This is a genomic window from Wolbachia endosymbiont (group A) of Pipizella viduata (assembly GCF_964028555.1).
Taxonomy (GTDB): domain Bacteria; phylum Pseudomonadota; class Alphaproteobacteria; order Rickettsiales; family Anaplasmataceae; genus Wolbachia.
Genome location: NZ_OZ034787.1, coordinates 1326442 through 1384112 on the forward strand (window position 1 = coordinate 1326442; position 57671 = coordinate 1384112).

At 34.9% G+C, this 57671-nt stretch carries 57 protein-coding genes and 2 tRNA genes (2 of these 59 only partly in view); 31 read left to right on the plus strand and 28 right to left on the minus strand.

Annotation, left to right across the window (positions count from 1 at the left end; genetic code table 11):
* Nucleotides 1–552, minus strand: the 5' portion of a protein-coding gene (locus ABWU50_RS06510) for a hypothetical protein (protein WP_264687874.1). Its footprint begins 90 nt before the window's first position; the window shows 552 of its 642 coding nt (coding positions 1–552); the start codon lies at nucleotides 550–552; its stop codon lies beyond the left edge, outside the window.
* A 483-nt stretch (nucleotides 553–1035) separates the two neighbouring features.
* Between ABWU50_RS06510 and ABWU50_RS06515 the strand changes: the two genes are divergently transcribed.
* Nucleotides 1036–1203: a hypothetical protein gene (locus ABWU50_RS06515; RefSeq protein ID WP_341811913.1), complete on the plus strand. Its 168-nt coding sequence runs from the start codon at nucleotides 1036–1038 to the stop codon at nucleotides 1201–1203.
* A gap of 560 nt (nucleotides 1204–1763) precedes the next feature.
* On the opposite strand, the gene ABWU50_RS06520 is transcribed toward ABWU50_RS06515, so the two are convergent.
* Both ABWU50_RS06520 and ABWU50_RS06525 read right to left on the minus strand, forming a co-directional pair.
* Nucleotides 1764–2432, minus strand: a complete 669-nt coding sequence (locus ABWU50_RS06520) for a hypothetical protein (RefSeq protein ID WP_353275833.1) — start codon at nucleotides 2430–2432, stop codon at nucleotides 1764–1766.
* Nucleotides 2433–2458: 26 nt separating this feature from the next.
* Complete coding sequence (locus tag ABWU50_RS06525; RefSeq protein ID WP_353275834.1) at nucleotides 2459–3286, minus strand: hypothetical protein; 828 nt, start codon at nucleotides 3284–3286, stop codon at nucleotides 2459–2461.
* Nucleotides 3287–3481: 195 nt separating this feature from the next.
* Between ABWU50_RS06525 and priA the strand changes: the two genes are divergently transcribed.
* Nucleotides 3482–5485 (plus strand): primosomal protein N', encoded by a 2004-nt coding sequence (gene priA, locus ABWU50_RS06530; RefSeq protein WP_353275835.1) that lies wholly within the window; start codon nucleotides 3482–3484, stop codon nucleotides 5483–5485.
* A 9-nt stretch (nucleotides 5486–5494) separates the two neighbouring features.
* Here priA and petA read toward each other — a convergent pair whose 3' ends face one another.
* From petA to ABWU50_RS06560, 6 genes are all read right to left on the minus strand, one after another.
* Nucleotides 5495–6094 (minus strand): ubiquinol-cytochrome c reductase iron-sulfur subunit, encoded by a 600-nt coding sequence (gene petA, locus ABWU50_RS06535; RefSeq protein ID WP_341822943.1) that lies wholly within the window; start codon nucleotides 6092–6094, stop codon nucleotides 5495–5497.
* Nucleotides 6095–6180: 86 nt separating this feature from the next.
* Nucleotides 6181–8889 carry a DNA gyrase subunit A gene (gene gyrA / locus ABWU50_RS06540; RefSeq protein WP_353275836.1) on the minus strand — a complete coding sequence of 903 codons (2709 nt, stop codon included), beginning with the start codon at nucleotides 8887–8889 and terminating at the stop codon, nucleotides 6181–6183.
* Nucleotides 8890–8941: 52 nt separating this feature from the next.
* Nucleotides 8942–9014, minus strand: a tRNA-Val gene (locus tag ABWU50_RS06545).
* Nucleotides 9015–9095: 81 nt separating this feature from the next.
* Nucleotides 9096–9971, minus strand: a complete 876-nt coding sequence (locus ABWU50_RS06550; RefSeq protein ID WP_253309898.1) for a tetratricopeptide repeat protein — start codon at nucleotides 9969–9971, stop codon at nucleotides 9096–9098.
* A gap of 1054 nt (nucleotides 9972–11025) precedes the next feature.
* Nucleotides 11026–11436: a DUF1284 domain-containing protein gene (locus ABWU50_RS06555; protein WP_353275837.1), complete on the minus strand. Its 411-nt coding sequence runs from the start codon at nucleotides 11434–11436 to the stop codon at nucleotides 11026–11028.
* On the minus strand, nucleotides 11433–11960 hold the full coding sequence (locus tag ABWU50_RS06560; RefSeq protein ID WP_250296035.1) for a biotin transporter BioY: 528 nt from the start codon (nucleotides 11958–11960) through the stop codon (nucleotides 11433–11435). Before ABWU50_RS06560 ends, ABWU50_RS06555 begins: the two co-directional genes overlap by 4 nt.
* A gap of 81 nt (nucleotides 11961–12041) precedes the next feature.
* Between ABWU50_RS06560 and ABWU50_RS06565 the strand changes: the two genes are divergently transcribed.
* The 8 genes from ABWU50_RS06565 to dnaN all read left to right on the plus strand — a co-directional run bounded on the left by ABWU50_RS06565 (nucleotide 12042) and on the right by dnaN (nucleotide 18245).
* A complete protein-coding gene (locus tag ABWU50_RS06565) occupies nucleotides 12042–12629 on the plus strand; it encodes a nitroreductase family protein (RefSeq protein ID WP_353275838.1) in 588 nt (195 codons plus the stop codon).
* Nucleotides 12610–13398 (plus strand): diaminopimelate epimerase, encoded by a 789-nt coding sequence (gene dapF / locus ABWU50_RS06570; protein WP_353276391.1) that lies wholly within the window; start codon nucleotides 12610–12612, stop codon nucleotides 13396–13398. The genes ABWU50_RS06565 and dapF overlap by 20 nt, the downstream gene beginning before the upstream one ends.
* 972 nt (nucleotides 13399–14370) lie before the next feature.
* Nucleotides 14371–14496 (plus strand): hypothetical protein, encoded by a 126-nt coding sequence (locus ABWU50_RS06575; protein ID WP_264732015.1) that lies wholly within the window; start codon nucleotides 14371–14373, stop codon nucleotides 14494–14496.
* A 310-nt stretch (nucleotides 14497–14806) separates the two neighbouring features.
* Nucleotides 14807–14947, plus strand: a complete 141-nt coding sequence (locus ABWU50_RS06580) for a hypothetical protein (RefSeq protein ID WP_341820755.1) — start codon at nucleotides 14807–14809, stop codon at nucleotides 14945–14947.
* Nucleotides 14913–15275 (plus strand): transposase, encoded by a 363-nt coding sequence (locus tag ABWU50_RS06585; protein ID WP_353275839.1) that lies wholly within the window; start codon nucleotides 14913–14915, stop codon nucleotides 15273–15275. Before ABWU50_RS06580 ends, ABWU50_RS06585 begins: the two co-directional genes overlap by 35 nt.
* 305 nt (nucleotides 15276–15580) lie before the next feature.
* Nucleotides 15581–16474: an RNA polymerase factor sigma-32 gene (locus tag ABWU50_RS06590; protein WP_353275840.1), complete on the plus strand. Its 894-nt coding sequence runs from the start codon at nucleotides 15581–15583 to the stop codon at nucleotides 16472–16474.
* Nucleotides 16467–16964, plus strand: coding sequence for an invasion associated locus B family protein (locus ABWU50_RS06595; RefSeq protein ID WP_353275841.1), 498 nt, complete (start codon nucleotides 16467–16469; stop codon nucleotides 16962–16964). The genes ABWU50_RS06590 and ABWU50_RS06595 overlap by 8 nt, the downstream gene beginning before the upstream one ends.
* Nucleotides 16965–17087: 123 nt before the next feature.
* A complete protein-coding gene (dnaN, locus tag ABWU50_RS06600) occupies nucleotides 17088–18245 on the plus strand; it encodes a DNA polymerase III subunit beta (RefSeq protein WP_253309419.1) in 1158 nt (385 codons plus the stop codon).
* A gap of 88 nt (nucleotides 18246–18333) precedes the next feature.
* On the opposite strand, the gene truA is transcribed toward dnaN, so the two are convergent.
* Entirely contained in the window at nucleotides 18334–19071 is a 738-nt protein-coding gene (gene truA, locus ABWU50_RS06605) for a tRNA pseudouridine(38-40) synthase TruA (protein WP_353275842.1), read from the minus strand.
* A gap of 141 nt (nucleotides 19072–19212) precedes the next feature.
* Here truA and recA point away from each other — a divergent pair, with 141 nt between their 5' ends.
* From recA to plsY, 7 genes are all read left to right on the plus strand, one after another.
* A complete protein-coding gene (gene recA, locus ABWU50_RS06610; RefSeq protein WP_264687864.1) occupies nucleotides 19213–20280 on the plus strand; it encodes a recombinase RecA in 1068 nt (355 codons plus the stop codon).
* A 164-nt stretch (nucleotides 20281–20444) separates the two neighbouring features.
* The gene (locus ABWU50_RS06615) at nucleotides 20445–21137 is read left to right on the plus strand and encodes a phosphatidylserine decarboxylase (RefSeq protein ID WP_353276393.1); all 693 of its coding nucleotides are present in this window, start codon (nucleotides 20445–20447) and stop codon (nucleotides 21135–21137) included.
* A complete protein-coding gene (locus ABWU50_RS06620; protein WP_182183504.1) occupies nucleotides 21134–21904 on the plus strand; it encodes a CDP-alcohol phosphatidyltransferase family protein in 771 nt (256 codons plus the stop codon). The genes ABWU50_RS06615 and ABWU50_RS06620 overlap by 4 nt, the downstream gene beginning before the upstream one ends.
* A gap of 31 nt (nucleotides 21905–21935) precedes the next feature.
* Nucleotides 21936–23279, plus strand: coding sequence for an alanine/glycine:cation symporter family protein (locus tag ABWU50_RS06625; protein ID WP_353275843.1), 1344 nt, complete (start codon nucleotides 21936–21938; stop codon nucleotides 23277–23279).
* A 1-nt stretch (nucleotide 23280) separates the two neighbouring features.
* On the plus strand, nucleotides 23281–24747 hold the full coding sequence (locus ABWU50_RS06630) for an alanine/glycine:cation symporter family protein (RefSeq protein WP_353275844.1): 1467 nt from the start codon (nucleotides 23281–23283) through the stop codon (nucleotides 24745–24747).
* A 10-nt stretch (nucleotides 24748–24757) separates the two neighbouring features.
* Entirely contained in the window at nucleotides 24758–25027 is a 270-nt protein-coding gene (locus ABWU50_RS06635) for a hypothetical protein (protein WP_353275845.1), read from the plus strand.
* The gene (plsY, locus tag ABWU50_RS06640; protein WP_353276395.1) at nucleotides 25027–25602 is read left to right on the plus strand and encodes a glycerol-3-phosphate 1-O-acyltransferase PlsY; all 576 of its coding nucleotides are present in this window, start codon (nucleotides 25027–25029) and stop codon (nucleotides 25600–25602) included. Before ABWU50_RS06635 ends, plsY begins: the two co-directional genes overlap by 1 nt.
* A 1-nt stretch (nucleotide 25603) precedes the next feature.
* Here plsY and ABWU50_RS06645 read toward each other — a convergent pair whose 3' ends face one another.
* From ABWU50_RS06645 to ABWU50_RS06655, 3 genes are all read right to left on the minus strand, one after another.
* Complete coding sequence (locus ABWU50_RS06645) at nucleotides 25604–26506, minus strand: hypothetical protein (RefSeq protein WP_353275846.1); 903 nt, start codon at nucleotides 26504–26506, stop codon at nucleotides 25604–25606.
* A 388-nt stretch (nucleotides 26507–26894) separates the two neighbouring features.
* Nucleotides 26895–27791: a cation diffusion facilitator family transporter gene (locus ABWU50_RS06650; protein WP_353275847.1), complete on the minus strand. Its 897-nt coding sequence runs from the start codon at nucleotides 27789–27791 to the stop codon at nucleotides 26895–26897.
* 26 nt (nucleotides 27792–27817) lie between these two features.
* Nucleotides 27818–27890, minus strand: a tRNA-Val gene (locus ABWU50_RS06655).
* Between the two features lie 397 nt (nucleotides 27891–28287).
* On the opposite strand from ABWU50_RS06655, the gene ABWU50_RS06660 reads away from it, so the two are divergent.
* The 10 genes from ABWU50_RS06660 to ABWU50_RS06705 all read left to right on the plus strand — a co-directional run bounded on the left by ABWU50_RS06660 (nucleotide 28288) and on the right by ABWU50_RS06705 (nucleotide 44353).
* Nucleotides 28288–31710: a peptidase M2 gene (locus ABWU50_RS06660; RefSeq protein WP_353275848.1), complete on the plus strand. Its 3423-nt coding sequence runs from the start codon at nucleotides 28288–28290 to the stop codon at nucleotides 31708–31710.
* A 254-nt stretch (nucleotides 31711–31964) separates the two neighbouring features.
* Nucleotides 31965–32255: a GIY-YIG nuclease family protein gene (locus ABWU50_RS06665; protein WP_265036635.1), complete on the plus strand. Its 291-nt coding sequence runs from the start codon at nucleotides 31965–31967 to the stop codon at nucleotides 32253–32255.
* 190 nt (nucleotides 32256–32445) lie between these two features.
* A complete protein-coding gene (locus ABWU50_RS06670) occupies nucleotides 32446–33795 on the plus strand; it encodes a hypothetical protein (RefSeq protein ID WP_353275849.1) in 1350 nt (449 codons plus the stop codon).
* A gap of 1199 nt (nucleotides 33796–34994) precedes the next feature.
* Nucleotides 34995–35516: a cytochrome b gene (locus tag ABWU50_RS06675; protein ID WP_253307207.1), complete on the plus strand. Its 522-nt coding sequence runs from the start codon at nucleotides 34995–34997 to the stop codon at nucleotides 35514–35516.
* Between the two features lie 5 nt (nucleotides 35517–35521).
* Nucleotides 35522–36562 carry an NAD(P)H-dependent flavin oxidoreductase gene (locus ABWU50_RS06680; RefSeq protein WP_353275850.1) on the plus strand — a complete coding sequence of 347 codons (1041 nt, stop codon included), beginning with the start codon at nucleotides 35522–35524 and terminating at the stop codon, nucleotides 36560–36562.
* 49 nt (nucleotides 36563–36611) lie between these two features.
* The gene (locus ABWU50_RS06685; protein ID WP_353275851.1) at nucleotides 36612–37946 is read left to right on the plus strand and encodes a hypothetical protein; all 1335 of its coding nucleotides are present in this window, start codon (nucleotides 36612–36614) and stop codon (nucleotides 37944–37946) included.
* A gap of 101 nt (nucleotides 37947–38047) precedes the next feature.
* Nucleotides 38048–38419, plus strand: coding sequence for a hypothetical protein (locus tag ABWU50_RS06690; RefSeq protein ID WP_187297371.1), 372 nt, complete (start codon nucleotides 38048–38050; stop codon nucleotides 38417–38419).
* Between the two features lie 44 nt (nucleotides 38420–38463).
* Complete coding sequence (locus ABWU50_RS06695; protein WP_353275852.1) at nucleotides 38464–40818, plus strand: type VI secretion protein; 2355 nt, start codon at nucleotides 38464–38466, stop codon at nucleotides 40816–40818.
* Nucleotides 40799–43738 carry a hypothetical protein gene (locus ABWU50_RS06700; RefSeq protein ID WP_353275853.1) on the plus strand — a complete coding sequence of 980 codons (2940 nt, stop codon included), beginning with the start codon at nucleotides 40799–40801 and terminating at the stop codon, nucleotides 43736–43738. The genes ABWU50_RS06695 and ABWU50_RS06700 overlap by 20 nt, the downstream gene beginning before the upstream one ends.
* Nucleotides 43739–43849: 111 nt before the next feature.
* Entirely contained in the window at nucleotides 43850–44353 is a 504-nt protein-coding gene (locus tag ABWU50_RS06705) for a hypothetical protein (protein WP_353275854.1), read from the plus strand.
* On the opposite strand, the gene ABWU50_RS06710 is transcribed toward ABWU50_RS06705, so the two are convergent.
* Nucleotides 44350–44691 (minus strand): SH3 domain-containing protein, encoded by a 342-nt coding sequence (locus ABWU50_RS06710; protein WP_253307211.1) that lies wholly within the window; start codon nucleotides 44689–44691, stop codon nucleotides 44350–44352. The two genes, ABWU50_RS06705 and ABWU50_RS06710, sit on opposite strands and share 4 nt — an antisense overlap.
* Here ABWU50_RS06710 and ABWU50_RS06715 point away from each other — a divergent pair.
* The 3 genes from ABWU50_RS06715 (at nucleotide 44690) to ABWU50_RS06725 (ending at nucleotide 47027) form a co-directional block, all read left to right on the plus strand.
* Nucleotides 44690–44854: a hypothetical protein gene (locus tag ABWU50_RS06715; protein WP_264328715.1), complete on the plus strand. Its 165-nt coding sequence runs from the start codon at nucleotides 44690–44692 to the stop codon at nucleotides 44852–44854. The two genes, ABWU50_RS06710 and ABWU50_RS06715, sit on opposite strands and share 2 nt — an antisense overlap.
* Nucleotides 44855–44911: 57 nt before the next feature.
* Entirely contained in the window at nucleotides 44912–46231 is a 1320-nt protein-coding gene (locus tag ABWU50_RS06720) for a pyruvate dehydrogenase complex dihydrolipoamide acetyltransferase (protein WP_353276397.1), read from the plus strand.
* A gap of 79 nt (nucleotides 46232–46310) precedes the next feature.
* On the plus strand, nucleotides 46311–47027 hold the full coding sequence (locus ABWU50_RS06725) for a hypothetical protein (RefSeq protein WP_253307212.1): 717 nt from the start codon (nucleotides 46311–46313) through the stop codon (nucleotides 47025–47027).
* 45 nt (nucleotides 47028–47072) lie between these two features.
* Here ABWU50_RS06725 and ABWU50_RS06730 read toward each other — a convergent pair whose 3' ends face one another.
* The 13 genes from ABWU50_RS06730 to trmD all read right to left on the minus strand — a co-directional run bounded on the left by ABWU50_RS06730 (nucleotide 47073) and on the right by trmD (nucleotide 56295).
* Nucleotides 47073–48293, minus strand: a complete 1221-nt coding sequence (locus ABWU50_RS06730; RefSeq protein ID WP_353275856.1) for a P-loop NTPase fold protein — start codon at nucleotides 48291–48293, stop codon at nucleotides 47073–47075.
* A gap of 55 nt (nucleotides 48294–48348) precedes the next feature.
* Nucleotides 48349–49371 (minus strand): hypothetical protein, encoded by a 1023-nt coding sequence (locus ABWU50_RS06735; RefSeq protein ID WP_353275857.1) that lies wholly within the window; start codon nucleotides 49369–49371, stop codon nucleotides 48349–48351.
* 163 nt (nucleotides 49372–49534) lie between these two features.
* Entirely contained in the window at nucleotides 49535–50122 is a 588-nt protein-coding gene (gene recR / locus ABWU50_RS06740; RefSeq protein ID WP_353276402.1) for a recombination mediator RecR, read from the minus strand.
* Between the two features lie 248 nt (nucleotides 50123–50370).
* Entirely contained in the window at nucleotides 50371–50787 is a 417-nt protein-coding gene (locus ABWU50_RS06745) for a hypothetical protein (RefSeq protein WP_353275859.1), read from the minus strand.
* Nucleotides 50780–51067, minus strand: a complete 288-nt coding sequence (locus tag ABWU50_RS06750; RefSeq protein ID WP_353275860.1) for a zinc ribbon domain-containing protein — start codon at nucleotides 51065–51067, stop codon at nucleotides 50780–50782. The genes ABWU50_RS06745 and ABWU50_RS06750 overlap by 8 nt, the downstream gene beginning before the upstream one ends.
* Before the next feature lie 89 nt (nucleotides 51068–51156).
* The gene (locus ABWU50_RS06755; RefSeq protein WP_353275861.1) at nucleotides 51157–51645 is read right to left on the minus strand and encodes a recombinase family protein; all 489 of its coding nucleotides are present in this window, start codon (nucleotides 51643–51645) and stop codon (nucleotides 51157–51159) included.
* A 31-nt stretch (nucleotides 51646–51676) separates the two neighbouring features.
* Nucleotides 51677–51994 (minus strand): recombinase family protein, encoded by a 318-nt coding sequence (locus ABWU50_RS06760; RefSeq protein ID WP_264328686.1) that lies wholly within the window; start codon nucleotides 51992–51994, stop codon nucleotides 51677–51679.
* Nucleotides 51988–52176, minus strand: coding sequence for a hypothetical protein (locus ABWU50_RS06765; protein ID WP_253307219.1), 189 nt, complete (start codon nucleotides 52174–52176; stop codon nucleotides 51988–51990). The genes ABWU50_RS06760 and ABWU50_RS06765 overlap by 7 nt, the downstream gene beginning before the upstream one ends.
* A 235-nt stretch (nucleotides 52177–52411) precedes the next feature.
* The gene (locus tag ABWU50_RS06770) at nucleotides 52412–52900 is read right to left on the minus strand and encodes a GNAT family N-acetyltransferase (RefSeq protein ID WP_353275862.1); all 489 of its coding nucleotides are present in this window, start codon (nucleotides 52898–52900) and stop codon (nucleotides 52412–52414) included.
* 19 nt (nucleotides 52901–52919) lie between these two features.
* Nucleotides 52920–53717 carry a phosphoribosylformylglycinamidine synthase subunit PurQ gene (locus ABWU50_RS06775; protein ID WP_353275863.1) on the minus strand — a complete coding sequence of 266 codons (798 nt, stop codon included), beginning with the start codon at nucleotides 53715–53717 and terminating at the stop codon, nucleotides 52920–52922.
* Between the two features lie 6 nt (nucleotides 53718–53723).
* Nucleotides 53724–54974 (minus strand): PstA family ABC transporter permease, encoded by a 1251-nt coding sequence (locus ABWU50_RS06780; protein ID WP_353275864.1) that lies wholly within the window; start codon nucleotides 54972–54974, stop codon nucleotides 53724–53726.
* Between the two features lie 249 nt (nucleotides 54975–55223).
* The gene (gene rplS, locus ABWU50_RS06785; protein WP_253307222.1) at nucleotides 55224–55601 is read right to left on the minus strand and encodes a 50S ribosomal protein L19; all 378 of its coding nucleotides are present in this window, start codon (nucleotides 55599–55601) and stop codon (nucleotides 55224–55226) included.
* On the minus strand, nucleotides 55585–56295 hold the full coding sequence (trmD, locus tag ABWU50_RS06790) for a tRNA (guanosine(37)-N1)-methyltransferase TrmD (protein WP_264328690.1): 711 nt from the start codon (nucleotides 56293–56295) through the stop codon (nucleotides 55585–55587). Before trmD ends, rplS begins: the two co-directional genes overlap by 17 nt.
* A 74-nt stretch (nucleotides 56296–56369) precedes the next feature.
* Between trmD and purC the strand changes: the two genes are divergently transcribed.
* Nucleotides 56370–57092: a phosphoribosylaminoimidazolesuccinocarboxamide synthase gene (gene purC, locus ABWU50_RS06795; RefSeq protein ID WP_353275865.1), complete on the plus strand. Its 723-nt coding sequence runs from the start codon at nucleotides 56370–56372 to the stop codon at nucleotides 57090–57092.
* Here purC and purM read toward each other — a convergent pair.
* Nucleotides 57089–57671, minus strand: partial view of a phosphoribosylformylglycinamidine cyclo-ligase gene (gene purM / locus ABWU50_RS06800; RefSeq protein WP_353275866.1) — the 3' portion only. It continues 455 nt past the right edge of the window; 583 of the gene's 1038 nt are visible here — the last part of the coding sequence; the start codon falls outside the window, past its right edge — the gene reads right to left on this strand; it ends in the stop codon at nucleotides 57089–57091. The two genes, purC and purM, sit on opposite strands and share 4 nt — an antisense overlap.

Here is a 57671-nt window from a genome sequence, read left to right on the forward strand (position 1 = left end):
AACTGCACCAACTATCTGTGGAGCAATTTCATAATCAACACCGACCTTCAGTTTATAGGAAATAGAACCCAGTATTTTATCTACTACAGATGCCTCCTCTGCAGCAGCTCCAGTAACCTCACCTGCACTCGAAGTAGTGGTAGCTCCTGGATCTTGAGGTTTTGAATCTTTGCTTTTACCACCTTCACCAAAGCCAAAAGGTATTACTTGTAAGTATCCTCCTAAACCTCCACTGACATATAGTTTAACAGGATCAATATCAAGGTCAGGGTAATAACGATAATTTGCCAATAAGCTAGCCCCTATTTTCCTTGTATCCTTATTAGCAATATCACTCATGTTAGCAAGAACCTCAAGTTCAAACTTAGAGTTTTTGTCATGATGATAACCAAAAACAACGCTAGGTTTCATTACAAAGCCACCACCCCATCCAGCACCAAAGTTTAAACCTGCATAGTACTGATCTTCTGACTTACTTGCACTATTATTAGCTGCACCTGCTAGAGATGAAGTAAGCAACACAGCCAAAACGCATAATCTCTTCATTTTCATATAACTCCTCATACAAAAAAATATATAATGCATAAGTATATATCCTTTATATTAAAAAAGATATAACCACATGTCAAAAAAAGTATACCCACAAAGTAAAGGATGTGCTACTCGGATGTATCCGTTCAGCAGAATGGCAAAATAGGTAGACAAGATAAACCAAAAAATCAAGAAAAAGTGAGTTTACAACAAATGGTGTCATTCCAGTCTGGAATCCAGCTTTTTCATAATCATCAAAACGTTGTATTTTAACATAAAACGGCTACTTTTATGCTTACCAACTTAATAAATTTCCTGGATTGTATATTAAATCAAAGTCGCAAGACTATAATGAGCAAGCTGTTAACTGGATTGATTGGGTGGAATCTTAGTACACTCCTAGCTAGAAAAAATGTAGTACGAACGGTAGGGGGATCTAAAAGATCGAATCACAATCCTGTACAGCATTTGCATTATTATTTGATTATATTTATAGGTACAAAAATGGCTAGAACAGTTTTTATGGGTATTGATGTTTCAAAAGAAACACTTGATATCTCAATCAACAATAAACATCAGCGTATAGAAAATGTAGAGACAGCTATATCTGAGTTTATAAAGTCAAAAATGGCTAACGTATTTGTTAAGTTATGTGTAAACAGGAGGTTATGAGAAACTTGTAATAAAGTTGTATAACATAGCTGTTCATAGAGCTCACCCAAATCGGGCATATGCATTTGCAAAAGCCTGCAATCACTTTGCAAAAACCGATAAATTAGATGCAAAACTGTTGGAAAAATATGCTGAATTCATCGCAAAAAACGATGGGGTAAAAGACTTACTATTACCCACAAATAAAAACATAGTATTGTATTTACTCAAATAATTTAATTTTATTAACCTGAAAGCTTATTGGATTAAAATTATTAAACTAAGAGTTATAATTTTAGCAACTAAAAGCTGTAAATTGCACCATATAAACAGTTATTTCAAGCAAAAGTTATGCCATTAAGAGCTATGCAACAAACATTTATATTTGTGGGTAATAGTAAGATCTAAATCCGATAGAGCATTGTTGGCACACCATCAAAAGTCGCCTCAGACCTCTAATGCATCAATGTACAGACTTACACCTTTTAGTTGGTAATACCATTTTAGACGTTTATCATTCGTTTTAGAAAATACTATAGAATCCAGAAAAAAACATGCCTAGACGAGCTATTTGAATGACATTAGTTGTTAGTTACGCAACTTTCATAACAGCTTCGCTTATGACATTTGTTTACTGTTATGTCTGTAAGATACCCTACTATACCACCTAATGCTGCACCTGCAATTCCTAATAATACAGCAGTTGCAATTACTCCGATAGCAATAATCTCAGGTATAATTCCTATTGCAGCTAGTGTGGCTCCTACAGCACCAAATAATAATGCTAAGCCTATAACTCTTGGGGAAATTCCTGAAGCTTGTTTTTGTGGAGAATTACGTTTTGGGTTGCCTACTATAGGTGGCTGATTAATTTGCTTTTTCTGCTGAAAATTATTGTTAGTTTCGTTACTGACAGGTGTTTGTTGCAATGGAACTGCACTGCTTGTAATCGTTTGTGGGCCACTGTCTACTGGTTGTTCTTGTTGTGGAGGGGTTGAAACAAACGGTTGTGTAGTGGTATCACTTGCAGCCGGTTGTTCTAAAATTTGCTCATTATCACAGTTAATAACTATATCGCTACCTACTTTTGATTGAAATGATTCGGTAAACACTACACTGTAATTTACATCATCAATTATTGTTTCTGAAGTTGGATCTGGATTTTGATAGTAAGTTATAGTGGCATTAGATATTTCGAGTCTACCTTTTATCGTTCTTTTTACTAGCTCTTTCTTTTCTATTTTACACACATTAAACTGATCAGAAAAACTAAAAGTTAGTTTATCTTTAAATGTTTTTTCAAAATCATTCGCAAAACTATCTTTAAAAGCAATTGGAAGAGAAATATGCTCTCCACTAGAAAGATCTCTTTCATGCAGAACTTTTTAGGGGCTGTTTTAATATGCTCACCTTCAAGCTCCATAACCTCTTCGATAGCTAGATACACTATACCTTCAGCTATTTTTGGATTGATTTTATTAATCAAATTTCTGACATACTCTTTATCTTCTTCATCCACTATAACAACTCTAATGTTAAATCTTTCACATCCATATTCATTATCTATACTCGAACCTATTGACGTTCCTCCAATTCTATCACCTAAAACAACCATTCGAATAGAAGATAACCTTTCATATGCTTCTTGCATTTCTTTGTCATTCAAAAGTGCTCTTGCTTTTTCTATAATGCTTTCTACGCTTCTCTTCTGATATTTACTAAGATATTTTTTACTGAAGTTACTGTAATCATAATTATGATCTTTTGTTGCCATTTCTGCATAGCGAAATGTGTCAAGCAAATGCGAGCTTTCATCATTAAGCCTAACTGTTGACACACTATTTTGGCTCACTGTGTTTGGATAATAGGAACCTGGACCATATCTATTTTTCTCATATATCAATTCGCCTGCAACAACAGGTATTCCCCTTACTTTCATTTCATTTTTTGGTAGTAATTGGCCATTTGTAAAAGCAAATGCTGAAAAAAGTGCCCAAGCATTGGTACCGTGTGCAGCAAAAGTTCTCTTATCAATCACATTACTGCGTGCATTCAATCTAACTTCAGGGTGTTTCCTTTTAAATTCCTCACTTATCTCAAACAATTATTTTTCCGACTCGCTTGGTCTTCTGTTCTGCATAAAGTTCTTATGAAGTTCAGAAAATTCTATTAGTTTCTGTATATGAGCCTCTTGCATATTTACCATCCTAGCCAAATAAACTTATATAATATCAGTTCAACCAATCAATCCACAAAAATCAAACGAATATTTTCAAAATAGTGCTAAACTTAGGCTGCTATGACAAGAACAGTTGATGTATTACTACCACTTCCAATTGATCAGTTATTTTCGTATGCAATTGAGGAAAATACTGAGATTTTACTTGGAGATTACGTAGTGGTGCCATTTGGCAAAAAACGCTTGATCGGAATAGTTTGGAAATATAGTGACAAGAGTGGTCGAGCATTAAAATTTATTGAGCAAAAAATCGATTTACCAAATATTAGACCAAAATTGATCACATTTGCAGAGTGGGTTGCACAATACAATGTAATGCCTATTGGTATGCTTGCCAAAGTGATAATGGGAGGAGTGTTAAAAGTAAACCAAATAGATAAATTGGTTTGTGCTAAGCAGAAGCAGGAAATAAGTGAAATAAGTTGCCAATTAAACCCTGAACAGCAGATAGCTAGCGATAAAATAATAAGCAGTTTGAATGAGTATTCAGTGACTTTGCTTGACGGTGAGACAGGATCTGGAAAAACGGAAGTTTACTTATCCGCAATTGCAAAATTGGTAGAAACTGTAAACAGTGCACAAATTTTAATCCTCTTGCCTGAAATTGTTTTAACTTCACAATTGGTAAATCGTGTTCGCGGTCAGATATCAAAAAACTTAGTTGAATGGCACTCAGGGCTCACTCCAAAAACTCGCCGGAATAATTGGCTCAATATAGCAAGTGGAAATGCGCAGATAATTATTGGTGCACGGTCAGCGCTTTTTTTGCCTTATAAAAACCTAAAATTGATTATCATTGATGAAGAGCACGACTCATCTTTTAAACAAGAACAGGGAATTATATATAATGCTCGAGATATGGCGATAATCTTAGCCAAATTTGAAAATATTCCGATTATTTTATCATCAGCAACTCCACTGCTTGAAACGATTCATCATGTTAAAAGCGGGAATTATAATCATGTAAAGCTAACCAAGCGATTCGGTGGTGCAGAATTGCCACTCATTAAAGTAGTAGATATGAGGAACAACAAGCAATGGATCTCCTCTGAGCTTTTTGAAAGCATAAAACAAACCATAGAGAAAAAACAGCAGGTTATGCTCTTTTTAAACCGCCGAGGGTATGCACAACTGGCAGTTTGTAAAAAGTGTGGATATAAAATTTCCTGCTTAAATTGTGCTGTTTGGCTTACATATCACAAGAAAAAAAATGCTCTTTTGTGCCATCATTGCTCTTATCAATTAAAACTCCCAGAAAAATGCTCTGATTGCCAGAGTGAACAGTCATTTTCCCTTTATGGCGTAGGAATTGAAAGGTTACTTGAAGAAATGGTGAAATTAATACCAAACGCAAAAACTGCGATGATAAGCAGCGATCAGAAGTCGGTTAGTAACGTAATTGACTTGGTACTGAAAGAAGAGGTGAACATTATAATCGGCACACAAATAATTGCTAAGGGGCACAATTTTCCTAAATTAACTTTGGTTGGAGTAATGAATGCAGATTTGAGTCTCGAAAATTCTGATTTAAGAGCAGCAGAAAAGACGTATCAATTGTTGCACCAAGTTGCAGGCAGGTCAGGAAGGTTCAATGAAAAAGGAATGGTAATAGTGCAAACCAATAATCCTGAAAGTTCAATAATAAAAGCATTGCTACATCAAAAAAGGGACTCATTTTATGAAATTGAACTTAAGTCAAGACGCGAAGCCAAAATGCCACCATTTAGCAGATTAATAGCGCTTATAATTTGTGGTAAGAATCAGATTGCGACACAAAAAGCAGCGAATGAAATAGTAAAATCTCTTCTCTGTCATACAAGTAGCTCAACTACTTGTATTCAGGAAAAAAATGTAAGTGCAGACAAAAAGGAATTTGAAATTCTTGGTCCATCACCAGCAGCAATAAATTTCTTAAATAATAAGTATCGGTATAGGGTGTTGCTAAAAATACACAATAAGCACAGTCTATCTATACAAAAGAAGCTGAAATGTTGGATTAAAAATTGTAACTTGAATTCGAGTATTGCAGTGATAATAGATGTTGATCCTGTGAGTTTTTTTTAACGAGTTCCGTTAAGCCTTCTTGCCAATTACCACAACATTCTCACTGGGAAAAAAATAATCAGGTACAACCATATTTTTTGGTGCAGGACCCCCAATTACTCGGCCTGATGTGTCATAATATGAACCGTGGCAAGGGCAGAACCAACCGTTACCATCTTTTGTAGCGTGATCAATCGGCACACACCCAAGATGTGTACATATTCCAAGCATAATTAACCATTCGTCTTTTCCTTCGTATACTCTCTGCTCATCTAATTGAGGATCCCTCAAGCTCTTCACATTCACAGCTCTTGCAGCCTCAATTTCTTGCTTTGTGCGTCTACGAATGAATACTGGTTTACCTTGCCACTTTACTTTTACTCCGTGTCCTTCCTGAATTCCAGACAAATTCACCTCCACTGTGGAAGTTGCTAAAACTTCAGCAGAAGGATTCATAGACTTAACCAGTGGCCAAAGTCCACTTGCAGCTCCTATACCTGCCATAGCGCATGTAGTTAATGTTATAAAATCTCTCCTACTCTTATTTTTAGTAAGATCTTTAACATGAGGTGTTTTTTTATCCTCTTTGTTTGCCAGTGGTTTTTTATTTTTAGTTAAATTTTTGTCCATTGATCTCTACTTAGCCATAAGTATATATTTTAAATTAAATACTGCGTATTAATCAACAAAAACTTGCGCTTTTTGTTTAACATGTACTACAGTTGAGAAGAGATAGAGTTTTCAACTTCAGAAATACTATCTTCAGTGGAATCAGGATCTTCAATTTTCGCTACTGACACCACCTTTTCTCTACTCTCTGTTTTAAACAGAGTGACTCCTTGAGTGCTACGTCCTGCAATTCTGATATCATTTACTGAAATACGAATTAACTTTCCTTTATCTGTAATAAGCATGATATTATCACCCTGCTCAACTGGAAAACTAGCAACACCATTACCGTTTCTGTTGGTAGTAAGAATATTGGTGATACCAACACCACCCCTGTTAGTTATTCTATACTCATACGCAGAAGTTCTTTTACCAAAGCCATTTTCGGTAATAGTTAATATAAACTCCTCATTCACTGCAAGTTTTAAGAACAATTCGTTATCTATTCCTAAATCATTCAAAGTCTTTTCCAATTTGGAATCAATGGAGTTATTAATTGCAGTCCCCAGTCTTTTTGCAAGTGGAACTTTTAAGTAAAGTTCTTTTGTTTCTGTTGCTACACCTATCCCATTTAATATGGTCATGGATATCACGCTGTCATTCTTTGCAAGTTTGATACCTCTTACGCCATCTGAATTGCGACTTTTAAATTGACGCACATCACTTACAACAAATCTGATGCTCTTTCCAAGCGTTGTTGAAAGTAAAACATGATCAATTTCATTGCATACTTTAACCGATACTAATTTGTCCCCTTCATCGAGCTTTATTGCTATTTTTCCATTGCTTGGGATGTAGTGAAAATCCGCCAAGGAGTTACGCCTTATGTTTCCATAAGCAGTAGCAAAAACTATGTTTTGATTTTCGTCACTTTCACTTGGTAATGGCATTATATTAGTTATCGTTTCACCATCGCTAAGCGGAAATATGTTAACAAGTGCTCTACCACGTGCAGTTGGTTCTGCAAGAGGTAATTTATAAACTTTTAATCTATAAACTCGGCCAATATTAGAAAAGAATAAAAGGCTAGTATGGGTATTTCCAACAAACAACTTTGTAATTACGTCTTCTTCCTTTAACCCCTGTCCTAGCTTTCCTTTTCCACCACGATGTTGAGTTTTGTAATAAGAGAGCTTCACACGCTTGATATAACCATTCATAGTTACGGTTATCACCATATCCTCTTGTGGAATGAGGTCTTCAGCTTCAATGTCCGTATCTGATTCCTCTATTAAAGTTTTTCGCGGCACAGCAAATCTGTTCTTTATTTCTTGTAAATTGTTTTTTATTTCTTTCATCAACTTCTCTTCTGAGCCAAGAAAAGCGATATATTCTTTTATCAGGTTGATCATTGAACTTAGCTCAGCTTCTAGTTTGTCTTTTTCAAGGCCTGTTAAACGCTGCAGTTTCATATCAAGGATAGCCTTAATTTGTAGCTCAGTTAATCTATACACTCCGTCTTTCAAAAAGCTTGCGCTATCTGAAATCAACTCAATAATAGTGTTAATTTCATTCGAAGTTTTCCATTCCTTATTTAAAAGTTCTCTACTTGCTTCCGCAGGATCTTTTGCACCACGGATGATTTTTATCACTTCATCTATGCTGAGGACCGCAATGTAGAGCCCTATATATATATGAGCTTTTTCCCTCGTTTTTCTTAGACGAAATTCTGTTCTCCTGATTAATACTTCTTTTCTAAAATCAACAAAAGCAGCTATGATTTCTTTTAATGACATCAAAGCAGGCCTGTTGTTGTTGAGGACTAAAGTGTTAACACTAAAACTACTTCTTAGTGGAGTTAGTCCCAATATTTGATTAAGTATAAAACTTGCTTCAGCATTTCTTCTGAGGTCAATTACTACTCTAATGCCGGACTTATCAGACTCATCCCTGATCTCTGTTATACCATCAATTCTTTTTTCTTTTACAAGCTCACCTATCTTCTCAATTAATTTTACTTTATTTACCTGGTAAGGTATTTCATCAATAACTATTGCTTGCCTATCTTGTGGCAGGTCTTCCATGTGAGTCTTGCCTTGCACAACAATTGATCCACGACCCGTTGCAAATGCTGATCTTATTCCAGACCTTTCAAGAATCGTTCCCCCAGTTGGGAAATCCGGCCCTGGCATCACTTCAAGTAACTCATCCAAAGTAACTTCAGGATTATCTATATATAACATACAAGCATCTATTATTTCTCCAAGGTTGTGAGAAGGAATATTGGTTGCCATACCAACTGCAACACCGCTTGCACCATTTACCAATAGATTCGGAAATTCTGCAGGCAGTACAACAGGCTCTGTTTCATTTCCATCATAGTTTGGCCTAAAATCAACTGTATCTTCGTTAATATCATTTAGTAAGAAGTGCGACACTTTGTGAAGCCTTGCTTCTGTATATCGCATCGAAGCGGGTGGATCTCCGTCTATCGAACCAAAGTTACCTTGTCCATCAACAAGTGGTAAAAGAAGAGAGAAATCTTGGGCCATTCTAACCAAGGAATCGTAAATAGCTGCATCACCATGTGGGTGATATTTCCCCATTACATCCCCTACTATACGAGCCGCCTTTTTATATGGCTTACCAGCATCGTATCCAGCCCTTGACATTGCATATAATATGCGCCTATGAACAGGTTTAAATCCATCTCGCACGTCAGGTATAGCCCGGCTTATGATAACGCTCATTGCGTAGGAAAGATAAGAATCTTCCAGCTCTTTTACTATTGAGATTGGTACTATATTATCCTGCATTTTCTATATTTTGATTGAAGTAATTAATAATATTAACATTCAGTTAAGCAAATGGGCAATGACAGACTTGAACTGCCGACCTCCTCGGTGTAAACGAGATGCTCTACCAGCTGAGCTAATTGCCCCTTTAGATGTAATTCTATAGCTCAATATTATTATTGTAAACAAAAATAGCGATAAATTAGATTTAGGTAAGCTATAAGCTTTTATGAAATCTTTGGGTGCGTGCTGTGGAGTTTTATAAATTTTAGTCTTGCTGTCACTTTGTATAAAGGTATTTTTTCACTCACATCTTTCGAAGTTGTAGCCATGTTCAACAACTTTAAGTAGAATATTGTAGCATTTTTAAAATCTGAAAGTTTATCTAGAATAACAGCTAAATTATAGGTATAAAAAATATTGTTTTCATCAAGGGAAATAGCAGTTGTCATATACTCTTTACCTTTTACATAATCCTCCTTTTTCATATAAATCAGACCTAAATTTGCTAATAAAGGAGCATAATTTTTATGTATATCATACAATTTCAACATTTCACTCAACGCCAGATCAGGATCATATTGTGAGATTATCGTCAGAAAATTTTTTAATATGTAAGGGTTACTAGGGTATTCTTTTAACAGTCTTGTGTAAATCTCTACAGCTTTTTTGTATTCTTTATTAGCGTAATAAATATTTCCCAATCCAATTAAAGCATTTTTATGATAAGGAAACTTTGTGATGATCTGATTAAGGAGAGAAATAGCTGTTTCATTATCTCCTGACTCAAAGGAATCTTTTGCTTTTTTTAAAGTAGAGTATATGTCAAAACTCTTGCCAGAATTCTGCGCAATTTTGATATTAAATTTGTCACTTTTTCTCTCAATAACATCAAGATCTTTATACTTTTTATCAGCTTTTATATGCTTGACAACACTATCAAAGGCCTTCTGTATCTCCAAATTTTCACTAGCATAGGTAACAGAAGACCTCCATAAAATCACAACGCAAATTAACATGCAGACAAACATAGATCCTAGTGTTGTGGCATTGGCTGCAGCGTGTAACCAGTAAACCTTATTTCTTTGAGCTATGCGTAACACATTACAAATTCATAAATGCTAAATTACCTATCTCATACAATAATAAAGATATTATTAATTAGCGATGCTGCGTAGAATGCACTTATCTTTTGTCTTCCATATTTCGCTCTATTAGACTTCTTGCATAACCCAAACTTAAGTAGAAAAAAGGCAAATAGTTATTATAGCTCTAAGTTTACCGACGATAAGAACCGTCATTCAAGTAGCTCCTCCCTGCCATCTAAGTAGCCTTCTTCTCCTGTCATCCCAGCACCTTCTTCCTGTTATCTGAGTAGCTGACACTGTACGAACATTGTCTATCAGGAAGGTGTCATGCAAGTAGCTGACACTGGTTCTTTTATGACGGTGTCATTCTAGTCTGGAATCCAGGAAACTTAATTGCAAGTAATGCATTGGGTTTGGTGAGTATAAAAGTATTGTGTTATGGCTAACGCTGGCTAGGTTTTCCTGCATCATACCGCCGCGGTATCTCTAGATCCCGCTAACAAGCAGCGGGATGACGATTGTCAGGGTGTCATTCCAGCGCCCCTATGATGTCATCCCAGTACTCCTATAATGTCATCCCAGTGCGTGACACTGGGATCTCATTTCACTCTATAATAGTATCATTCCAGTGCTCCTTTCTTGTCATCCCAGTACTGATTAGCTATAAAATTTAAGAAGATATTTAAGAAATTTACCAAGCGGAAAAAAAGGCAAAAGAAGCCCCGTGGTGCGAGTTTTGACTCTATATTACTGTAAGTGGCGCTGTAATAATGTGCTAACGCTTAAAATAAGCGCGATTTGGCTGAATGTAGAAAAAATAAAAAAGACATGCAGCCGCTATAATTTTATGTAATCCGCCAATAAATACCCTGAGTTTTTTACTGAATTTTGTCATTGAGCCTGCAGGTCAAAAACAAGTTTTGAGTCATGAATACCCCTATTATTATAATAAGGGGGCTGGCGGAGTTTGTCAAGCAAGTTTTTTTTCTACTGAATGACAGTTGTGGCTTGGGAGGTAGTGCAAGAAGTCTATTTCCACAAAAATGCTTCAATTTATCTTAACATTTTGTCAACTACCTTTATAGGAATGACAATTTAAAAGGGCATTTTTACATATTCCATATGGCTGCCAGTTGCACCCCTCACATGCGTAATCAAATTTCTTTAAAGACATTTTCTCTCTAATCTTTTTTACCGCCTCATTCCAAGTTAAAGTCTCGCCAATTTTTATTCCTAAAATTCCCATATGCCTTCTATCTAGCTCTAAAACTTTAGCTTGTGTGGTGCATTTACCTTGTTTAATCTGGTTTGGGCAAGCACTACAAATACTATCAAGATTGCCAACTACTTTGATTTGAGTGTTAGGATCACTCATTACTTTGCTTGCTATCTTTTTATAATTTTCTACAAAACCCTGAGAATACCCATATCCCCAAAACGCGAGGGTGCACATGAAATGATGAGGACGAAACCTTATCACTTTTTCAAATACTGCAAAGCCGCTACGAGTAGAAAAATTTTTACCAAACCAGGAAGGATAAATGGTAAAACACCCACCATTATTGCTTGTCCCAGACCCAAGTAAACAGCAAGCCAACTAACACCACAAATAAAGATTACAACTGTACCAGCCAGACAACTTAAAGAATTACACACAAATGATTTATATTTAGAGTTCAGTAATTCATTTACTTTGCTCATTACCATAACAGCAGCTAAACAGCCAATTAAATATCCACCTGTTGGTCCGAGAAAAATGTGATAACCACCAGAAAAATTCGCAAAAACAGGAAATCCTGCTGCACCAAGTGATAGATATGTAAGCACAGAATAGAATGCTGTTCTGCGGTTAAATTTAAGCCCAATAAGCATTACTCCTAAAGTTTGCAATGTGATAGGCACAGGCTGCAATGGTACGCTTATTTGAGCCATCAAGAATAAAAGTAAAACGCAAGACAATATTTCAGCCAGTGTTGATCTGCTGCTAGATTGTGTTATAAACATACCTTCCCAATAAAAATAACTTATAAAATGTAATATATATAAGAGGTTTTGCAATTTAAATTTTGCTTATATTGTGCTACAATGAATTATTTATGCACTATTAAATTAAAAATGATAAGTAAACAAGATCTATTATCGTTGATGAAAGCAAGACACAGCGGACGTTCATACGATACTACAAGAGCAATATCTCAGGAAGACATGGATATTTTAATGGAAGCTGTAAGGCTGACTCCCTCATGTTTTGGTGATGAACCTTGGAGATATGTGATATGCAACAAACAGAACAATCAAAGCGCATGGGAAAAGCTGCTAAATTGTCTTGATGAATCTAATCAAAAATGGGCAAAAGATGCACAAGTGTTAATCATATCTTTAAGTGCTAAAAACTTCCGTAAACGAGGTAAAGGAGAAAATCTTTGGGCTAGTCATGATACTGGTGCAGCAAATTATGCACTTATGCTACAGGCTGCATCTGTGAACTTAATGGCTCATCAAATGGGTGGATTTGATAGAGATAAAATAGTAGAAAGATTCAACATATCCGATGATTTTAATGTAATGTCAGTGATAGCGGTTGGTTACGAAGAAGAGGGCGCTGAAACAAGTAAGAAAAAAAGAAGACCAATAGAAGAAATATTTTTTTATGATGAGTGGCCAAGGTCCTAAAAATTTTATCAAGATGCACGGTACTGGCAATAATTTTGTTATCATAGACTCACGTTCAACAAACAATTTAGACTGGAACTATAGACAAATTGCTGATCAAAGCAGTTGTGATCAAGTGATAATTATAACAATGTCTAATGCTGCAGACTGCTTTATACATATCTATAATGCTGATGGTAGTCGAGCTGAAATGTGCGGAAACGCAGCACGCTGTGTTGGATATTTGATAATGTCAGAAAAAGGTACTGAGTATATCACTATTGAGCTGGTAAACAAACGCATTTTAGAGTGTTTTAAAGTTGGTGATAAATCCATAAAGGTTAACATGGGTAAACCTTTGCTAAAATGGCATGAAATTCCCTTTTCTACTGAGTGTGACACTCTTCACTTACCTATAGAGCTTGAAATGCTAAAAGATCCTGTTGCAGTAAATATTGGTAACCCTCATATAGTTTTTTTTGTTGATAACATAAGTGAAATACCATTGCGAAATTTAGGACCAAAGCTAGAAAATCACGTACTATTTCCTCAGAAAATTAATATTAGTATTGCACAAGTTGAAAAGTCTGGAGAAATAGCTTTAAGAGTTTGGGAAAGAGGTACAGGCATTACTGCATCATGCGGTAGTGCAGCCTGTGCAGCACTTGTTGCATCCACACTACGTGGATATCTGACTGCCCAACAGACTTCAGTAGATTTACCAGGAGGTAAGTTATTAATCGAATGGGCAAATAACGTATTCATGACCGGTGATATAGGATTTTTGTGATAATTGTTTTCACAATGCAAAACTATTTGACAAACTCCGCCAGCCCCCTTATCATGAAAGTGAAGGTATTCAGTTATCTTCATCTGTGCAGATTAAACAGCAAGAAAACAACGTGGTTGGCGTCTTATTTTTAATTTTTTGCACTATGTGCACCTTATGTCTTCACAATATTTCTAGGTTTTTACCTACACAAGCTGAAACGCGCTTATAAGTCGTTTAAGACAGTATAGTACGCCAATTTGCAGGATTAGAGAGTGACAACTAGCTAACACGGGGTTTCTTTTGCCTTTTTTTCTACTTAGTAAATTTCTTAAACATTTGCAGCGTAGGTTAGTTGCAATTAAAAGCAGCTAAATTGCAGTGTTTAAGACTTAAAAAACGCCAAATACTGAAAATAGATAATGACTAGGGCTTCTTTTGCCTTTTTTTTCGTTTGGTAAATTTCTTAATGTTTATAGCTAAAGCAGTTTAAGAGACCGAAAATGGTCAGCGCTCTTTTTTTTGTCATCCAAGTAGCCTCCTATGATGTCATTCCAGTGCTCCTTTCTCGTCATCCCAGTGCCCAGACACTGGGATCCAGCTAAGTTAGTGAGTGTAAACAGTAGCCAACCTTACGTTAAAACACAACGTTCTTGATGAGATTGCATAAAAACTGGATTCCTTACATCATAGAGGCACTGCCATTATAGAGTGAAATGAGATCCCAGTGTCTGGGCACTGGGATGACAAAAAAGAGGCACTGGGATGACATCATAGGGGGGCTGGGATGACACCCTGACAATCGTCATCCCGCTACTTGTTAGCGGGATCTGGAGATACCGTGGCGGCATGACGCAGAGCTCACGTTAGCTATACTTTTATACTCACCAACTCAGTATCCAATCTGGATCCCAGTGGGCTTTGTTGCATAGCAGCAGAAAAACTAGTGATTACTGACTAAATTCATTATAAAATGACGATTTAAGGATAAATATGCCACAAAAAATGAGAGTCAGTAATCATAGAGAATATAACAAATTTCTAGAAAAAAGAGGAAATATTTTTCATTATATCAACGAAGCCATAGAAAATTGGTATGAAATTGGGCCAAAAATGTAGGGTGGCAACAATATTTACAGCAACAAAGTGGTAATTTTGATACATATAATAACCCATCTATTCAGAATAGGTTTGAGTGGGATTTTTAGAGGGATAAATTGAACAAATAGGAAAAAATTTGCAGCTATTCACAAGCATCAAAAGAAACTTGATATTAAGATCAATGATTGCAGAGTTGATAAAAATAACATGGAAGATATCGAAATTGCTATAGACAGTACAGGAATTAGTATATACAACAACACACAGCAAAGAGAATAGCAAAGATAGAGAGTACCGCGGCTATAAACAAGTAAGAAAATTGCACATAATGTTGAGCAAACAAGTCATAGCTACAAAATACAGTAATGGCGTTTACTCTGATCACTATGGAGCATTGGGGAAATTTGATGTTAAATATGCTATAAAAGCACTATATGCAGATAGGGCATATGATAAAAAAGCTCTATAAGCTGTGTAATCAATATGGCATAAAAACGAAAATTCCTCCGAAAAACAACGCAGCAGAGCATCCAAAATTGGATTATATGCTTGATAGAAATGCCGCTATTCAGTTAATGAAATTACATGGTGAGAATGGTATAAAAAGATGGAAAGAAGAAGTAAATTACGGAAAAAGATCTTATATTGAAGGATTTTTCTCAAGGTTGAAGCGAATATTTGGGTTTAGTTTTAAGAATAAATCTGAGACAAATAGAGAGAAGAAACTGCTTATTAAATGCTGCTTAATGAACAAATTTACTGCAATTGGTATGCCTAAATTTGAAATAGTCGCATAAAATTATTTACTCTGGAAAAAACTTACGTTGCTATGCAACAAAGCCCACTGGGATCTAGAAAAAAGAAATGTGGATTCCAGTGTCAAGGCACTGGAATAACACCACTTACTACGTATTTAAACTATAATGTTCATCATTACACGCTGGCAGGATGTCATATATAGTGTTACCCAGGTAGCTGTGTTGGGGCTTATCGTCTTTAAGATCCCAATTAGATAGAAGGTTTGTACTTTTTTCAAATCAAAGCTTGAATTTTTGCTCGAAAATCAATATATTATATATATGAAGTTTTAATTTAAGTTGTTATGTTGACCCCAATGGCAAGCTTATGTGTTGATAGCAGAACCAATCTCATGCAATATATTGCTAGAGTGCAAAAATTCTCTATGCTGTCTCAAGAGGAAGAGGTACGATTAGCAAAAAATTGGAACCAATATAAGGATATTTCTTCTGCTCATAAATTGATTACCAGCCATTTGAATTTGGTAGTGAAAATTGCAATGAAATTCAAAAATTATGGACTATTGTTGATGGACCTGGTCATGGAAGGGAATATGGGTTTAATGCATGCAGTAAAAAAGTTTAATCCTGATTTAGGGTTTCGTTTTTCAACTTATGCAGTGTGGTGGATTGAAGCTTCAATAAAAGACTTTATATTGAAATCTTGGTCGTTCGTGAAAATAGGCACAACGCAAGCACAAAGAAGATTATTTTTTAGTTTACGTAAAATAAAAAAAAGAATTTTACAGTATACAAACAGAGAGACTTTAAGCAATGAAGAAATAAAAGCAATATCTAATGAGCTTTCTGTATCCGAAGGAGATGTTCTGCAGATGAATTACCGTTTGGCTTGTAAGGATCAGTCGCTAAACGATTGCATAAAAATAGGTGATGGCTCTAAAAGGGAGTTGCAAGATATGATCCCATGTAACTTGGTCAGTCAAGAAGTAACCTATCAGAATCATGAAGAAAAAGAATTAAAAGAAACAATTTTAAACAATGCACTAGCAAGCCTTAACGAAAGGGCAAGAGACATTTTTATCAGTAGATATTTGTCTGAAAACACTCAAACTCTAGATGAACTTAGTAAAAAATATTGTGTTTCAAGAGAAAGAATAAGACAGTTGGCTGAGCAGGCGATGGCTAAGGTAAAACAATATATACAATCAGAAAGTTTGAAATTTGGTTTGCATGCGTAGTTTTTTTATATTTCTAATATTTTTTTCAATAGGCGCTTTTGCATCGGTTAGTGATGTGCAATTGAAGGAAAAATACAAAGACTGGCTTGTATATACTGCATCAGAAGATGGAGAGAAAGTGTGTTACATTGTATCTTACCCTAAGACAAAAAGCGAGCATTATACAACCAATCGCAAGCCGTATGTAATGGTCAGTTATGTTGATAAAAAAGCAGATGAGGTAAGCGTTACCTCTGGTTTTCAGTATGATAAGGAGCCTGTAGCTCTCAATATCGACAAAAAAATTAAATGTACACTGCCTATAATACAGGGAAGTTTTGCGTGGGCAGAGCATACAAAAATAGATCAAGATCTCATTCTAAAAATGAAGCAGGGATTATCAATGGTAGTTAATGGAAAAACAAAAACAGTGACCATTGATGATACTTATTCCCTACTTGGTTTTCAAAAAGCGTATCAAAAAATGCATGATTTATGTCATACAAAGTAAATCATTGTAACAAAATACCCAGCTATAGTATAAACTAGACTACTCTTTCAATGGAAATATAAATAGCACTTTACTTTATATAGGATGTGGATATCATTTAAAATATATTTTTGAGAGTTAGCAATGTCAGAGGTTGCAGGTGTAGATACAGAAATCAAAAAGCAAAATTCTGTGTGCGAGCAGATGCGTTTTAGCGTGAGCCGTACAAGTCTTTTAAATACATTATCCAGAGTAAGTGGAGTGGTTGAAAGGCGTAATGCAATAGATGTTTTGGCATGTATAAATATCAAAGCACAACACGGCAGCATAAAATTAATGGCAACTGATCTTGACATTTCAATGTTTGCCTCACTTGCTGCAACCGTATTAACAGAAGGAGAAGTAAAAATTTCAGCGCATACTTTACATGACATAGTGAAGAAGTTACCCGCTGATTTGGATGTCAATTTTGAAGTAAACAACCAAAGAAAATTATTGATGTCTTGCGGAAATGCAAACTTTTCTTTACCGAATGTAGTTTCAAGCAGCTTTCCTGCTCTTGAAGAAGACAATTATAAACATGATTTTATTCTACTAAATACGGACCTGATAGACTTATTAACTAAAACAAAATTTGCTGTATCACTAGATGATACAAGGTATAATTTAAATGGAATATATCTACATACAGACGAGCAGTTTCTGTACTGCGTTGCAACTGATGGTCACCGTTTATCATGTATAAAGAGACCAAAGCCTGGGAACATCAATGGCGAATTTGGTGTGATCATTCCACGTAAAACTGTTATGGAGCTGTTAAAAATATTGGACGACTGTAATGAAATTAATGTAAAACTCTCAGACAGAAAAATCAAGTTTACATGCGGTGAATATATTCTAATATCAAAATTAATAGATGGGACTTTTCCAAATTATAAAGCAGTTATTCCAGCATCTCAAGATAAGCATATGATTATTGAAAGTAAAAAACTTTCAGATGTTATAGATCGAGTTTCCGTTGTTGTATCTGATAAAGTAAAATCCATTAAATTCTCACTACAAGAAAAGCTGCTGACTCTGCATTCAAACTCTCAAGAGTGCAATGATGCAACTGAATCCATAGAAGTGGACTACAATGAAGCCCCTATAGAAATAGGGTTTAACTCGCGTTATTTACTTGATGTTCTATCCTGCATAAAAAATAAATGTAAGTTTAGCTTAGCCGATGGTAATAGTGCTACAATTATCACTGATGAAGACGATTCAAGTGTATTATATGTAGTGATGCCAATGAGAACTTAAACTTGTCATCCCGCTTCTTGTTAGCAGGATCTGGAGATACCGTGGCGGTATGACACTTATTTCACTAAGAACGTTACTTTTTATTAAATTAGTAATCTATCTTTACCAAATATAAGCCAAAAGGTGGTGCAGTAACTCCAGCTGCATTTCTTTTGCATTGGTTTAATATATTTAGCATTTCTTGTGGATTAGTTCTATTTTTTCCAAATTCAACTAAAGTACCCACAATGATCCTCACTTGGTTATGTAAAAAGGAAATAGCAGATATTTTGATGTGTATATGATTCCCATTTTGTATTATATCGATATCATCAATTGTTCTCATCGGATTTGCGGCTTGACAATCTTTTGAACGAAAACTTGAAAAGTCATGTTTTCCAAGTAGATGTTTAGCAGCTTCACGCATAATATTTACATTAAGTGGGTTAAACACTTGCCATACATAACCTGTCTCCAGAGCGGCAGGAGCATAGCGATTAACTATTCTGTATTCGTAATATCTTTTTTTTGCTGAAAACCGTGCGTGAAACGCATCATCTACAACTTCTGCATTCAGTACAACTATGGGAATTGATTTTAAATGATAATTTATTGCGTTTCTTATTCTATAAAGCTCAAATTCCTTTTCCATATCAAAATGAGCAATTTGTCCTAAAGCATGAACCCCTGCATCAGTCCTGCCACCGCAGTACAAAGTAACTTTCTCACCACTAAAATTAAATATAGCATTTTCTATGGCTTCCTGGATTGAATTAGCAGAATGTTGCTGCTTCTGCCAGCCAGAGAAACTACTACCATTGTATTCTATCGTTATTTTGTATCGCACTGCAGAATCTATCTAACTTTCTATCTTAATATAATTTAGGTAGCTAATTTTTCTACGATAACGTTCTTCGTTATTAAAAAACCCTTGGCAGGTTGTTCACGTTCGATTATCATGGAAGTTATACAAGTTAATAAATGATCCATGGCAAACAACTCAGAAGAAAGAAATAATGATAAGCAAAAAGCATTAGATAACGCAATAAGCCAGATTGAAAAAGCATTTGGTAAAGGTGCAATAATGAAGTTGAAGCAAAACCCTGTAGAGAAAATAGACACAATATCCACAGGATCAATTGCGCTTGATTCGGCTCTAGGTGTTGGAGGTCTGCCAAAAGGACGTATAATTGAAATATTTGGTCCCGAGAGTTCTGGTAAAACCACTCTTGCCTTGCACGTGATTGCTGAAGCACAAAAAAAAGGAGGATCATGCGCATTTATCGATGCAGAACATGCATTGGATGTCTTATATGCTCGTAAACTTGGGGTAAGCACTGATGATTTAGTAATTTCGCAACCAGACACTGGGGAACAAGCATTACACATTGTTGAGTACTTAGTGTGTTCTGGTGCAGTTGATGTGATAGTTATTGACTCTGTTGCAGCGTTAACTCCAAGAGCTGAAATTGAAGGTGATATGGGTGATCAACATATGGGGCTGCAAGCAAGGCTTCTAAGTCACGGGCTACGAAAGCTAACCTCTGCCGTTTCAAAAGCGAACTGTATATTGATATTTATTAATCAAATTCGTATGAAAATAGGAGTAGTGTATGGAAATCCTGAAACTACCACGGGTGGAAATGCATTAAAATTCTATACTTCTGTAAGGCTTGACATAAGAAAAGTTGGTGTAATAAAAGACAAAGAAAATATTACAGGCAATGAAACAAGAGTTAAAGTTGTAAAAAATAAAGTTGCTCCTCCATTTAGAGAAGCGAAATTTGATATAATGTACAATGAAGGTATATCAAAACTCGGAGAAATAATAGATATGGGAGCAAAGCTTGGTGTGCTTGAAAAAGCAGGTGCTTACTATTCATATAACAATACACGTCTTGGACAAGGAAGAGAGAATGTAAAAACTTACCTAAAAACAAACAAAGAAGTCGCAAATGAAATAGAAATGAAAATCAGAGATTTACTCAGAAATCATGATAATTCTATTATAATAGACGAGGATAGTGAGCAACTTTTAGAAGAATCAGTGTTCTGATCTAAACTTAGTTTGTGTTGGATGGGTTGTTACAGTATGACGGTGTGTGCTAATCTGTAATGTTACCTTGTATCAAGAGGACTTTGCTGAAGCAGTTAAAAAAAGCTTTTCATGAGAAATTATAAATGATAAATTGTTAACAATAGGTTATTGTGAATAAGATTATGTGTTTTAGTTTACCTAATATAAACAGGGAAGGTTATTTATTTATAGTCGTTGCCTTTATAGTAACGTGTATAGCATTCTCTATATCTTGGGGGTTTGGTGTTACGTGCTTGTTTACGACATTATTGTGTACTTATTTCTTTCGCGATCCAACAAGAGCTGTGCCAAACAATAAGGATCTTATATTAAGTCCTGCTGATGGTGTGATTTCAAAAATTGAAGAAGTTAATTATCCTTTATCGGCAGAAAATGGAGAAGAGAAGAAGTTCACGCTTGTTAGCATATTTTTAAGTGTTTTGAACGTCCATGTGAACCGTATACCAATATCTGGTACGATAAAGGAAATGAATTATAAAAAAGGCAAGTTTGTATCCGCAATGAGCAATAGGTCTAGTAATGAAAATGAAAAGCAGGTTATTGTGATTGAATACGAAAAGGGAAAAGAAATTATTGTGGAGCAAATAGCTGGATTAATTGCACGTCGTATCGTTTGTAATTTAGGAGTATCCCAGAATGTGAAAGCAGGTGAAAGGTTTGGAATTATAAGATTTGGTAGTAGAGTGAATATTTATGTTCCTGCTGATATAGAAGTCAGAGTTTCAGAAGGGCAAACTGTTATTGGTGGTGAAACAATTATAGCAAACTTAAATAAGGAAAACGTTCAAGAGAAGCTTACTTTTGACGTTATATGAATAACGATGGAAGTAACAGTAGATTCTTACCTATTACTAAATTATTCCCAAACTTTATAACTTTATTGGGTTTATGTTCTGGTCTCACTTCACTTAAATTTACATTTAATGAACAATGGGAATTCTCAGTAATTTTTATCATCATTGCAGCAATAATAGATGGAATGGATGGCAGAATAGCTAGAATTCTAAAATCAACTAGCGATTTTGGAGCCCAGCTTGATTCTTTTGCAGATTTTCTAAATTTTGGTGCAGCGCCTGCATTTCTTTTGTATTTTTGGAAGCTAAACGAAATCAAAGTCATAGGTTGGATTTTAGTAATGATATACGTAATCTGCATATCAATAAGACTTGCAAGATTTAATGTTTCGCTACACTCAGAACAATCACACTGGGAAAAATTTTTCTTTTCTGGTGTCCCAGCTCCAGTGTGTGCTTTACTTTCTTTGTTACCAATAATTATTACCTTTCAATCTCATGAGAGTGAATACTTACTTCTCATAGAGCGATTTTTTAACACAAGAAACGTAGCTTGTTACTTTCTGGCCATTTCATTTTTTTCGATAAGTCACATTCCAACTTTCTCTGCAAAATATATTTATGTTCCCAAAAGCCTATCCTATATATTTGTGTCATTTTTTGGAGTACTTATTATATTTTTCATCAGTAAGCCCTGGATGACGCTACCAATTTTAGGTGTAGTGTATGTACTTACTATTCCAGTAAGCACTGGGCTTTATATATATTACTCGTATAAAGCTCGTTAGCTATAAGTTGTAATAAAAAGTAGTGAGCAGCATGATTGTAAAAATAAGTGAACTGTTAAATTCATTTCTGTACATAAAGATATTCAACATTCCATTTATAATTATTTGGGTAATTGCAACTGGGGTTTTTTGTACCATCCAATTCAAATTCACTAACTTTAGATTGTTCAAGCATGGAATACAGACGCTATTCAATCTAAAGTGTAATAACAATAACAATGGCATAATCACTCATATCCAAGCGTTTGCAACAGTAATTTCAGGAACAGTTGGTCTTGGAACAATATCAGGAGTTGCAATAGCTATCACAATAGGGGGCCCAAGTGCAGTTTTTTGGATGGTAATTACCGGAATACTTGGTATGTCGATAAAGTTTGCCGAGGTGGTGCTTGCATTCACCTATCGCTCTGAAAATGCAACTGGCGGGGCTTTTTATTACATGAAGTACGGGCTTGCAAAAATTGGATTTGCAAAAACTGGTAGATTTCTTGCCTTTACTTATGCGATTATGCTACTTATTGCAATGATTTTGGGCGGTATACCATTTCAAGCGAATCAGATAGCAGCATTGTCAAATAACCTCTTTGAATACAACGCATCTGTTATTATATCCCTGCTTGTCTTTATTGTAATATTGGGAGGAATAAAGCGCATTGCTTTCGTTTCAACGAGCTTAGCACCAATTATGATAGTGCTATATATGGGTATGTGTATATATTTAATTTATGTAAACAGAAGTAATTTGCTGAATGCTCTATCCATAATATTCCAAGACATCTTCAATAAATCAGCTATAGGAGGCGGAGTATTGAGCGGATTAATAGCAGGAGTGAGAAGATCAGTGTTTGCTAACGAAGCAGGTACCGGAACAGCAGCTATAGCACATTCATCTGTAAAAGAAGAATATCCAATTAAAGTTGGATGCGTTGCAATGATTGCACCACTTATAGACACAATACTAATCTCATTTTTGACTGGTATCGTGATAATTATTACTGGTATGCATAGCACTGATAACGTGGGTGATATTACACTAATTAGTTCGGTATTTTCAACAGTTTTGCCCTTGTTCAGCAAGTTAGTTTTTCCGCTAATGATGTTTTCCTTTGCATTTTCTACAATAATAGCTTATTGTTACTACTGTGAAGTTGCTCTGCTGTATTTATTTGGTAATAAAAAAATACTGATACCGTTCCAAATTCTTATAGTGGTTTCAGTGTATATTAGTTGTATGTCAAAAAATATAGAATTTATATCTTACCTAGGCGACAGTTTGTTCATGTGCCTTATGATTCCAAATGCTGTTGCAATATATCTACTAAGAAGGGAAGTTTTGAATACAATAGATTCTTATTACAATTCTAAAGGGTATTAACATGATTTATAGATTACTTTGTATGGTGTTATTTTGCCTATTGTTTAATGATGTGTACGCTGCTTCAGGTTTTTATGAAAGTTATGATGCTGTGTTGAATGGAATAAATAACTTCATGAATGAAGTGCTGTTTTTCAAAATCCTTTACGTGCCATTTATAATCTTTCTACTAGCTTTTGGTTATGTGTTTCTAACATTACGTTTTGGATTTCTCAACATAAGAATGTTTAAGCATGCGTTTGCTATTTTATGTGGAAAATATGACACGAATCACCATGATGGTCATATTACGCATTTTCAGGCATTTATGACTGCACTTTCAAGCACAGTAGGCCTTGGAACTGTTGCTGGAGTCGCAATTGCAGTTTCAATGGGAGGGCCAGGAGCGGTGCCTTGGATGATGATTACAGGTTTTTTTGGTATGTCAGCAAAATTTGCCGAAGTGACTTTAGCATTTAGACATAGAACAGAAGATCAGGAGCAATTGTTTAGTGGTCCCTTTCAGTATATAAGGAATGGTCTGGAGGAATTTGGATTTAAAAAACTTGGTATTGTTTTAGCTGCAATATATGCAGTATTCTTTGTATTATCAGGTCTTGGTGGAAGTGTAGCATTTCAAACCAACCAAATGGTTTCAATATTATCTGGCTATTCAAGTTGGGTAGATGGTCATTCTTGGTTTCTTTCTTCCATAATCTCTGCGCTGCTTGCTCTAGTGATTATTGGCGGAATTAAAAGGATAGCTAGAGTATCTTCTGCACTAGTGCCTATTATGTCACTCATATATATATGTAGCTGCCTTGTTATTGTTGGATTTAATATCCACAATCTTGGTCACACATTTAAGATATTATTTTCCAGCATGATAGATTTTAATGCTGTTGGCGGAGGGATGGTAGGGGCATTTGTTGCTGGAATTCAAAGAGCAATTTTTGCCAGCGAAGCTGGTGTCGGCTCTGCTGCAATTACTCATGCAACAACTAAAGATGAAGAACCAGTAAGAACTGGGCTTGTTGCTATGATAGAACCGTGTTTTGATACAATGCTCACTTGCTGTTTAACTGGAATAACAATAGTAATAACAGGTGCATACCAGACTAGTGTTGGTGAAGGGATATTAGTCACTCAAAAAGCATTTGAGACAGTTTCTCCGTGGTTTCCTATGCTTCTAACAATAGCTGCACCTTTGTTTGCATTTTCTTCGGTAATTTCATTTGTATATTGTTGTGAAATGGGGTGGCTATATTTATTCGGTGCAAAAAGTATAGTGATATATCGCATAGCGGTAATAATTGTAGCGTTTTTCTCTGGTCTTTCTAAAGATATAATGGCTATTGCCAATATCGGTGGAACTTTGTTCTCTTGTTTAGCTCTCATCAACATGACAGCGCTTATACTGTTTAGTAATCAGATTAACGATGAAGTTCAGTGCTACCTAAAGAGGCTGAGGAATAATAAAATTAATTAAATTTTGGCATATGAAGGTACAACAACAGATGTCATTCCAGTGCCATCTTATTGTTATAGCAAAACTCCCTCTTGTCATCCCAAAACTCTTTCTTGTCATCCCAAAATTCCCTCTTTTCATCCCAGTGCGTGACACTGGGATCTATTTTGTATATAGTTCCACCATAGTGTTATGTTTTAATGTAAAATTTTATATTTATCTACTAGGTTCGTTTGCGAACAAAGTTCGCTGGATCCCAGTGTTACGCACTGGGATGACAAGAGAGAGGATGCTAGAATGATGGAGAGGTACGTAATCCTTATACTATCCTACATATTAGGTTCAATACCGTTTAGCTTAATCATTACAAGAATAAAAGGGATAAACTTAAGAGAAGTAGGTTCAGGAAACATTGGCGCTACAAATGTTGCAAGAACAGGAAATAAATGTCTTGCTGCTCTGGCATTATTTCTGGATTCCTTGAAAGGATTCATCGCCGTTTATATAGCACAACAATTTTGTGATAATAACGATTTTTATATATATGTATCTGCAATTTTAGCAGTTTTAGGACACATGTTTCCTGTATGGCTAAAATTTAGTGGAGGAAAGGGAGTTGCAACAACTTTGGGAGTTCTGATAGCACTTAATATGCCAATTGCCTTGATATTTATATTTACCTGGATAGTGGTATTTTTTATCTTTAGATACTCTTCTCTTGCTTCTTTGACTGCTACTTCAACGGTTGTAGCATGGTCCTTTTTTTTTCAGAGGAATTTGTTCTTAACATTACTAGTTATAGGAACACTAGTTTTTCTCAAGCACTACAAGAATATTATGAATCTTCTGCAAGGCAAGGAACATAAATTTTTATAATTCATGTGCTGACCCTGTTGCTTCTTATATTATCGATGTTTGGGTCGGTTAATTTTCCTGGATTAATATATTCAAGATTTTCTATTGTATCTACTACATTCTGTTCACTACAATCCAAGCTAAACAAATTTCTCATTAAAGGTATCTTGATTTCTTGAATAAAATTAGAAGTTATTTGGTTACTGCTATCATCTGACTTATCCCAGGCATTGAGGATTTCTTTATGATTCTTCTTTTTTTGCAGCTCTTTCTTAATAAACTCACATGCCTCATCTTCTGCACATATTCCAATTCTATCTTCTACAAGGTATTCTACTCTAATACCAGGGTGTATTCCTTCTAATGACTTTAACATTGCACCAATAATACCAGTAAAGCAGGTTTCAGGAACAATTGTTCCTTTAGCATAGTTCATGGCATACATTAAAGACTTTACTAACTCTTGCCTTTTTACTGCAACTGATTCACTATCTCCACTATTACAAGCCTTTAGAACCAAATATAAAATTTGCCCCCCCATGAGTCCAGAAACATGAACTTGTTCATCATTATTGCACCATTTATTAAGAAAGTTAATAAATTCTTTTTTATTATTGTTTCCAAGCTCTTTTTCCCCTTCTACGAACTTAATAAACTTAACAAATTCATCATTATGTATAACACCATTAGATTCTGGTATCTTCTCACCATATTTATCTTTTAGTGTATTAATACTGTCAATAATGCTATCATTTGCCATATGAGGCATCATATGTTCTTTCATAGCATTTATTACATTTTTTGTACCAACTAAATTCTCATACAAACCATCGGAAAGTAGCTTTAATGAAGCTTTAAGTAAGGCTATAGGGTTAAGTGTTGCTGGCCTTGTTTCGGGCTGCAATAGGATTATTCCAATTGCCAATGGTATCGGCGCCAGCAGCCAAGCTAATATTAAAGACTTAGAGAAAAAATAATAAATTGTTAGCCCAGCAATACATGAAACTGCGATTGACTTGATTATGTTACCTTGACCAAATATTTTCCAATATTCTTTATTACTTATTTTTTCCCCACCTTTTATTTTTTTATATCCAAGAAATGTTTTAATTTCTGTATCATATAGAGTAGATACTAAGCTAGCTATTATCGAAGTAGGAATGGTTACTATAGTTAACGCATAATAAAAAGATAAATAGAGAGCAATTCTAACTTTACTGGAACCACTGCGAGGAAATTGTATTTGAGAAATACCTATTATAGCTTATCTTCAACATCATTACACTCTAGTAATAGCATAGTAATTTAAAACGTCAATGTTTAAGTATCTTATTATCCGCACACTCATCGTATTCGATCTCGACTGTAGAGTGTGCTATCTCGAACCTATTTAGTAGTATTTTTTTTATCTCATACAAAATATCAGTGTGTTGTGCATCTTGCTTTACTTTGGCATGCATGGTAATTATAAAATAATTATCAGACAGTGACCATGCATGTATGTGGTGCACATCTATCACTTCAGGTAATTCTGATGTGATCTTACTTTTTATTTCCTCAGTAGATATCCCTTCAGGTGTGCCTTCAAGAAGTATGTGGCAAGAATTCTTTAGAATTTTGTAGCCACTATTCAAAATGATTATACTGACAAATACCGATAAAATCGGATCCACCATTTGCCATCCAGTAAACATGATAATTATGGATGCAAGTATAGCAGCTACAGAACCTAAAATATCTCCTATAACGTGTAGTACAGCACTTTTTATGTTTATATTGCTCTCGCATTTACTATGTAATATAAAAAAGACTATAATATTAGAGATCAGGCCAAGTGTAGCAATTACTAACATTACTTTCCACTCAACATTTACCGGAAAAATAAATCTTTTTATTGACTCAATTATAATGATTACTGCAATGAAGAATAAAGTTAAACCATTAACAAATGCTGCAATTATCTGCAACCGATGATACCCGTATGATCTTTGCAAATCAGATTTCTTAGCTGAAAATTTGTGTGCTAACCAGCTTAAAACTAAGGCAAAGAGGTCAGTGAGCATATGCCCTGCATCTGATAGTAGAGCAAGCGAATGTGAAATTATTCCACCTACTATTTCCATAAACATTGTTATCGCAACTATTATTATGGAATAGATTAAGCGCTTGGACTGTGCTGCTGAGTGTTTGCCGTTATGCACTGCTGTCATATAAAATCTTTTCATGAACAAAAACGTGGGTAACACTGGGTTCGAACCAGCGACCGCTTGCACGTCAAGCAAGTGCTCTACCAACTGAGCTAATTACCCATCGTGGTTTTAGTATAGTGCTTTGGTGGAATGAAAGTCAATTTGCTTTTAAATTCTTACCCTATCCTAATGTAACGTTAGAATTTAGATTTTTTTTGTGATCAAGCTATAGAGCCTATAGCTAGTGCAGGTCAGGTTTTCCTACGTCATACCGCGATTCATTCGCGGTATCTCAGCATAGATTCCGCTAACACGTAGCGGAATGACGAGTTCATAGCTTACCAAATTATCGGTAAATCTAAATTGCTTTAGTTATAGCTATATCTTATATTGTTCATATTAAATTAATTACTTATATTTCTTCACTAAGATATAGATTATACCAATATGAAAATTCACACTTTTTTAGTAGAGATCACCTTATATTTGAAGAGTTAATAAATTAGAGGTTAGAATTATGACAATCAATCAACAAATAAATAAAAATATAACTAAAGAAGAATACTTTAACAATAACGGCAAAGGGTTTAATTCGCCACATGTTGTAGAAGTTAAAGATTTAAATATTAAAGTCGAAGTTTATTCTCATAATTTAAGAGCAAGTAAAATTGCAACAATTGAAAGTGAGATAAAAGAAACAGCTACTAGTTTTAAAGATACATTCAAGTTAGAACACATCAACTCAGAACAAACATTTAAAATTTATATGTTTGATGACAAGGATGATTACACTCACCTTGGCGGAAGCGAGCGTTTCGGTTCTTACCTTGGAGATGAGGGTGGTAAATGTTACTACAAAGGGGAAGCTGATGTTTTTGCTGAAATGTATGTCTATCAGCAAGGTGGCGTTCATAACCTTCAGCATGAATTTGCACATGGTTTAACTTACTTGGCTACAGGAGGTAAGCACCTACCTACAGTATTAATGGAAGGAATTGCAGATTACTTTGAGCATCATTCAGATCATAAATTCAATTCTCAAGGATCAAGTATCGACAAAACTGAAGCTGCAAATTTGGATTTAGATAAAATTTTAAGTTTAGAATATTCAAAGGACAGCGAAGCAAATAGCCTGGTTTATAAAACAGGTCATGCGTTGATAATGTACTTACAGGAAAAAGATCCTAGTTTATTAAGAGACTACCTAGATGCTTTACGTCAAGGTAACTCAGATGAGTCAAAAAGTTTCTTGAAAGACATAAAAGGACATGATGCTGACTTCAAAAGTTGGCTTGCTGAGAATGATACAGAAACTGCTATGGAAGAAATTAATGCCCTACAAGTTACAAAAGGAGATTTTATAGCAAACGGTCAAGAAATAGTGGGTGGAGAAATTAAAAATGTATCCTATTATAAAGCAAATATAGAAAAAATAGATGGAGAAAACGTTGGAAGTTTTTCTCCTGTAGAACATGTGTCGTTTTATGATTATGCTCGTGCTGTTAATAGGGCAACAAATGATAACCTCGATATATCAAAGGAATATCATTTCTTAAAGGTAATCAAAACTTCTGATGGACAGGATAAACTAACTTACTCTGATCAACAAGGTAATGAATATCAAAACAGCTTAGAATATAAAAATCAGGCTTTAAGGACATTGTCAAATTACGATGAGAATTTAAAGAAAGTTTATGATAATGCATTAAAAGCCCTGGATGAGCAGATTCTCAAGGAATCCAATGAAGTAGGTGAAAAATACCATAGACAAGAGATTTCTTATGAAGAGTATTCAGACAAATATCATTCAATTCCCTCCAAATATGAGGAATTAAAAGGTTCCTTGCTCGATGAGATGATAAGCACTGGTTCAAAACAGTTAAAGTCAACTCAGAACATCGACGTAGAAAAGATGTTAGAAGAAATGATCAATATCGATTCAAACTTGATAAGAGGTACAAATCATATTGACCTACAAGAAGGTAAGATTTTCTCTATCAAAGCTCTTGGTCATGGAAATAAGGGTGCGCTGTCCATATATGATGGAAATACAAAGCTTGGAGAATTATTGAGCGAATCAGGATTTTTTAAGCAAGTTGAAGGCCAAACTAAAGAAACTTTTGTTTTTGAGGATATATTGCACAACTTAAATACTCAATATGATGGTGGTGCTTATATGGCTATTACAAAAGAAAATGGTCAGTATAAAGCTTCTCTGATAGATGGCAGAACAGTTGAACGCGATGAATACTTTGATGAAGCGCATTTACACGAAAATGAATTGTTGCATCCTAGCACTGGACACATCCAAAAAGATTTAGATTCTCTGCTCCTTAGAGGTACCAAAATTTTGAATCATCAGGATTCAAAGCATGCACAATATTCTGATGAGCAAAAGGCAAATGGAGTAATCGTGGAAAAAGGAAAATTACTGGATAATAAGGGAACAGATAGGACAGACGACGATGTATACGAAGCGGTTGTAAAGCAAGGAGACGAGCGCTTACATGAGTTCAAAAATATGGGCTTTTATATTACCGAAGAGGTGAAAAATGAAAGAGGTGAAATTACAAATGGAAGTAACTTGTTCATTCATGATCACGGAAAAAATGTGCGCTATGAGTTACCTGAAAAAGTTACTCATCTAAAGTTAGTGCAAAAGGATGGACAATATAAGTTAGCACCATCTGACTCTGAAGGGAGAGAGTATAATGGCATACCAGATGAATATAGATATATAGATCCAATATTTGCAAATGAATATGAGAAGAGAGATTATTCCCATAAACATGTAAATGTGGGCCTTATAAACTTAGAGAAATATGGCTCTGGCAAACTTTTTGCTATAAAGTATGGCCCAAATGATTACCACATACAAAGAAACTCTAGCGGTGAAATAGTTAGAATAAAAGATCAAGCATATTTCACTAAAGTAAAACTATTTGATGGTGATACTGATGAAGAAATTGGAATGTTATCTAATAATTTCCATAACTTCAAAGGGAAAATATTCTTTTCTGCTGATTATAACTACAGTTATAACGACTTCCTCGCATCTGTTTCTCCTCAAGTTGAAATTGAGGACATGGGGAATGGAAGTAAAAAAATAACTTTCGATCAAGGTGATGGTGATATCGGTGACACTAATAGAGGCTACACGGACTATCAGAGAATATTCACAAAAGAGAAACAAACCGAAAGTCCAAAAGGGCAAGTAAGTGAAACTAAGACAGAAGTTAACATAAGTCACAATACTACTAATGTTGTTGCACAAGCTGCTGAAGAGAGAACTGTATCAAACGACAATAGTGAAATGCAGTCTGATCAGTCAATTTCATCACAAAGTTTAACAAGAACAAAAAGAGCATCTTTAGTCGAGGAGAAAGAGCAGGTATTGAAAGATACAATCCTGAAAATAGAAAAGAGCTACGAGCAGGACTCAGAAGGGAAGCACAAGGCAAATGTAACCATAGATTATTACGACATAAAAGCCTTATATGATAGAGCAGAAGGAGCGGAAAAGCAATCTGTGTTAGATTTTTGCAACAAACTGCGTACATCAGATTATAAGGTTGGTGCTTTGCCGGAAGACAAATATTACTTTAAAGATGGCAAATTTATAGTTCACGATAGTGATACGAAAAAGCTTATAGTGTTACCTGAAGATAAGGTGTCCATCAAAATAATGAAGGATGGTGATAGTTATAGTTTGGCTATATCAAGTGGTAATGGCAAAGTAATAAGCAGCATTAGTAAAATAGATAATCCAAATTACGAATTGCTGTCAGATTCAAGTCATTTCAATTTAGGGGAGCAAGATAATATTGTATTATCAGATCAACATCACGAATATAATCTTTATCTAGAGAATGGCTTTGTGAAAATGTTTGATTACACAAGCGACCACATTTATCACGACCACAACTCAGCCTACATCTAATACATACAGGGAGGCAAGTATAGCTGACCCAAGCAACACGTCATACCGCGATTCATTCGCGGTATCTCTTAGCCGCTAACAAGTAGCGGGATGACAGCAGTCCTACGTCATACCACCGCGAACCGTCATACCGCAGCGGTATCTCTAGATCCCGCTAACACGTAGCGGGATGACGGTTGTCAGGCTAGCTGTCATGCGAGTAGCCCCTTCGGTGTCATCCAAGTAGCTTGACACTGGGAATTTATTTACTATATATGAAAAGTTATTATGTTTATATACTTACAAGCAAGCACAATAAGGCTCTGTATATAGGTATAACGTCAAATTTAACTAAACGAATTTGGGAACATAAAAATAAAGTTATTTCTGGCTTTACATCAAAGTACAATGTGCAGAAATTAGTTTACTTTGAGGTATTTCAAGACGTAGGTTCAGCTCTGAACAGAGAAAAACTTTTGAAAAGCTGGAAAAGAGAATGGAAAATTGATTTAGTTGAAAGGGAAAACCCAAATTGGGCTGATTTATATGATGAAATTACAAAATAAAATGAGATCCCAGTGTCAAGCACTGGGATGACAGGAGAGGGAACTGGGATGACAGGAGAGGGGGACTGGAATGACAAGAGAAGAATTCTGAAATGAAAAGTTTCAAGGAAATCTTATGTAAAATCTAGCATTAACGAAAATTATACTTTTTTCATGCACCCTATGGTTTTTATAATTAACGAAGAGTTATATGGTAGCTAGTTTGAAATTTTATGAAAAGCCAGAAAGAGTCAAAGAAGCAACAGACTTAAGTGATGCTAAAGTCGTAGTTTATGAAGATGGCAATGGTAATAAATATACCCTAGATGCTTCAAATATTGCTGGTCTTACTAAAATCGATGATATCAAGCTAAGCACCCTAAAAGATGTAGTATTTAAATATCACCCAAATAGTGGTACTGAAACTACTACAACAGGTCTTGGCAATATTATAAGCGCATTATTCGCTACACAAAGCGCTCAAGACGGTCAAACAATTCTTGCAGAAGAAGTAGCAAAAAAGCCTGTTGTAGAAGCAATATTGAAAGTAACAAAGGATGATGGTTCAGGTAAACAGGTGAAAGTAGTTGAAACTGAATTAGGTACCACGTTTGCCAAAAAAGATGGTACTAATATTGACAAAGACTTTGCAGGAAAAGTACTTGATGCAAAAGATGGTAATGACTTAGTTCTTACAAAGAAAGTTGCAGAAAAAGCTGTCGTGAAAGCTATATTTAGTGCAAAAGAAAATGCTAACGATCCGCAATCAATCCTTGTAACAGAAGTAGCAAAAGAGCCTGTTGTGAAAGAAATTCTTGGCGTAAAAAATGCTGCTGGTACAAAAACAGTTCTTGAAGAAGAAGTAGCAAAAAAGCCTGTTGTAGACGCTTTAATACCAGAATTAGCAAAAGATGATGGTGCTACTGGTATATATACTAAAAAAGGTGTAGATGATGAGTTGGCAAAAAAAGCTGACACAGCCGCTCTAACTCACAAAGCTGACAAGAATTACGTCGATACTGAGTTAGGAAAGAAAGCTGGTGCAGCTGATCTAGCCAACAAAGCTAATACTGCAGATGTTTACACTAAAACTGCTGCAGATACTGCATTTGTCAAAGCTACAGAGCTTAAAACAAAAGCTGCAGCGAAAGATGTTGTGGATGCTATATTTGATGCAAAAGATGGCAATAACAAAATCTCTGAAACCAAAATAGGTGCTACTTTTGCTAAGAAAAATGCTTCCAACCTTACAGATGCAGCAAACCAAAAAGCTTTCGCGGAAGCTATACTTCCTGCAAAAGATGGCAACAAATCAATTTTAGTGGATAAATTAGAAGGATTTCTTGCTGAAAATGCTAAAGTGTATAGTAATAATACAAAGACAGCAAAGGAGTTATTAGTTCCATCAGATGCCGAAATAGCTGCTAAAGTAGTTAATGACCCAAATTTTACAGTTAATGTAGCAGATGCAAGGATTAAAGAAGTTGTGAAAGAGACAGTGTCACAACCGTCCTTTGAAATTCCAACAAGTGATGATGCTGCACTTAATTGGACTTGGTAATACAGCAAGTAGTCACGCTACTTGGATGACACCTAACACCCCACAATGTCATTCCAGCGCGTGACGCTGGAATCTAGGAAAGTTTGCTTGCTTACAAGCAAACTTATTTGGTGAGTATAAAAGCATAGCTAACGCGAGCTCTACGCCATACCGCCACGGTATCTCTTAGCCGCTAAAAAGCAGCGGGATGACGATTGTCAGGGTGTCATCCCAGCGCCTCTATGATGTCATGAAAGTAGCCTCCTTCTCCTGTCATCCCAGTGCGTGACACTGGGATCTCATTTTACTTTATGACGGTGTCATCCTAATACCTTCCCCTGTCATCCAAGTAGCTAACACTGGGATCTCATTTTACTTTATGATGATGTTATGAAAGTAGCTGACACTGGGATCCAGAAGACTTAATTTCAACCAAATAATAAAGGCTAGATCCCAGTGTCACGCACTGGGATGACAAAAAAAGGAGCACTGGTTCACCTTATGACGGTGTCATCCTAATACCTTCCCCTGTCATCCAAGTAGCTAACACTGGGATCTCATTTCACTTTATGATGATGTTATGAAAGTAGCTGACACTGGGATCCAGAAGACTTAATTTCAACCAAATAATAAAGGCTAGATCCCAGTGTCACGCACTGGGATGACAGAAGAAGGTGCTGAGATGACAGAAGAAGGTGCTGAGATGACAAAAAAAGGAGCACTGACCATTTTCGGTCTCTTAAATTGCTTTAGCTACAAACATTAAGAAATTTACCAAACGAAAAAAAGGCAAAAGAAGCCCCGTGGTGCGAGTTTTGACTCTATATTACTGTAAGTAGCGCTGTAATAATGTGCTAACGCTTAAAATAAGCGCGATTTGGCTGAATGTAGAAAAAATAAAAAAGACATGCAGCCGCTATAATTTTATGTAATCCGCCAAAAAATACCCTAAGTTTTTTACTGAATTTTGTCATTGAGCCTGCAGGTCAAAAACAAGTTTTGAGTCAGAAATACCCTTAATACTACAATAAGGGGGCTGGCGGAGTTTGTCAAGGAAGTTTTGCATTTAATCCGTTTATGGCTTAGGTGCCGGCCAGCTACTTGACTCCCGGCTGGGTCGAATTTGTATAGCTACATTGTCGGTAAATCTAAATTGCTTTAATAATTTTGATTGAAAAATAGTTCTTCTATTATATAAATGCTACTTTAGGGTAATCAAAATGGAAGACGATAAATATAGCCTAGGTTTAAGAGTTATCCATTGGTTGATGGCTGTTTTTATTATTGGTATGCTTTGCTCTGGACTTTATATGAAAAGCTTACCACTTAGCAATGAGATTAAGTTCAACATATACGCTATTCATAAGGCTTGCGGTATCACTATTCTTGGACTAATCATAGTACGCATATTTTTTCGCGTCTTTACTTATGTTCCACGACTTCCAGCAAATTTTTCTCGGTTTGTAATCAATGCAAGTAAAACAGTACACTTTGGTTTATATTCTTTAATGGTGCTAATGCCACTATCTGGCTATGTTATGTCTTCTGCTTCTGGCAAAAAGATCAAGTATTTTTTTCATATCCCTTTGTTGATTAATCAAAACAAAGATCTAGCTAACACGGCTAATCAGCTACATTCGATGCTTGCATGTTTTATGGTACTCTTTATAATCTTGCATATACTTGGCGCTTTGAAACACACATTTATAGATAAGCAAAACATTTTTAAACGTATGATATAGGTTATATGTTAAGTAGCCTCTGGAAAAAAGGAACAGATTTTCTTGGTAGTGAGTTTGCGATAATGGGTGGTGCTATGAGCTGGGTTTCAGAGAGAAACTTGGTTTCGGCAATCTCAAACGCTGGTGGTTTTGGTGTAATTGCATGTGGTGCAATGTTTCCAGACCTATTGAAAAAAGAAATCATAGAGACACAGAAATTAACTAACAAATCATTTGGTGTAAACCTAATTACTATGCACCCAAAGTTGAGTGAGTTGATAGATGTGTGTATTGAAACGAAAGTAAGCCATATAGTGCTTGCTGGCGGATTACCAACGAAGCCTAATATAGAAAAAATTAAGAGTGCAGGCATTAAAGTTATGTGCTTTGCACCAGCATTAAGCCTTGCGAAAAGGTTAGTAAAAATGGGAGTAGATGCGTTAATAATAGAAGGAATGGAAGCAGGCGGGCACATAGGGCCAGTTAGCACTTCTGTTCTCGCACAAGAGATATTGCCTCATTTTAAAAATGAACAAATACCAGTGTTTGTTGCAGGTGGAATAGGAAGAGGTGAAATGATAGTTAATTACTTAGAAATGGGGGCAAGTGGCTGTCAAATAGGTACATTATTTGTCTGCACTAATGAGTCAATTGCCCACAAAAATTTTAAGAAAGTGTTTATTAAATCAGCCGCACGTAATGCAATACCTTCTGTACAGATAAGTGCTGATTTTCCTGTAATTCCAGTAAGAGCTATAGCCAACAAAGCAAGTGATGATTTTATGAAGCATCAAAAAAAAGTTATTGATGAATACCAAAAGGGACAGATCTCAAAAGAAGATGGGCAGCTTGAAATAGAAAAGTTCTGGGCTGGAGCTTTAAGAAGAGCAGTAATTGATGGAGATGTTGAAACGGGATCTTTAATGGCCGGTCAAAGTGTTGGCATGGTTGATAGGGAAAAGCCTGTAAAAGAAGTGATAGACATATTAATTCAACAGGCAAATAATTATATTGACAGCAAATCTGTAGAAGTAGAAAACCCAGTAGTTAGCAAAGCAAATGGTTAAGTGACTTTCCAATAAGCAAGTTGCTATAATTATCCATAATATGGTATAATTGCCCAGTTTTAATGTAAAATTAACGCTAAAGGGGTATCTATACATTTTATTATGTATGGAGAAGTCTATGCCAAGTCCTTCAAAAAAGCCTGAGAATATGCACGACATTATATTCAAAGCAGTAACAAAAAAGCGAGAAACTGTGCAAGAGACTGCCAAAAAATGCAAACAGTTGTTCAAGCAAAAAAATAGTCCTACCGATCCTAAGATATTAACTCAATTAGAAGAAGAACTGAGAGCACGACAAGATGAGCAGGCTATTGCAAAACACTTAGAGATATCCAATCTAGGAACTAGCCCTGAAGCATTAGCTAAATTAAAAAAATCAGTGGGAGAAGGAAAAGAACATTATAATAATTATACCCAACACTTTCTTCCAGCGTTGCTAAGAGAAATAAAAAAGTCAAGAGAACTAAAACTAGAAAAAATAAAGGAAATAGGACGAATAATTTCAGAAATTACTAGCAAGAGCAGCAATAAATATTCGAAAATAGAAGAACAACCTATTAATTCCATAAAAGAAGAGATCCCAGTGTCAAGCACTGGGATGACAGAAAATAATGTAGAAAGTCTAATGACGCAGGATCAGACTCAACAGAAATTAGAAAGTCTAACTAAAGAAGAAGTGTGTGTTAGTGACTCAGATAGTGGAATAAATTCATCTGGCTTGGCATCAAGTAGTAGAAGGAGCAGTTTAACTTTAGTAACAAGCACTTCATCTGAGGAAAGTGTAAACTCAATACCAAGTGTTGCTGAAGAAAATAATAATCTACAAAAAGAGAATGAGAATCAAGTGCAACCAGAGCAAGCTGCACCAGAAGAGCCAAAGATACAAGAAAATGAAAACTCAGGTGGTCAAGCAAATCCAGATCAAGTTAAGGAGGAGTTATCCCAGGTGTCATTACAGCAGGTAATTGAAGCCAGAGGAGAAGAATCAAAGATCCCAGTGTCACGCACTGGGATGACAGATGATGACCACACAAAGGATCCAGTGAAATCTGAAGAAAAAAAGGACAAAAAAAATACCATTACAACTGTGCAGAAACTTCCTGTGAATGAGAAAAAGGGTGAAGATATTCCACTTAAACAACCCAATAACAGAAATCTTCACGTTGCACTCGTAGCAGGTTGTGCTCTCTCTACAATAGGGTGCATTGTTGCAGGAGCAATGACATCAGGACTGGTAGGAGCAGGACTACTTGCTATGGCTGCAGTGTTTGCTATAGCAGCAGTAGCTGAATTGCATTCAAACTTCCTATCAAGTAAATTAACATCCATTAATGTGGAACCTCTTGTTGATGATAAAAAGCTTACAGCATGTTCACATCTGTAAAAATTAAATATGTGTTACTTGTAGTGGATAAGTGAATTCAGTTCTTGCCTATTGATATAAAAGTTGTTATATTTGAGGAATATTTAAAGGGTATTTAGTTGATGCGCATTCAATTGAATAAAGTTTTGGTTTTTATAGCCTTATTAAGTTTCATTTTTGCATCATATTCTAGCGAAGCTTCGGTGAGTGATGAATTAAAGGATGTACAAGAAACGGTAAAAGATTTTATTTCTTCATTTTCAATTAAAGATACTGTAGAAAATATGAGTCCTTCAACAATCATAGGGTTGTGTATAGCTGCGGTGATACTTGCAGTAGTGTTCAGAGGTCTAATCTTTTTTATGATAATGTTTGGTGTACTGATCATGATGTTTGGTAGTACAGAAAAGGCAACAGACTACTTAAAAGAAAAATTTAATTTTGCAAAAGATATAAAATTACAATCCGATAGCGAAAAAAAAGATAAAAATTAAGATAGTATTTTTATCTTTTTTAATTATCTTTATTGAATACGCATATGCAGCTAAAAGTACAAGCAATTAACTCTAAGTTTGAAAAAAAGAACAACTTAGCATTACTAGAGAGCATTGATTTAGATTTCATTCCTTATGCTTGTCATTACAATGAAGAAACTATACTAACAAAACAGGGAGAGTTATTAAAAATAATCAAGTTAGAAGATTATTCTTCTGTTGATAATTACAGCGACCTTAGAACTGAAATTAGAAAAAGCATATCAAAAAATATTAATAGCCTATATTTTACCGTTTGGATTCATACTGTCCGAAAGCGCAATAAATTGAGCTTAAAATGGAATAAAACTGAAGACTTCTCTGATAAGCTACATTCAGCGCGGTTTGATAAACTCACTGATAGTAAATTACAGTATATAAATGAATTATATATTGTAATATTGTTTAGCGATTTTGGTAAGCATACTAATAATTTATTTTTTTTTAATAGAATAAAGAATAAGCATAAGCTGTCTTTACAAGAAAGCCAACAGGAGTTGCAAAAGATAACTGACTTAATTCACGATGATTTAGGACCTTTTGGAGCTAAAAAACTGGGTCTAAGATTTAGTGAAGGTAAAATATATTCTGAAATGATAGAATTTCTCCACTATATTGTTACATTAACGCACAAAGATTATCCAATACATGAAAGGGACCTGTCGCAATATATTAGAAATTTTAAAATAGCTTTTGGTTTCAATACGTTTCAGACAATCTTTGAAAATCAACAGAAATTTGGCTCTGTTTTCAGCATAAAGGAATACCGAGAAATCTCCTTAGGCAATATAGATAGGTGCTTGCAGCTTGAATCTGAATTTATCATTACAGAAATAATGATATTTACTAGTAATAGTAAGGCAATAAAAGAATTTAATAAACAAATTAACATGCTGCAAATTAGTGAGGATAATACCTTACTTAAAAGCTCAGGAATTGAAGAAATAATAGAGCTTGAAAAGACCTCTAGTCTAGACTTCTGCCAACAGAAAATTATTTTTACAATATTTGCAGACGATAGGAATAAGTTAGCCGAAAATATTAGTGATTTATCTTCTATAATGTCATTAATTGGCTTCATGATATTTAGAACTGATCTACATATGGAAAGTCATTTTTGGGCACAACTTCCTGGCAATTTTACCTTTATTACACAACCGAAAAATATATTAGCAAAATATGCTTGCAGTTTTGCTATGCTGCATGATTTTACGTCAGGTACATTAAAAGGAGGAAGGTGGAAAGAAGCGGTAACAGTTTTTTTCTCAAAAGAAGGAAATCCTTACTTCTTTAATTTCTATGGAAAAAGAAATAATGGCCATACTACGATACTTGGAGCTCCAAATTCAGGCAGAACTTCACTCATTAATTTCCTATTATCAGAATCAAGAAAGTTTAACCCAAGAATTGTCATATTGGATAACACTGGAAAGTCGATAATTTTTACTAAAGCAGTGAGTGGTAAATATTATATAATCGATCCGAAGTATAAGGACAAAAGCCTAAAATTTAATCCACTAAACATTGAAGATAGTGCTTCCAATCGCAATATGTTGGTTGAACTGATCAAAAGAATGGTAGCCGATACGAGCTTGGTGGACGTAGAAGAAAAGATAAGAAAAATTGTGGATTCTATATTTGCTATACCCAAGGAGTCACGTTCTATTGCGCAAATTTCTGAGGTGCTTTTGCTCCTCGGGGGTAAAATAAGTAGATGGTGTGACGGTGGTGAGTTTGCTTACTTATTTCAAGATGGTAATGAATCAGATATTGACTGGGAAACAAAAATTATATCTCTCAACACCGCAAACCTCACAAAACAAAAAGAATGTATGTCCGTGATACTTTACTATTTTTTATATTCTTTTGAGGCAAAATGTGATGGCTCGCCTGCAATACTTGTTTTGGATGAAGCATGGGAGATAAGTAATATCTTTCCTACAGAGAAAGAGTTTGATAACTGGATGCAAAGAATGACGGAACTAAATGTTGTAGTAATCCTAAGTACTGAAAACTTAAACCTCGCATTTGCTAGCAAATTTACTCAATATTTAGACAAGCATGTTGATACAAGAATCTTGATGCCGAACATCAATGCAAATAGATTATACATGAAGGCATTTTCTTTATCAAAAGAGGAGCTGAATATAATTCTGCAGACGCCAACACAGGAAGGTTTATTTTTGATAAAACAGTACAAAGGGTTAGTAACTTTAAATTTAGATTTGAAGAATATGCAGGAAATACACGTACTTTCAGCTAACAAAGAGACTATAAAGTATATGTACGAGGCAATAAAGGAAAAAGGAGAAGAAGTTAATGAGTGGTTACCGGTGTTTTATGAGAAGTGTAAAGCTTAATTTCTTATTGATGTTCTTTTTGATACTTGGTCTTTCGTATCAAGGATATGCTGATTGTCCGCCTCTTGTAAAGAGTAATACTTGGTTCGAAGCAATAGTTAGCGGAGATTGGGTAAAAGAAATTAAAGTACAAGCAATAAAAGATCAAGGAGTTGATGGCTATTTTAATCCTAAAATTAGAGTATGTGCTTATGATGGAAAAAGTTATTGCTATGACTTAGAAACTGGAAAGTTTTGCCGCCAAATATATGGAACACAAAGTACAGGTGGGGGTGTTTCTGCAGCAGTTTTTATCGACTGGGAAGGAGATACAGTGTTAAATGATGGAAAATTTAAGGAAGGGATTGCGAAAGGTCTCGAGTGGGAGTGGGTAGATAATGTTACTGATGAAGAAAAAAGGAAATTTGCTAATTCCCCTAAGATATGTGCTTGCAGACAAAAAGCAGCCTGCATGGGGGATTTTTTCTCATTTTTTACTAAAACAGGTGAAGGAGCAAATATTTTTCGCCCTGGATATATGGCAAATACCTGTGATACTTGCTATCAGAAAAAAGTAAAATGTGCCCCTGTGCCACTTGCACCTGGCCCCCCTCCGTTCTGTGAGCAACTTGCGATGTCGCCTCCACAAGTTAGAATTGTTCCTATAACAGATGAAGACAATGATTACTTTAACCCTAAAGTTAAGGTAATCATTGGTGATCTGAAAGGAGGAGACGGAGAGATTGGAGAAAAATTAGATTTCCCTAAAGGGTATGGAGAAGATAAAGCTGAGTGGCGCTCTATTTTAGACAAAGATGGCATCACGTACTACTTCAAAACTTATAGAGAAAAAGATAAGCTCTGCGCTGAATACCTTGGAACTCAAAGTATAGATGAAAAAAATCCACAGTTCGTCCGCTGTTTCCCGGCACCACCTACTCCAGAGCCTGAAGTAGTAGAGATAGTAAAAAGTAACACGCCTGGAAAACAGAGTAACACGTTAAAGATAAGAATGAAGATGAGCGAGAGCACTTGTACTTATGAAGCACGTGGAACCTACAGTAATGGTTCCTGTACTTTTAATGTTACCAACCATCCTTTAAATATTGGCCCCCTATCTTTAAAAGTAGTAAAACCGAGAATAGTTGAAAGAACAACTAGTACTAGTGACAATAAAAGTAATATTAACGATATTATAGAAAATATATTTAAAAATAGTTCTCGATTTACAATTTTAGAACAATATGGTTGCGTTCCCAATATTGGGATTGAGCTTCCTAATGGTGATTCTTGCAGTCTAACAAATCCTAGGGAACATAATCAATGTGAACTCACTAAGTTAGAATTAGATAATATGGGACAACCAAAAATAGAAGTGGGATATATGAGAGTAAAAAATCAAGAAAATTCTAACAGTAGAATGCTTTGTCTTTCTGGATGGAAGCCAGAACCAGAGGAGTTTGTTCTTGAAAGAGAAAATAAAATAATACCACTAAAATTAATGGGAACAAAATATATTCAATACAATGCTGTTTACTCAAAGGAATCAAATCAGTTCTATTATCTTCCAAGCAAGGAAAGGGAAACAGTCGACCTCTTAAAAATAAAAAGACTTCAAGATCAGTTGGATAAAATAATATTTAATAAGCAAGGGTATGTTTTCTTCCCTGACGACAATAAACAGGAAAAGGGGAAATGCAGTTACTGCGTGGATTACGATAAAGACATAGGTGAAAAATTTATAAATAACAAAGTCAAAGTAGTATATAAGTTGATAGATGTAGAGCATAGAGAAAAATGTAATCAAGGTGATGATGGTTGCATCTGCTCTGATGGAAAATGCAGCCGTTCAAAACAATATTTGAATAAAAATGAAAATGATAAGCAATTTTACTTAAGGTATGAGGAAGTGGATTGTAAAGATAAGGATGGTAAAGTATTAAGAGATGAAAAAAATGAAGTACAAAAGTGTACACAATTAAAAGATCAACTGATTAAAGCAGATAGAACAGAGGTCTTTTACGCTGATAAATTGTGTAGGTTCGATTTAGAAGGTCTCACAGAGAAGTTAAAAGAGATAATCGAGAAACAACCGGAAAAAAAGAGCGAAAAGTCCCATGATTTTGGAAATGGAAATCATGATGTGGATGGCTCACAAATAACATCTAGCCATGTTGAAATAGAAGTGTGGGGAAGTGGTGAAGCCGGTCACATAGAAAATACACCCAGTGGCTGCAAACAGTATATGGATATGCACGCCAATAAGGATGCCTGTTCCACTGAAACTAGAGCAGGAATGCCAGGAGATTATATTAAAGCTGAATTGGACATTGATCCTGATTATCCTATCATTGAGGTTAAAGTTTCGGAGGGAGGAGGTAACCAAGAATCTAGATACACAGATAAGGATGGGGGGCCTATTTTTGTAAGAAAGTGTAGTGTAGGCAAAAAAGAGTGCAAGGATTTAATCACTATGGGAGGTGGAGGTATCTATAAAATGTATCCGCATGGAAATAATTATAATGATTATAAGAGTTATAAGAGTTATATGGAAACAATAATTGATGATAGTGTAAAATTAAAAAAAGAAAACAAAAAAACAGGATTGCGGGTTACTGAAGATAATAAAATAACATATATAGAAAATGGTGAAATCAAGTATGAAACAGTAAAGTGTAGCAAGGGTTTTAGAAGCAGTAAACCTGGTGCAGGTGGTTGCATTGATAAAAGCAAAGGAATTTATGGTAAAGGTTCTACAGGGCAGGTGAAGGTAACGCCTATTATAAAGGGATTTGACAAAAACATAATAAAGGATGCTATTGAAAAAAAAATAGGAAATCAATATGATCCCGGGGAGGTTAGGGATTTTTCGAGGAGTGAGTTTGACACGAGTTTAACTAAGATGATTGAAGAGGAACTCAAAAAAGAATTGTTAAGGTAAAAAGATATAACTCTGAAAATTATGCTCTCGTTTTAATAATTAATTAAAGTAAAGCATGTAGTAAATGGTGTATCTTAACAAAAAGGTATAACGAATGTAGGAGGGTGCTTTATGTCTCTAAAGAATAAAATTTCTGAGCTAATAGAACAACAATTTAGCATTAAATACCATGACAATTATTTGGCTACCACTATACATAAGTGGGCTGCAAATGAAATATCTAATTCTATTGCTTTTTGCATAATTGGTTGTGGAAATTGCAAGATTGGATATCAAGATGTTGCAAATTCATTCAACATAACAAAAGAAGAAATTGATCAAGGTAATATTGCAAGCATAGAAAGCAAAATAAAAAGTGAAGCTGAAAAATCAGGTAGTGAGTTTTCTGAGTTGATTTCTAGAATGGATCAATCGCTAAGAGAACAAAGTGGAAAGTCTATTGTACAAATTTTAGATTCATCTGCTGAGGAGATGTTAAGGAGTTTCTGTGGACAATGTAATAGCCCTGTACAGGAGAGTAATTCTCCAGAGCATGAAGAAGTCAGTGCATCCTCTGCTTCACCTGCTACAGAAGGTCCGGAAACTAGTGTTAATCCAGATCCTTTATCAACCTAATCAACCCCATATATATGTTTTTTTTGTACCCATGCTTTACGTTTTGGGGTGGAAAGAAAGCACCATTCTTCGTTGCATTTTTCTATTTTCATTACAACAAACTTGTCTATTTTCATAGTAATCTTGCTGTCTACACTCTGTTTTTGATATCCATAAGTATCTTCTTTTATCATTGCGTGGTGCTTATCACTAAGCAGATTGCCTTTTATCCATCCGCAGTCTTCATCTATATCGCAGACCTTTTTCCAACTCTCAAACTCTTCTATCACTTTCAGGGGCAGATTTTTGCAAGTGTATATCCATTTTACAGGATAGTGAAACCCTGGCCCCGTTCTCATGTTGATTTTATTTGATTTGGTTGAAACAAAGTTATTAGCAAACAAGCTATGGCTAAATAATAAAAACAATAGGATAATAGTACTGAACCAAGATCCCAGTGTCACGCACTGGGATGACGTGAGGGATAGTGTAACAGACTTATTCATCATAATTCACGATTAGATTGACATAAGATAAAGAGTAAATTAAAAATTGAATAGATCTTTAAATGCAAAATCAATGCCTATAGAAATATTAATGCCTGCTCTTTCACCGACAATGAGCAAAACTGGAGGAAAAATTGTCAAGTGGCATAAAAAAGAACAAGACAAAGTTGAAGTAGGCAACGTAATTGCTGAGATAGAGACTGATAAAGCCATAATGGAGTTTGAATCTGTAGATGAAGGAGTTTTAGCAAAAATTTTAGTAACAGAAGGAACAAGTGGCGTGCCTGTAAATCAACCAATAGCTTTAATGCTGGAAGAAGGAGAAGATGAAAGTGCACTTAACAACTATACTTCAACTTCCATCAATAGTGCAGTTAAAAAGGAAGTGACAAAAAGTGCTGTTGATAATCAAAAATCAGAACACCAAGATTTAAACGGAAAGCCAACAAGTCATTCTTCGGTGTCATTCCAGCGCGTGACGCTGGAATCCAGAAGAAAAGAAGCATGGATCCCAGTGTCAAGCACTGGGATGACAGAGGGTTATGTAGAAGGTAGAATAAAAATAAGCCCATTAGCTAAGAAAATAGCTCAAAATGAAGGGGTTAATGTGCAGCAATTAAAAGGTACAGGACCATATGGTCGCATAATTAAGGCTGATGTGTTGGAGTCTTTAGGTAGTGGTACACGCATTGAAAGTCGTGAAAGGCCCGAGGAAGATACCATGGTTGAAGTAAGCAATATGCGCCAAGTGATAGCACAGCGCTTAACTGAATCCAAACAGAATGTTCCACATTTTTATTTAACTGTAGACTGCCAGGTTGATAAGTTAATATCGTTAAAAAACGAGATTAGCTCAGCAGATGAAAATAACAAAGTAACAATTAATGACCTAATCATAAAAGCTGCAGCTTTCAGCATGAAAAAATTTCCTGATATAAATTCTTCGTGGATAGATAATAAAATACTTAAATACTCGAATGTAGACATTTCAATCGCTGTGGCACTTGAAGATGGGCTAATTACTCCTATAGTAAAAAATGCTGATAAAAAGGGTATTTTATCTATATCAAAAGAAGTGAAAGATTTAGTAAGCAGAGCAAGATCTGGAAAATTAAGGCCAGAAGAATTTCAAGGAGGTGGGTTTACTATTTCCAATTTAGGAATGTTTGGTATAAAAGCCTTCAGTGCTATAATCAATCCGCCGCAATCTTGCATTATGGCAGTTGGTGCATCCAAAAAACAACCAATTGTTATGAATGAGAAAATAGAGATAGCAGAAATAATGACAGTAACACTTTCTGTTGACCATAGAGCAGTTGATGGAGCATTAGGAGCAAAATTTTTAAATGCCTTTAAGCATTATATAGAGAGTCCTCTGGCGATGCTTATTTGAAACCTATTAGCATCGTTATTACAAAATTAATACCTCTAAGTTTATAATTCTACTAGTTAATAGGCTTAGAGGTAAAAAAATGAATACTACAGTAGAAAAAAATAATCCAAAAATTTTTCCTAAAAATGAAGGAAAGATTAACTCAAAAGGCATGGTTGCCCCACCGGTACCACCAAGAGCACCAGAGACCAAGTTATCGTCGCAGAATGAGTTAGAAAAAATAGTAAAGCTTAAGAAAGTTGCTCCACCTGTTCCTCCGAAATCTTCCCAAGCTAAATTTGCTGGAATAAAAGCGATTTTTGAGCGAAATGCATCTCATTCCCAAGCAAATGATAGTAATAAAACAGTAAGTAGCAATCTTGGAAGAACATTTGGCCCAACAATGCAAAAACTCATGAAAGACAATATTCATAGCACTTCTAACAAACAACGCCGTGATTCAGGGGATAGTGGTATCAGTGATGTTAGTAGCAGTACTCTTGATAAAAAAGCTAAAGCTTACAATCCACTTGATTGGAATCCAATCTATCAAGGTAAAAAGCGCTTTAGCTTAGACAATATGTCGAGTAATTCGTCTTCATGTAGTGAAAAAAGCAATATTTCAGATATAAGCGATAAGTCTAATAATTCAAACATTGTCAGATGTAATATTACTAGGAGTAACAGTAAGGAAGACCTTCGTAAACCTGATGCTTCACATAATGACAAATCTGCAGGTAAAAAATTATCTAATGTCAACGTAAGCGAATTAATCAGAAAGTTTGAACAAGGTAATAACATAGTAAAGGGGCGTTAATCAAATATTACCCTATCTTTGTATATGCAAAGGTAGGGTATCTTTTCAAAATATTATATCCTTTATAGCTTTGTTAATTTTTGATTCCTTCTCTGCAAAAGCAGCTTCTAGAGAGGTTTTAAGTTTTTCCCATTCCTCTTGACCATTTAGAATTAAAGATTTATATTCATTTTCAATTTTTTCCAATGCTCTTTGACATGAGGAATCTAACTCCTCATACAAATCGGTATTTACTGATTGCAGTATTACCAAAAACGAAAACAAATTTGGAGCAGGTAATTCTTCTCTTGTGTAATTCAGAAGACACAGCTTTATTTTTTTTACGCAGTATTCTATTGTTTTTAACGATAGTAAAAGGCTTTCTGCATAAAATATAAAACTATCTACAATCAAATTTTTTGACTTTTTCGGTAATTTAATATTTTCAAATAGTTCTTTTGTAAATTTTTCTATCGGTTGCTTCGGTAAATGTAAAGAGAGATCAGTAAAAGATTTTAGGTCAAAATTTGGTCCAAGTATCGTGCTAATGGCTTTATGCACATTGCTCTTATCTTTACTTACAGAAATAATGAAAACCAGCCCCTCCACATCAAGCATATACTTTATAGATTCCAAAAAATCGACAACGAATTTAGGGCGGCACACATCAAGATTATCCACCATTATATAAATGTTTTTGTCTTTTCTAATTCTATTAACTACTTTTGCCAATTGTGTTTTAAAATCCTTAATGTTTTCTTCTCTTCTTTGAAGAGTATTCAACTCTCTCAGTACAGAACCAATATCTTTCCTATCAGCCTCTTTTGTAGCGTCAAGCAATACGGAAAGCATAGCAAGTGGAGATTTACTGATCAGCTTTCCTAGTGTGTTTAGAGAAAATAGTTCTTGGTTTATGTTCTTGAACTGTTGTATAACGCTTCTTTTTACTTTATACGATACAAATAAATCTTCAAATAGGAAATTTAAAAAAGAAGGAAGCGGTTGATCCAGTGCATTGATATCCCATGCGCTATAATAAGCTGCAATTTCATTTTGTTGCTTTAGCTCTTTTACCGATTCTTTCAAAAAAAACGTCTTGCCCCATCCATCATATCCTTCTAAAGATATTATTGTAAAAGACTTATCAATTGTTTTAATTATAGTGTTGAATTTACCTGAAAATTTCTTATAGTTTAGGCGGTCATTTTCCCAAGCCGCCACTTGAAGTTGTGGCACTATTTTTTTCTTTTTGAATGTTATTAGCGATATAAGTTTTTTTAAGCACATAAGACCCTTACGCTATATTTTACTATAGTATTTTATAAGTTAAGAGTCCAGACAATCATTTACTTAGTAATCCATGTTTTTCTAACACATTAATAGAAATGTTTTTCAAGCTACTTACAGGATCAAGCATACCATATGGATCATATGTGATAGTTTTTATTCCTGTTTTTTCTTCTATGCATCTTTCCATGTATTGCACGTAATTTTGTGTAAGATCGTCTATTACTTCCTGTGTTTCCTTTAAACTTTTACAATCTTTGAATTCAGTTACTAGTTGCTCAATTCCACTTTCATAGAGTCCAGAATAGTTTTGAATTATAAAACTCCTGTTTTTAATAGCTTTTTGTATTAAAGGAAACATCCCGTTTATATAAGCTAAGCTTCCTGCATCCAAACTGATATCTATTGTTAACTTTCCTTTTTCCTTCCATAAGTCTATTTTTTCCTCCATGATTTTCCTACTATCACAAGTTTTTATTAATTCTATTAGTGCAGAATTACCATACTTATCAGATACCCAGTCACTATGCACAAAGTTTTTATACACCAGCATTAATGGAAATATAAAGCTTAGGTTATCAATATATCGAGCATATTCGTCTTGATTTAATTTTCTTATTATTTTGCTGAAATTAGGTTTAATAATAATATCCTTATATCGAGCATATTCGTATTCGTCTAGATTTAATTTTCTTGTTATTTCGCTGAAATTGAAATAAGGTTTAATAATAATATCCTCATATCGAGCATATTCGTCTTGATTTAATTCTCTTATTATTTTGCTGAAATCAGGTTTAATAATAATATCCTTTAATAAATCTGTATTGTGAAAATTAATATCGCTTTTTGTTAAAAGTAGATCATTTGATTTAAAATCAAACTCTTTTAATTTTTTCACTTCTAAATTAGGCACTTGTAGTCCTAAGTCAATCTTTATATCCTTTAATATGTATCCAATTCGTTTACTATCTGCGTATTCTTTGTTAAATAACGCAATGAAATCAAGAGCGGTTGATCTTAATTTTTTGATTAACCAATTATAAGTATTACGTACTCCATCTAATACAAAAGTTAACATAACTCCTCATTTTAAAACACTATGTTTTAAGTGTACAATATTTTCAATTAGTAAAGCAAGTTTTTAGGCTGAAGTATGTCACTAAAATTTAGTGTTTTATAAGTAGTGGTAGTATGGTAAGAAACTTATAGCTTGCTAAAAAGAAATGGAATGACTGTGATAATTATTTAATATCCTGTCTTGAAGTAAGTGCTATCCTCAGCGTTCCTTCATCTAGGTAGTCAATTTCTCCGCCCATTGGTATGCCGCAAGCAAGACGTGATATTTTCACATCCAAATTTTTTAGCAATTCAATTATATATTGTGCAGTAACTTGGCCCTCTAATGTCGGATTAATTGCGGTAATTATCTCTTCAATTTTAGATTTTGTCACTCTTTCCAGAATAGTATCAAGGTTAAGTTCTTTTGGACCTATGCCGTTTATTGCAGACAATCTGCCCCCCAAAACATGGTATAAACCTGAATATATATTTCCTTTTTCAAACGCCCATAGATCACCCAATTCTTCTACTACACACAGTAACTTAGTGTCACGTTTTGGGTTAGTACAAATAGAACAAGGTGATTTAGTATCTAGATTTCCGCAAATCTCACATTCTACTATAAGATCTGCTAGCTCTTTAATCAAAGATACAAGTGGTAGCATAACTTTCTCTTTGTTTTGGAGTAAATGTATAACCAACCTGCGTGATGATGATGGTCCTAAACTTGGCAATTTAGAAAAAGCATGAACTAGATTCTTTATGTTAATGTTCATTCAATAAATTCAGAATAGTTCATCAAATGGTAACATCAAACCCTTTGTAAAGAAAGTGGTAAGTTTCTCTTGATCCCACTTTGATTAGCTATAGAAAAAATTTTTTACTCTAATGCAAAAAATTACTTCCGCAAACTTAAAGCCTGATTATAATAGACTTCTTGCATAACCCAAACTAAGTAGAAAAAAGGTATAGCTGACCCAAGCAACACGTCATACCGCCGCAGTATCTCTAGATCCCGCTAACAAGTAGCGGGATGACTACCCCTACAACAACATTGCAAGTATTGATTTTTCTCCCCATGAGAAGAGTCTGGAAGCTCTTTCACTCTAAACACGATGTTCACATCCTCAAAATTAATCTCAATTCGCTTAACTAACGTTTTAATAATATCACGTTTAGTTAGCCAGTCCGCATTATCAAGACTTGAGTTAATACTAGAGGAAAACCCCTCTAAATTTGTTACTATTAGAGTGAACTCTTGTGTGAGTTTTTTCTGATCAAATGTTTTTTTCTTTTGTTCTTCAACCATTTTTAAGTTTTGTTTCATTGCTTTAATTCTTGGCTCAAATTCTTCTTGATCAATATATTCTTGAACATAACTATCAATTAACCTTGCAATACCACGTTTTAATTTATCTTCTTGTGCTTCAAGCAAAGCGCTTTTTTGATCTAGTGGTAAGTTCTGAAAGTCTTCGTTTATACTCCTCTAATATTCTATTCGGATTTTTTAATAGATGCTTTACTTCTTCCCACATAGCTATGTCTAATGTATCTGTACGAATTAATTTGTTGTTACACATTTTATTACCACCAAAACGGCGTGCCAATACAACGATAATACACCTGATTATTAGTTTTTTTCCCTCCTTATTCCTTGCAGTGCTAGTACCATAATATGCATAATTACAAAGCTTACATACTACTAAACCTTGCAATAAATATCTTGCTCCTCTTTGTCTTGTTCTTGCTATTTTTCTATTCTCTGCTAATTGTTCTTGAACTATATCAAATAAATCTTCGTTTACTATACTAGGTACTTTAATATAAATCCAATCCTCTTTTGGAACAGGATAAGTAGAATAATTATCTTTTGGTTGCTCGCAGGAGTTTTTTTTGGTCTTATATGTTTTAATTTTACGCCTAACCTTGTTTTACCAAAAGCTGCTTGTTCTCTATAAGCAGAGTTTTTTAACATACTCAAAACTACAGCCCTATCCCAATATTCTTTTCCTGTTCGCGTCATAACGGACATAGCACTTAGCCCACGACATACTTCTCCTATACTCGCTCTTTCTCTTCCTACCAAAAAAAATACTTTACGCACAACTTCAGCTTCTTCTTCATAAATTTCAAATAAGGCTTGTCCTGTCTCTGTATTTTTATTTATATAATGATAGCCATAAGGAGCAGCTCTCATTACACTTATATAACCCTTATTGGCTGCATAAATCTTTCCTCGGCAGCTTCCTTCCATGATTTTTGCACGTTCATATTCTGCTATCATACCTTGCATTTGTAATAGTAATTGAGATTCTGGATTATCGCTAATTTAAAAAAATGACTTCTACTCCTAGTTTCTTGAACTCTTCAAGTAATACCATCTGATATGCATACTTGCGAGATAAACGATCAGGAGAATGAATATAAACCTTATCAATGCTACCTTCTGCTATTTTATCACGTAATTTTTCTAAACCAGGACGGATTATATTAGAACCATTATCAATAAATTTATATTCATTTAATAATTTATGTCCGTCCATACTAATTTGATTCTCTATAGCAGCAATTTGACTTGCTATTGTACCTTCTTGTGCTTGTCTCCCTGAAGAAACTCTTGCATATAATCTAACTGTTACCATTTAACCCTCCTCAAATCTACTTTCTTACATTCAGAGTTTTCTTCCTTTTTGCTCACTTTTATTGGTTTACTTAACACTAATTTTTCATATGCATCTAATAGATACAACTCTGCTAATCTATTCACTTCATAACTACAACGAATACAAACTATTAATTTCTTGTTGCCCATTAGCTCTCCCATATGTTATTCATCGAGACATATGGTTATTTGATCACTAGCTCTATAAATAAATTCAACTCTCTGTTCTTTTTGTAGAAGCTTTCGGGAAATAGTTTTCTCAAGTTTCAGATTTCTTCCAATATTGTTGGCGGAGTCCCTACGTCATACCGCCGCGGTATCTCAGCATAGATTCCGCTAACGAGTAGCGGAATGACGAATTTGTTGTTTTTCAAATTGTAGGTAAACCTAAGCCACTTTAGCTATATTTTTCTGGTCTGTTCTGATGAATTTGGTTGAGATTTTTCATCATGTAAACCATGTTCCACTTGTAACCTTGGGGTTTTAAATTGAATAATGGTTCAAATCCACAAGACTCATAAAATTTGTAAGTTTTTAGGTAATTTTCATCTGATGCATTTGGGCTCAGGGTTTCAACAGTCATTTTTCTGGCAGTATTTACCAAACTACATGCTGCTTCGACTAACTTATACCCTACTCCTTGGCGTTGGTAATTACGAAAGACAGCCATCCAATAGATATTGCTGTTATTAGGATAGGGAAAATCTAAACTGAGAAGTCCGATATAGTTTCCATCAATTTTTGCAGCTAAATTTTTGCAAGAACGAACACCCACAGCATAATGCTCATTACACTCTGGCAAACCAAAATACTCTGATAAATCAGCTGTAATCTTGCAGCATAAATCTTCTGCAATATCAGGAGATATTTGTTCAATTTCGACCATAAACCCCTACCAATAAATTTTAACAAAAATACTTTAGTGCATTTTCAAATATAAGCATTCCATCACCATATTTTGGCACAGCAATACCTAAACGCTTGCTCTTTTCTTTTTCAAGAGGCCAATTATCTTGCTGAGTAAAAAATATTCCCCTCTCTGGATGGGGCATTAAAGCTAGCACTCTTCCACTTTTATCTGATAAAGCTGCTAGGTCGTATGTAGATCCGTTCGGATTGTAAGGAAATTGTAGGTTAGCATAGTTGCCATTTTCATCAATGTAACGTAATGCGGTGGAATTGCTCTCAATCAATTGGTTCAAAATATCTTGATCCATAAAAAATTTGCCTTCCCCATGAGCAATAGGGAGATATAGTTCACTCAGGCCCCGTAGCCAAACAGAATTACTCTGCGGATTAACTCCCACTCTAATCCAACGGCATTGATAATTGCCTATATCATTATGGATTAAAGCTAGACTAGAGAACTCTGGAATTAATTTTACTAATATCTGACAACCATTACATATTCCTATAATCAGCTTGTCCTGAGATAAAAACTCTTGAAACTCATCCAACAAGTTGTTTTTAATACGTAAAGCAAACGCATTACCAGCACCAGTGTCATCACCATAGGAAAAACCTCCTGGAATTGTAAGTATATTGCTTAATTTCAGTTCACTTGGATTATCTATGATATCATTAATGTGAACGATTTTTACTTCAATATTACTAATACCAAGTTTTCTGCTGCATTCCATAAATGCAAATGCGGTTTCTTTTTCGCAATTTAAGCCATAACCAGATAGGACTGTGATTTTCATGAATTGCTAAAAATTAAAAAATTCGAATTTCTTTTTTACAAAATTTGCTACTAAATTTAACGCAAATAACACCAATAATAAAGCTATAATTGCAATAGCAGCAAGTTCAATAAATGCAATTTCAGGACTACTTGACCATATGTATATTTGTACAGGCAGAACAGTCGCCGGATCGAAAAAGGACGTAGGTGTATCAGCAATAAATGCTACCATACCTATCATAAGTAAAGGGGAAGATTCACCTAAAATCCTTGCAATTGCAAGCACAGTACCATGTATTATTCTTGGTAACGCAATCGGTAAAGAGTGATCTAATATCACCTTGATGTGAGGCGCACCGAGCGCAAACGCTGCATCTTTTATCGTAATAGGAACATTCGCAAAGGCATTTTTTGTTGCAATTATAATATTAGGTAACATCATAAATGAAAGAGTCATTCCACCAACAAGTGGTGAAGAGCGTGGTAGCCCAAATATGCCAAGATAGAGAGTTAAGCCCACTACACCAAATATTATTGAAGGCACTGCAGCAAGATTATTCATGCTAATTTCTACAATATTAGTCATTAGCCTATTTTTAGGCATAAATTCGTAAAGACAGATGCCCGACATAATTCCTATTGGTAATGCTAATGCTAGGCACACTATAATTGTCATTAATGAACCGATAAATGCCCCTAAAATCCCTGCATTCTCAGGTTCACGAGAGTCAGATTTAAGGAATAAAGACTTATTAAAAAATTTTTTCACTCTCCTCTTTTCTTTTAGCCAATCAAGTAATTTAGCATAACGATCATTTAAATGTTTATCTTTATTTATTGAATTAATTATACTTGACGCGGTAAACCAGATCTCATATTCACCACTATCTTTTACTTTCTTACGAAAAAATTTCTCTAGTTCTTTGTAAGAATTACGACTTAAAATTTCGTCACTGTCTTTAAAATCAGTTCCTTTAAACACCTTACGTAAAGAATCGTTGAGTAAGCCAATGGACTTATACCGCAAATCACTAGGATTATTTGTTAAAGTAAGATCAGCACTTATTTCAATTGGCAATAAAATTTTCGTTACTGTTAAGGCACTGTAAGAGTTAACTAATATACTCAACAATATACACACAGGACAGCCAAGTGAGATAACTAGTGCCATGAAAGAGCAAAAGCGTAACGCTCTGTTCTTTTTATTTTTCCTTTTTATACGAGCATGTACACGCCTTGACTGAAGTAATTTAAGGAATTTTTTCTTTATACTCATTTATTTTTCCTGGATCCTATCGTCAAGCCCACAGCTGTACAAACGTCCAGTTTAATAAACGTTGATGTCATTCCAGTGCTTGACACTGGAATCCAGTTATAAAAATATTTACAAATCAGGCAATTGGTAACAGACTCCATGCTAAAAATAACATCCATGATATAGAATAAGGTAGATCCCAGTATCAGCTACTTGGATGACACTGGGGAAGTGCTGGGATGACACAATTGACATCACTCCCTATTGTATCTACTTAGATTTCTTTTTAACATAAGTAGTACGCTCTTTGATCCTTGCAGCTTTTCCAAATAGTTTGCATAGATAATACAGTTTTGCTCTACGAACCTTTCCTTTTCTTGTCACTTGCACTGAAACCAGTGCAGGAGAATAAACAAAAAATTGAGACACTATACTTTCTCCATGGCTCACTTTTCTGACTGCAAAAGAAGAATGTAACCCGCGGTTCCTTTTTGATATACATACACCTCCAAATATCTGTATACGTTCACTTGCACCGTCAACTACTTTAAAAGTGACCTTCAAATCATCACCAGGACGAAATTCTGGTATTTCTTTAGCTAACACTTGCATTTGCTGTTCGTTAAATTTTTTAAGTAAATTTGTCATTTATCTCTCCATTCAATAATTCAGGCCTACGCTTTTTTGTTATAACATGAGACTGCTTCTGCCTCCAATCACTTATTTTTTTGTGATTGCCAGATAACAAAACCTCAGGTACTTTATATCCCTTCCACTGCTCAGGTCTAGTATATTGAGGATATTCAAGCATACCACCATCATAACTAAAACTTTCTTCAATAATACTATCGGAATTATTTACTACACCTGGAAGAAGTCTAATGCATGCATCGAGAACCACCATCGCAGCTGGCTCACCTCCTGAAAGTATATAATCTCCGATACTTAATTCATAAGGAGTATACGCATCAATTATCCTTTGGTCAATACCTTCAAATCGACCACACAATATTGTTATATGAGGAAACTCTAATAATTCTCTGGCAATATTCTGATTAAACTTAGTTCCAGATGGAGTCATGTAAATAAACTTAGTGTTTTTATGAACAGAGAGCATACTATCTACTGCATCACCAACTACATCAGAACGCATAACCATTCCTGCTCCACCTCCATATGGAACATCATCCACAGTTGAATGTTTATCTTTCGCAAAAGAACGAATATTTATTACTTCAAGGTTCCATATTTTTTTTTCTAACGCTTTTCCGGCAAGAGAATAGTTCAAAAACCCGGGGAACATTTCTGGAAATATGGTTAATATTGTAACATTGAATGCCATTAAGGTTTATTTTAAGTTATTTGGAGCTATACTCTAAGAACAGTAAATTGATATAATATATAGTTAAATTAAGCATGTCACTGAATAAAACAACATACGAAGGTAAAGCGAAAGCCATTATTGAAACTGAAGACTCATCAACTGTTATACAGCACTTTAAAGATGATGTTACAGCATTCAATAAGAAAAAATATGAAATTATTGAGGGCAAAGGAATAATTAATAATCATGTTAGTGCCTTTATCATGGAAAAGCTTGAAGAAGCAGGAACTAGCACGCACTTTATAAAAACTCTAAACGAAAGAGAACAGCTAGTCAAAAAGCTCAAGATAATACCTCTTGAGGTGGTAGTTAGAAATGTTGCAGCTGGCAGCTTTTGCAAACGTTTTAATATCAAAGAAGGTGAGGCACTTACATCTCCTATAATCGAGTTTTTTTACAAAAATGATGACCTAGCCGACCCAATGGTGAATGAAAATCACATACTGTATTTTGATTGGCTATCTAGCAAAGAAATGGATGAAGTTAAAACTACAACTTTAAAAATCAACGAAATCTTAGTCCACCTATTTTCAAATGCAAGTATATATTTAGTTGATCTCAAGTTAGAATTTGGCAGATTAATAAATGACAGTACTAAAATCATTTTAGCCGATGAAATCAGCCCTGATAACTGTAGGTTATGGGATAAAAATACTTATAAAAAGCTAGATAAAGACGTCTTTCGTTTGAATTTAGGAGATTTAAAGGAAGCGTACCTAGAAGTTGCAAAAAGACTGTCAGTAAAGTTAGACTAACTAAATACTACTCTATCAAGTGGAGGGTTACATGCCTCATCAAGTTTTCCAATAATTTCAATTTTTTCTCCACGTTTTTGGAAATGATTTTTCACGTTTTGCATATTCTCAGGACTTACGATCAATACCATGCCAATACCACAATTAAATGTTTTTAGCATTTCTTTCTTCTCTATTTTACCCTCCTTTGTTAGCCATAAAAATATATCTAGCCATTTCCAGGAATTAATGTCTATGTTTGCAAATAAGTTTTTTGGAAGAATCCGCGGAATATTATCTATCAAGCCACCACCTGTTATATGTGCAATGCCTTTTACCTTTGGCATAATAGGCAACAAAGAATCAACATATATTTTTGTTGGTTCGAGCAACACTTCTTTCCAAAGCTGATTATTCCATGGAGATGAGTCGTTATAATTTATACCTAAGCCTTTGAAAATATGGCGCACCAAAGAAAACCCATTTGAGTGAATTCCACTTGACTCTAAGCCAACTATATAATCACCTACTTTCATCATGCTACAGTTTGGAAGAATTTGCTTTCGATCAACTACACCAACCACAAACCCTGCAAGGTCA

What these genes read in the sequence shown, in the direction of transcription:
- ABWU50_RS06515 (WP_341811913.1), top strand. Translation starts at nt 1,036, where the DNA reads ATGGCTAGAACAGTTTTTATGGGTATTGATGTTTCAAAAGAAACACTT.
- priA (WP_353275835.1), top strand. Translation starts at nt 3,482, where the DNA reads ATGACAAGAACAGTTGATGTATTACTACCACTTCCAATTGATCAGTTA.
- petA (WP_341822943.1), bottom strand. Translation starts at nt 6,094, where the DNA reads ATGGACAAAAATTTAACTAAAAATAAAAAACCACTGGCAAACAAAGAG.
- gyrA (WP_353275836.1), bottom strand. Translation starts at nt 8,889, where the DNA reads ATGCAGGATAATATAGTACCAATCTCAATAGTAAAAGAGCTGGAAGAT.
- ABWU50_RS06560 (WP_250296035.1), bottom strand. Translation starts at nt 11,960, where the DNA reads ATGTTTATAACACAATCTAGCAGCAGATCAACACTGGCTGAAATATTG.
- ABWU50_RS06565 (WP_353275838.1), top strand. Translation starts at nt 12,042, where the DNA reads ATGAATTATTTATGCACTATTAAATTAAAAATGATAAGTAAACAAGAT.
- dapF (WP_353276391.1), top strand. Translation starts at nt 12,610, where the DNA reads ATGAGTGGCCAAGGTCCTAAAAATTTTATCAAGATGCACGGTACTGGC.
- ABWU50_RS06575 (WP_264732015.1), top strand. Translation starts at nt 14,371, where the DNA reads ATGCCACAAAAAATGAGAGTCAGTAATCATAGAGAATATAACAAATTT.
- ABWU50_RS06580 (WP_341820755.1), top strand. Translation starts at nt 14,807, where the DNA reads ATGTTGAGCAAACAAGTCATAGCTACAAAATACAGTAATGGCGTTTAC.
- ABWU50_RS06585 (WP_353275839.1), top strand. Translation starts at nt 14,913, where the DNA reads ATGCAGATAGGGCATATGATAAAAAAGCTCTATAAGCTGTGTAATCAA.
- ABWU50_RS06590 (WP_353275840.1), top strand. Translation starts at nt 15,581, where the DNA reads ATGTTGACCCCAATGGCAAGCTTATGTGTTGATAGCAGAACCAATCTC.
- ABWU50_RS06595 (WP_353275841.1), top strand. Translation starts at nt 16,467, where the DNA reads ATGCGTAGTTTTTTTATATTTCTAATATTTTTTTCAATAGGCGCTTTT.
- dnaN (WP_253309419.1), top strand. Translation starts at nt 17,088, where the DNA reads ATGTCAGAGGTTGCAGGTGTAGATACAGAAATCAAAAAGCAAAATTCT.
- recA (WP_264687864.1), top strand. Translation starts at nt 19,213, where the DNA reads ATGGCAAACAACTCAGAAGAAAGAAATAATGATAAGCAAAAAGCATTA.
- ABWU50_RS06615 (WP_353276393.1), top strand. Translation starts at nt 20,445, where the DNA reads ATGTGTTTTAGTTTACCTAATATAAACAGGGAAGGTTATTTATTTATA.
- ABWU50_RS06620 (WP_182183504.1), top strand. Translation starts at nt 21,134, where the DNA reads ATGAATAACGATGGAAGTAACAGTAGATTCTTACCTATTACTAAATTA.
- ABWU50_RS06625 (WP_353275843.1), top strand. Translation starts at nt 21,936, where the DNA reads ATGATTGTAAAAATAAGTGAACTGTTAAATTCATTTCTGTACATAAAG.
- ABWU50_RS06630 (WP_353275844.1), top strand. Translation starts at nt 23,281, where the DNA reads ATGATTTATAGATTACTTTGTATGGTGTTATTTTGCCTATTGTTTAAT.
- ABWU50_RS06635 (WP_353275845.1), top strand. Translation starts at nt 24,758, where the DNA reads ATGAAGGTACAACAACAGATGTCATTCCAGTGCCATCTTATTGTTATA.
- plsY (WP_353276395.1), top strand. Translation starts at nt 25,027, where the DNA reads ATGGAGAGGTACGTAATCCTTATACTATCCTACATATTAGGTTCAATA.
- ABWU50_RS06650 (WP_353275847.1), bottom strand. Translation starts at nt 27,791, where the DNA reads ATGACAGCAGTGCATAACGGCAAACACTCAGCAGCACAGTCCAAGCGC.
- ABWU50_RS06660 (WP_353275848.1), top strand. Translation starts at nt 28,288, where the DNA reads ATGACAATCAATCAACAAATAAATAAAAATATAACTAAAGAAGAATAC.
- ABWU50_RS06665 (WP_265036635.1), top strand. Translation starts at nt 31,965, where the DNA reads ATGAAAAGTTATTATGTTTATATACTTACAAGCAAGCACAATAAGGCT.
- ABWU50_RS06670 (WP_353275849.1), top strand. Translation starts at nt 32,446, where the DNA reads ATGGTAGCTAGTTTGAAATTTTATGAAAAGCCAGAAAGAGTCAAAGAA.
- ABWU50_RS06675 (WP_253307207.1), top strand. Translation starts at nt 34,995, where the DNA reads ATGGAAGACGATAAATATAGCCTAGGTTTAAGAGTTATCCATTGGTTG.
- ABWU50_RS06680 (WP_353275850.1), top strand. Translation starts at nt 35,522, where the DNA reads ATGTTAAGTAGCCTCTGGAAAAAAGGAACAGATTTTCTTGGTAGTGAG.
- ABWU50_RS06690 (WP_187297371.1), top strand. Translation starts at nt 38,048, where the DNA reads ATGCGCATTCAATTGAATAAAGTTTTGGTTTTTATAGCCTTATTAAGT.
- ABWU50_RS06695 (WP_353275852.1), top strand. Translation starts at nt 38,464, where the DNA reads ATGCAGCTAAAAGTACAAGCAATTAACTCTAAGTTTGAAAAAAAGAAC.
- ABWU50_RS06700 (WP_353275853.1), top strand. Translation starts at nt 40,799, where the DNA reads ATGAGAAGTGTAAAGCTTAATTTCTTATTGATGTTCTTTTTGATACTT.
- ABWU50_RS06705 (WP_353275854.1), top strand. Translation starts at nt 43,850, where the DNA reads ATGTCTCTAAAGAATAAAATTTCTGAGCTAATAGAACAACAATTTAGC.
- ABWU50_RS06715 (WP_264328715.1), top strand. Translation starts at nt 44,690, where the DNA reads ATGTTGATTTTATTTGATTTGGTTGAAACAAAGTTATTAGCAAACAAG.
- ABWU50_RS06710 (WP_253307211.1), bottom strand. Translation starts at nt 44,691, where the DNA reads ATGAGAACGGGGCCAGGGTTTCACTATCCTGTAAAATGGATATACACT.
- ABWU50_RS06720 (WP_353276397.1), top strand. Translation starts at nt 44,912, where the DNA reads ATGCCTATAGAAATATTAATGCCTGCTCTTTCACCGACAATGAGCAAA.
- ABWU50_RS06725 (WP_253307212.1), top strand. Translation starts at nt 46,311, where the DNA reads ATGAATACTACAGTAGAAAAAAATAATCCAAAAATTTTTCCTAAAAAT.
- ABWU50_RS06730 (WP_353275856.1), bottom strand. Translation starts at nt 48,293, where the DNA reads ATGTGCTTAAAAAAACTTATATCGCTAATAACATTCAAAAAGAAAAAA.
- ABWU50_RS06735 (WP_353275857.1), bottom strand. Translation starts at nt 49,371, where the DNA reads ATGTTAACTTTTGTATTAGATGGAGTACGTAATACTTATAATTGGTTA.
- ABWU50_RS06755 (WP_353275861.1), bottom strand. Translation starts at nt 51,645, where the DNA reads ATGCAAGGTATGATAGCAGAATATGAACGTGCAAAAATCATGGAAGGA.
- ABWU50_RS06760 (WP_264328686.1), bottom strand. Translation starts at nt 51,994, where the DNA reads ATGGTAACAGTTAGATTATATGCAAGAGTTTCTTCAGGGAGACAAGCA.
- ABWU50_RS06765 (WP_253307219.1), bottom strand. Translation starts at nt 52,176, where the DNA reads ATGGGAGAGCTAATGGGCAACAAGAAATTAATAGTTTGTATTCGTTGT.
- ABWU50_RS06770 (WP_353275862.1), bottom strand. Translation starts at nt 52,900, where the DNA reads ATGGTCGAAATTGAACAAATATCTCCTGATATTGCAGAAGATTTATGC.
- ABWU50_RS06775 (WP_353275863.1), bottom strand. Translation starts at nt 53,717, where the DNA reads ATGAAAATCACAGTCCTATCTGGTTATGGCTTAAATTGCGAAAAAGAA.
- ABWU50_RS06780 (WP_353275864.1), bottom strand. Translation starts at nt 54,974, where the DNA reads ATGAGTATAAAGAAAAAATTCCTTAAATTACTTCAGTCAAGGCGTGTA.
- rplS (WP_253307222.1), bottom strand. Translation starts at nt 55,601, where the DNA reads ATGACAAATTTACTTAAAAAATTTAACGAACAGCAAATGCAAGTGTTA.
- trmD (WP_264328690.1), bottom strand. Translation starts at nt 56,295, where the DNA reads ATGGCATTCAATGTTACAATATTAACCATATTTCCAGAAATGTTCCCC.
- purC (WP_353275865.1), top strand. Translation starts at nt 56,370, where the DNA reads ATGTCACTGAATAAAACAACATACGAAGGTAAAGCGAAAGCCATTATT.